The 56357-nt window shown below is 57.6% G+C and carries 57 protein-coding genes, 3 tRNA genes and 2 pseudogenes (1 of these 62 only partly in view); 36 read left to right on the top strand and 26 right to left on the bottom strand.

The genetic code is table 11. The features are described from left to right. Positions 1 to 297 precede the first annotated feature (297 nt). The 8 genes and pseudogenes from ACOYW1_RS10910 to ACOYW1_RS10875 all read right to left on the bottom strand — a co-directional run. Positions 298 to 2127, bottom strand: a complete 1830-nt coding sequence (locus tag ACOYW1_RS10910) for a hypothetical protein (RefSeq protein WP_482422811.1) — start codon at positions 2125 to 2127, stop codon at positions 298 to 300. Between the two features lie 77 nt (positions 2128 to 2204). Continuing rightward, positions 2205 to 3923, bottom strand: coding sequence for an OmpA family protein (locus tag ACOYW1_RS10905; protein ID WP_482422810.1), 1719 nt, complete (start codon positions 3921 to 3923; stop codon positions 2205 to 2207). Continuing rightward, positions 3904 to 4527, bottom strand: a complete 624-nt coding sequence (locus ACOYW1_RS10900; RefSeq protein WP_482422809.1) for a hypothetical protein — start codon at positions 4525 to 4527, stop codon at positions 3904 to 3906. Before ACOYW1_RS10900 ends, ACOYW1_RS10905 begins: the two co-directional genes overlap by 20 nt. A 338-nt stretch (positions 4528 to 4865) precedes the next feature. After that, the gene (locus tag ACOYW1_RS10895; RefSeq protein WP_482422808.1) at positions 4866 to 5060 is read right to left on the bottom strand and encodes a hypothetical protein; all 195 of its coding nucleotides are present in this window, start codon (positions 5058 to 5060) and stop codon (positions 4866 to 4868) included. A gap of 810 nt (positions 5061 to 5870) precedes the next feature. Beyond that, positions 5871 to 6173 carry a hypothetical protein gene (locus ACOYW1_RS10890; RefSeq protein ID WP_482422807.1) on the bottom strand — a complete coding sequence of 101 codons (303 nt, stop codon included), beginning with the start codon at positions 6171 to 6173 and terminating at the stop codon, positions 5871 to 5873. An 886-nt stretch (positions 6174 to 7059) separates the two neighbouring features. Continuing rightward, complete coding sequence (locus ACOYW1_RS10885) at positions 7060 to 7722, bottom strand: 3-oxoacid CoA-transferase subunit B (protein WP_482422806.1); 663 nt, start codon at positions 7720 to 7722, stop codon at positions 7060 to 7062. A 5-nt stretch (positions 7723 to 7727) separates the two neighbouring features. Beyond that, positions 7728 to 8219 carry a CoA transferase subunit A gene (locus ACOYW1_RS10880; RefSeq protein WP_482422805.1) on the bottom strand — a complete coding sequence of 164 codons (492 nt, stop codon included), beginning with the start codon at positions 8217 to 8219 and terminating at the stop codon, positions 7728 to 7730. Positions 8220 to 8259: 40 nt separating this feature from the next. After that, positions 8260 to 8313 (bottom strand): annotated as a pseudogene (locus ACOYW1_RS10875) (hypothetical protein); the annotation flags it as partial. Positions 8314 to 8967: 654 nt separating this feature from the next. On the opposite strand from ACOYW1_RS10875, the gene ACOYW1_RS10870 reads away from it, so the two are divergent. The 11 genes from ACOYW1_RS10870 to ACOYW1_RS10820 all read left to right on the top strand — a co-directional run bounded on the left by ACOYW1_RS10870 (position 8968) and on the right by ACOYW1_RS10820 (position 20320). Continuing rightward, entirely contained in the window at positions 8968 to 9561 is a 594-nt protein-coding gene (locus ACOYW1_RS10870; protein ID WP_482422804.1) for a TetR/AcrR family transcriptional regulator, read from the top strand. 87 nt (positions 9562 to 9648) lie between these two features. Continuing rightward, positions 9649 to 10704: an L-erythro-3,5-diaminohexanoate dehydrogenase gene (gene kdd / locus ACOYW1_RS10865; protein ID WP_482422803.1), complete on the top strand. Its 1056-nt coding sequence runs from the start codon at positions 9649 to 9651 to the stop codon at positions 10702 to 10704. A gap of 142 nt (positions 10705 to 10846) precedes the next feature. Next, positions 10847 to 12115, top strand: a complete 1269-nt coding sequence (kamA, locus tag ACOYW1_RS10860) for a lysine 2,3-aminomutase (RefSeq protein ID WP_482416431.1) — start codon at positions 10847 to 10849, stop codon at positions 12113 to 12115. Between the two features lie 185 nt (positions 12116 to 12300). Further along, the gene (locus ACOYW1_RS10855) at positions 12301 to 13278 is read left to right on the top strand and encodes a hypothetical protein (RefSeq protein ID WP_482422802.1); all 978 of its coding nucleotides are present in this window, start codon (positions 12301 to 12303) and stop codon (positions 13276 to 13278) included. Then, on the top strand, positions 13262 to 14842 hold the full coding sequence (locus ACOYW1_RS10850; protein WP_482422801.1) for a P-loop NTPase family protein: 1581 nt from the start codon (positions 13262 to 13264) through the stop codon (positions 14840 to 14842). Before ACOYW1_RS10855 ends, ACOYW1_RS10850 begins: the two co-directional genes overlap by 17 nt. A gap of 52 nt (positions 14843 to 14894) precedes the next feature. Then, a complete protein-coding gene (gene kamD, locus ACOYW1_RS10845; protein WP_482422800.1) occupies positions 14895 to 16457 on the top strand; it encodes a lysine 5,6-aminomutase subunit alpha in 1563 nt (520 codons plus the stop codon). Continuing rightward, the gene (locus ACOYW1_RS10840) at positions 16450 to 16932 is read left to right on the top strand and encodes an OAM dimerization domain-containing protein (protein WP_482422799.1); all 483 of its coding nucleotides are present in this window, start codon (positions 16450 to 16452) and stop codon (positions 16930 to 16932) included. The genes kamD and ACOYW1_RS10840 overlap by 8 nt, the downstream gene beginning before the upstream one ends. Continuing rightward, complete coding sequence (locus tag ACOYW1_RS10835; protein WP_482422798.1) at positions 16877 to 17191, top strand: hypothetical protein; 315 nt, start codon at positions 16877 to 16879, stop codon at positions 17189 to 17191. The genes ACOYW1_RS10840 and ACOYW1_RS10835 overlap by 56 nt, the downstream gene beginning before the upstream one ends. Before the next feature lie 83 nt (positions 17192 to 17274). Beyond that, complete coding sequence (kal, locus tag ACOYW1_RS10830) at positions 17275 to 17676, top strand: 3-aminobutyryl-CoA ammonia lyase (RefSeq protein ID WP_482422797.1); 402 nt, start codon at positions 17275 to 17277, stop codon at positions 17674 to 17676. After that, the gene (kce, locus tag ACOYW1_RS10825) at positions 17669 to 18490 is read left to right on the top strand and encodes a 3-keto-5-aminohexanoate cleavage enzyme (RefSeq protein ID WP_482422796.1); all 822 of its coding nucleotides are present in this window, start codon (positions 17669 to 17671) and stop codon (positions 18488 to 18490) included. Before kal ends, kce begins: the two co-directional genes overlap by 8 nt. 336 nt (positions 18491 to 18826) lie before the next feature. Further along, the gene (locus ACOYW1_RS10820) at positions 18827 to 20320 is read left to right on the top strand and encodes a Na+/H+ antiporter NhaC family protein (RefSeq protein WP_482422795.1); all 1494 of its coding nucleotides are present in this window, start codon (positions 18827 to 18829) and stop codon (positions 20318 to 20320) included. 112 nt (positions 20321 to 20432) lie between these two features. On the opposite strand, the gene ACOYW1_RS10815 is transcribed toward ACOYW1_RS10820, so the two are convergent. Further along, positions 20433 to 20780: a nucleotide pyrophosphohydrolase gene (locus ACOYW1_RS10815; protein ID WP_482422794.1), complete on the bottom strand. Its 348-nt coding sequence runs from the start codon at positions 20778 to 20780 to the stop codon at positions 20433 to 20435. A 280-nt stretch (positions 20781 to 21060) separates the two neighbouring features. Between ACOYW1_RS10815 and ACOYW1_RS10810 the strand changes: the two genes are divergently transcribed. From ACOYW1_RS10810 to ACOYW1_RS10790, 5 genes are all read left to right on the top strand, one after another. Beyond that, a tRNA-Leu gene (locus tag ACOYW1_RS10810) sits at positions 21061 to 21147 on the top strand. Between the two features lie 220 nt (positions 21148 to 21367). After that, positions 21368 to 21454 (top strand) — tRNA-Leu (locus ACOYW1_RS10805). 222 nt (positions 21455 to 21676) lie between these two features. Next, positions 21677 to 21763 (top strand) — tRNA-Leu (locus tag ACOYW1_RS10800). A 156-nt stretch (positions 21764 to 21919) separates the two neighbouring features. Continuing rightward, positions 21920 to 22507, top strand: coding sequence for a hypothetical protein (locus ACOYW1_RS10795; RefSeq protein ID WP_482422793.1), 588 nt, complete (start codon positions 21920 to 21922; stop codon positions 22505 to 22507). A gap of 11 nt (positions 22508 to 22518) precedes the next feature. Then, on the top strand, positions 22519 to 22992 hold the full coding sequence (locus tag ACOYW1_RS10790; protein WP_482422792.1) for a GNAT family N-acetyltransferase: 474 nt from the start codon (positions 22519 to 22521) through the stop codon (positions 22990 to 22992). 100 nt (positions 22993 to 23092) lie between these two features. Here ACOYW1_RS10790 and ACOYW1_RS10785 read toward each other — a convergent pair whose 3' ends face one another. From ACOYW1_RS10785 to ACOYW1_RS10765, 5 genes and pseudogenes are all read right to left on the bottom strand, one after another. Beyond that, a complete protein-coding gene (locus ACOYW1_RS10785; RefSeq protein WP_482422791.1) occupies positions 23093 to 23362 on the bottom strand; it encodes a hypothetical protein in 270 nt (89 codons plus the stop codon). After that, positions 23359 to 23508 (bottom strand): hypothetical protein, encoded by a 150-nt coding sequence (locus ACOYW1_RS10780; protein ID WP_482422790.1) that lies wholly within the window; start codon positions 23506 to 23508, stop codon positions 23359 to 23361. Before ACOYW1_RS10780 ends, ACOYW1_RS10785 begins: the two co-directional genes overlap by 4 nt. A gap of 94 nt (positions 23509 to 23602) precedes the next feature. Next, positions 23603 to 24055 carry a hypothetical protein gene (locus tag ACOYW1_RS10775; RefSeq protein WP_482416442.1) on the bottom strand — a complete coding sequence of 151 codons (453 nt, stop codon included), beginning with the start codon at positions 24053 to 24055 and terminating at the stop codon, positions 23603 to 23605. Positions 24056 to 24174: 119 nt separating this feature from the next. Beyond that, positions 24175 to 24744: a GNAT family N-acetyltransferase gene (locus ACOYW1_RS10770; RefSeq protein WP_482422789.1), complete on the bottom strand. Its 570-nt coding sequence runs from the start codon at positions 24742 to 24744 to the stop codon at positions 24175 to 24177. 230 nt (positions 24745 to 24974) lie between these two features. After that, a pseudogene (locus ACOYW1_RS10765) lies at positions 24975 to 25682 on the bottom strand (DMT family transporter); the annotation flags it as partial. Between the two features lie 547 nt (positions 25683 to 26229). On the opposite strand from ACOYW1_RS10765, the gene def reads away from it, so the two are divergent. The 10 genes from def to ACOYW1_RS10715 all read left to right on the top strand — a co-directional run bounded on the left by def (position 26230) and on the right by ACOYW1_RS10715 (position 34231). Next, positions 26230 to 26739 (top strand): peptide deformylase, encoded by a 510-nt coding sequence (gene def / locus ACOYW1_RS10760; RefSeq protein WP_482422788.1) that lies wholly within the window; start codon positions 26230 to 26232, stop codon positions 26737 to 26739. A gap of 3 nt (positions 26740 to 26742) precedes the next feature. Beyond that, positions 26743 to 26976, top strand: coding sequence for a formyltransferase family protein (locus ACOYW1_RS10755; protein ID WP_482422787.1), 234 nt, complete (start codon positions 26743 to 26745; stop codon positions 26974 to 26976). 26 nt (positions 26977 to 27002) lie between these two features. Further along, entirely contained in the window at positions 27003 to 27662 is a 660-nt protein-coding gene (locus tag ACOYW1_RS10750) for a methionyl-tRNA formyltransferase (protein ID WP_482422786.1), read from the top strand. Positions 27663 to 27881: 219 nt separating this feature from the next. Then, on the top strand, positions 27882 to 29234 hold the full coding sequence (rsmB, locus tag ACOYW1_RS10745; RefSeq protein ID WP_482422785.1) for a 16S rRNA (cytosine(967)-C(5))-methyltransferase RsmB: 1353 nt from the start codon (positions 27882 to 27884) through the stop codon (positions 29232 to 29234). Between the two features lie 63 nt (positions 29235 to 29297). Continuing rightward, positions 29298 to 30263, top strand: a complete 966-nt coding sequence (locus tag ACOYW1_RS10740) for a PASTA domain-containing protein (RefSeq protein WP_180146524.1) — start codon at positions 29298 to 29300, stop codon at positions 30261 to 30263. 83 nt (positions 30264 to 30346) lie between these two features. Further along, complete coding sequence (gene rpe / locus ACOYW1_RS10735; protein ID WP_482422784.1) at positions 30347 to 31012, top strand: ribulose-phosphate 3-epimerase; 666 nt, start codon at positions 30347 to 30349, stop codon at positions 31010 to 31012. Between the two features lie 90 nt (positions 31013 to 31102). Continuing rightward, positions 31103 to 31543, top strand: coding sequence for a type II 3-dehydroquinate dehydratase (gene aroQ, locus ACOYW1_RS10730; RefSeq protein WP_482423702.1), 441 nt, complete (start codon positions 31103 to 31105; stop codon positions 31541 to 31543). A 14-nt stretch (positions 31544 to 31557) separates the two neighbouring features. Next, the gene (locus ACOYW1_RS10725; RefSeq protein WP_180146518.1) at positions 31558 to 32199 is read left to right on the top strand and encodes a TetR/AcrR family transcriptional regulator; all 642 of its coding nucleotides are present in this window, start codon (positions 31558 to 31560) and stop codon (positions 32197 to 32199) included. Further along, positions 32196 to 32933: a futalosine hydrolase gene (mqnB, locus tag ACOYW1_RS10720; protein ID WP_482422783.1), complete on the top strand. Its 738-nt coding sequence runs from the start codon at positions 32196 to 32198 to the stop codon at positions 32931 to 32933. The genes ACOYW1_RS10725 and mqnB overlap by 4 nt, the downstream gene beginning before the upstream one ends. A 470-nt stretch (positions 32934 to 33403) precedes the next feature. Next, entirely contained in the window at positions 33404 to 34231 is an 828-nt protein-coding gene (locus ACOYW1_RS10715) for a 1,4-dihydroxy-6-naphtoate synthase (protein WP_482422782.1), read from the top strand. Between the two features lie 217 nt (positions 34232 to 34448). On the opposite strand, the gene ACOYW1_RS10710 is transcribed toward ACOYW1_RS10715, so the two are convergent. From ACOYW1_RS10710 to mqnE, 4 genes are all read right to left on the bottom strand, one after another. Next, positions 34449 to 35339, bottom strand: coding sequence for a menaquinone biosynthetic enzyme MqnA/MqnD family protein (locus ACOYW1_RS10710; RefSeq protein WP_482422781.1), 891 nt, complete (start codon positions 35337 to 35339; stop codon positions 34449 to 34451). Between the two features lie 104 nt (positions 35340 to 35443). After that, a complete protein-coding gene (locus ACOYW1_RS10705; protein WP_482422780.1) occupies positions 35444 to 36607 on the bottom strand; it encodes an amidohydrolase family protein in 1164 nt (387 codons plus the stop codon). Further along, positions 36604 to 37665: a cyclic dehypoxanthinyl futalosine synthase gene (mqnC, locus tag ACOYW1_RS10700; protein WP_482422779.1), complete on the bottom strand. Its 1062-nt coding sequence runs from the start codon at positions 37663 to 37665 to the stop codon at positions 36604 to 36606. The genes ACOYW1_RS10705 and mqnC overlap by 4 nt, the downstream gene beginning before the upstream one ends. A 12-nt stretch (positions 37666 to 37677) precedes the next feature. Further along, the gene (mqnE, locus tag ACOYW1_RS10695) at positions 37678 to 38760 is read right to left on the bottom strand and encodes an aminofutalosine synthase MqnE (RefSeq protein ID WP_482422778.1); all 1083 of its coding nucleotides are present in this window, start codon (positions 38758 to 38760) and stop codon (positions 37678 to 37680) included. Positions 38761 to 39055: 295 nt separating this feature from the next. On the opposite strand from mqnE, the gene ACOYW1_RS10690 reads away from it, so the two are divergent. Beyond that, on the top strand, positions 39056 to 39451 hold the full coding sequence (locus ACOYW1_RS10690; RefSeq protein ID WP_482416453.1) for a hotdog domain-containing protein: 396 nt from the start codon (positions 39056 to 39058) through the stop codon (positions 39449 to 39451). 277 nt (positions 39452 to 39728) lie between these two features. On the opposite strand, the gene ACOYW1_RS10685 is transcribed toward ACOYW1_RS10690, so the two are convergent. The 3 genes from ACOYW1_RS10685 to ACOYW1_RS10675 all read right to left on the bottom strand — a co-directional run bounded on the left by ACOYW1_RS10685 (position 39729) and on the right by ACOYW1_RS10675 (position 42175). After that, positions 39729 to 40970, bottom strand: a complete 1242-nt coding sequence (locus ACOYW1_RS10685) for a hypothetical protein (RefSeq protein ID WP_482422777.1) — start codon at positions 40968 to 40970, stop codon at positions 39729 to 39731. A gap of 103 nt (positions 40971 to 41073) precedes the next feature. Continuing rightward, positions 41074 to 41424, bottom strand: coding sequence for a hypothetical protein (locus ACOYW1_RS10680; protein WP_482422776.1), 351 nt, complete (start codon positions 41422 to 41424; stop codon positions 41074 to 41076). A gap of 13 nt (positions 41425 to 41437) precedes the next feature. Continuing rightward, positions 41438 to 42175 (bottom strand): ParA family protein, encoded by a 738-nt coding sequence (locus tag ACOYW1_RS10675; protein WP_482422775.1) that lies wholly within the window; start codon positions 42173 to 42175, stop codon positions 41438 to 41440. Positions 42176 to 42460: 285 nt separating this feature from the next. Between ACOYW1_RS10675 and ACOYW1_RS10670 the strand changes: the two genes are divergently transcribed. The 5 genes from ACOYW1_RS10670 to ACOYW1_RS10650 all read left to right on the top strand — a co-directional run bounded on the left by ACOYW1_RS10670 (position 42461) and on the right by ACOYW1_RS10650 (position 47559). Next, positions 42461 to 43672 carry a hypothetical protein gene (locus tag ACOYW1_RS10670; RefSeq protein ID WP_482422774.1) on the top strand — a complete coding sequence of 404 codons (1212 nt, stop codon included), beginning with the start codon at positions 42461 to 42463 and terminating at the stop codon, positions 43670 to 43672. After that, on the top strand, positions 43638 to 44573 hold the full coding sequence (locus ACOYW1_RS10665; protein WP_482422773.1) for an SUMF1/EgtB/PvdO family nonheme iron enzyme: 936 nt from the start codon (positions 43638 to 43640) through the stop codon (positions 44571 to 44573). Before ACOYW1_RS10670 ends, ACOYW1_RS10665 begins: the two co-directional genes overlap by 35 nt. Positions 44574 to 44657: 84 nt before the next feature. Further along, on the top strand, positions 44658 to 45773 hold the full coding sequence (locus tag ACOYW1_RS10660; protein ID WP_482422772.1) for a M24 family metallopeptidase: 1116 nt from the start codon (positions 44658 to 44660) through the stop codon (positions 45771 to 45773). Between the two features lie 100 nt (positions 45774 to 45873). After that, positions 45874 to 46773, top strand: a complete 900-nt coding sequence (xerD, locus tag ACOYW1_RS10655; RefSeq protein ID WP_482422771.1) for a site-specific tyrosine recombinase XerD — start codon at positions 45874 to 45876, stop codon at positions 46771 to 46773. A 294-nt stretch (positions 46774 to 47067) separates the two neighbouring features. Continuing rightward, on the top strand, positions 47068 to 47559 hold the full coding sequence (locus ACOYW1_RS10650; RefSeq protein WP_482416459.1) for an SHOCT domain-containing protein: 492 nt from the start codon (positions 47068 to 47070) through the stop codon (positions 47557 to 47559). Between the two features lie 88 nt (positions 47560 to 47647). Here ACOYW1_RS10650 and galE read toward each other — a convergent pair whose 3' ends face one another. After that, positions 47648 to 48661, bottom strand: coding sequence for a UDP-glucose 4-epimerase GalE (gene galE, locus ACOYW1_RS10645; RefSeq protein ID WP_482416460.1), 1014 nt, complete (start codon positions 48659 to 48661; stop codon positions 47648 to 47650). Between the two features lie 61 nt (positions 48662 to 48722). Further along, a complete protein-coding gene (locus tag ACOYW1_RS10640) occupies positions 48723 to 49472 on the bottom strand; it encodes a tyrosine-protein phosphatase (protein ID WP_482422770.1) in 750 nt (249 codons plus the stop codon). Positions 49473 to 49928: 456 nt separating this feature from the next. On the opposite strand from ACOYW1_RS10640, the gene ACOYW1_RS10635 reads away from it, so the two are divergent. The 4 genes from ACOYW1_RS10635 to ACOYW1_RS10620 all read left to right on the top strand — a co-directional run bounded on the left by ACOYW1_RS10635 (position 49929) and on the right by ACOYW1_RS10620 (position 54225). Continuing rightward, positions 49929 to 50708, top strand: a complete 780-nt coding sequence (locus ACOYW1_RS10635; protein WP_482422769.1) for an enoyl-CoA hydratase/isomerase family protein — start codon at positions 49929 to 49931, stop codon at positions 50706 to 50708. Between the two features lie 451 nt (positions 50709 to 51159). Next, positions 51160 to 52461: a phenylacetate--CoA ligase family protein gene (locus tag ACOYW1_RS10630; protein ID WP_482422768.1), complete on the top strand. Its 1302-nt coding sequence runs from the start codon at positions 51160 to 51162 to the stop codon at positions 52459 to 52461. Between the two features lie 125 nt (positions 52462 to 52586). Further along, a complete protein-coding gene (locus ACOYW1_RS10625; protein ID WP_482416464.1) occupies positions 52587 to 53015 on the top strand; it encodes an ACT domain-containing protein in 429 nt (142 codons plus the stop codon). 91 nt (positions 53016 to 53106) lie between these two features. Next, the gene (locus ACOYW1_RS10620; protein ID WP_482422767.1) at positions 53107 to 54225 is read left to right on the top strand and encodes a SprT-like domain-containing protein; all 1119 of its coding nucleotides are present in this window, start codon (positions 53107 to 53109) and stop codon (positions 54223 to 54225) included. A gap of 45 nt (positions 54226 to 54270) precedes the next feature. Here ACOYW1_RS10620 and ACOYW1_RS10615 read toward each other — a convergent pair whose 3' ends face one another. The 3 genes from ACOYW1_RS10615 to clpA all read right to left on the bottom strand — a co-directional run. Next, positions 54271 to 54606: a histidine triad nucleotide-binding protein gene (locus ACOYW1_RS10615; RefSeq protein WP_482416466.1), complete on the bottom strand. Its 336-nt coding sequence runs from the start codon at positions 54604 to 54606 to the stop codon at positions 54271 to 54273. A 146-nt stretch (positions 54607 to 54752) separates the two neighbouring features. Then, positions 54753 to 55448 carry a leucyl/phenylalanyl-tRNA--protein transferase gene (gene aat / locus ACOYW1_RS10610; RefSeq protein ID WP_482416467.1) on the bottom strand — a complete coding sequence of 232 codons (696 nt, stop codon included), beginning with the start codon at positions 55446 to 55448 and terminating at the stop codon, positions 54753 to 54755. 12 nt (positions 55449 to 55460) lie between these two features. Next, positions 55461 to 56357, bottom strand: the final stretch of a protein-coding gene (clpA, locus tag ACOYW1_RS10605) for an ATP-dependent Clp protease ATP-binding subunit ClpA (protein WP_482422766.1). Its footprint extends 1341 nt past the window's final position; 897 of the gene's 2238 nt are visible here — the last part of the coding sequence; the start codon falls outside the window, past its right edge; the stop codon is at positions 55461 to 55463.

Here is a 56357-nt window from a genome sequence, read left to right as displayed (position 1 = left end):
TCGATGGGCACGGCACAAAAGGTGTCACCACCCGAATGGATGCGACTTTGCCTTTGCCCATCCTACAGGGTCTCGGATTCTCGCCACCGGTCGTCGGGTGGCGACCCGTAGGATGGGCAAAGCGGAGCGTGCCCATCTTCGCTGCGAGGGCCCATGGGCACGGCGCCAAGGCCGCCACCACCCCAATGGATGAGGCTTGCCTTTGCGCCATCAAAGGCTACAAACAGGGTTATCGACGCTGATCGGAACGCGTTATACAAAATGAGCTGGTAAAACAGATCAATGCTCAGGTTTCGATCAAGACGGATCAATGGGTTCCATGCATCCGGCCCGCCTCACCGGTTTGATCACCTGGCTGTAATCCGTGATCCACTCTTTCGCGGTCAACGGCTCCTGCTCATACAAAAGAGGCTTGGCCGGGCTGGGGACACGGTTCCACGGGGCCTTCTTGTCATCTGGGGTATTGTAGTTGCTGGGTGCAGGGAATTTGAATGTACACGTCATCCAAGCCCTGTTATTAATCTTGCATCGCTTACATTGAAGACCGGACTTGTCCGGCGTGCTTACTTCCATAAAATACTTATAGTGCTTGCCGGGCTTTATCATCTTTCCGAAGGGACGAATCCCATTGATATGCACACCATGGAGTGAAGTGTAGTGCATCTTAAACCGGGCTGCAAAAACATCCCTCTTTTCGCCGTACTTGGTCGCGTTAAAACAAAAGTCCTCTTTGGTTACTGTCAGGTCAACGCTATCTTTTTTACGGAGGGTCACCCAAGAGCCCATAAGCGCTCCGGCGTGTATCTGCTTGGAGGGTGTTTCAAACCAGGAAATGAGCTCGTTAAAGGAAGCGTTTTTGTTTTCCTTGCCCGTGTAGGCGTTGGTGAACTCAATGTCATTTCGCCGCATGGTTGCCTCGCCTAAATACTTCATATTCCCTACACTTTGATACGTGGGGCCCTGGATATTATTGAAAGCACTGTCCTGAAAAAGGGTAATGGTTGCGGGGATGGACTTCCAGTCGAAGCCCCTCTTTTCATAGTTTTCCTTGGCTGACTCTGTCACCTTTTCACAGGAAGCAATCACCATGAACTCCACAGACTGATCCCATGTAAAATCATCCAATGTGAGGTTGGTGTCACCCTTTCCATCGTCGCGAAAAAGCATATGCCCGTTCATCCAGTCACTGCCCCCAACTTTGATAAGGATTGTTGCATGGATATCGTCTTCCATCAGTGTGGGATACGCATCCGAAGAAGTAAGAGAGTTGAGAAAATCCTTTTCCAGGAACAGGCCTTCGTCTTTCACAAGGTAATGCCCGTCGCCGTTTGTTTTGTACCCGGCATCCCCATACATCTTTTTCTCAAGAACAGAGAGACATGCGGGGTCGATGACATGCGCTCTGTCAGGGTCAACGGTCAAATGGAAGCACCCGTCGTCGCTACTGCCTTCTTCCATCATCGACTTGAATTCATCATGGCTTTCCGGATAACAGATCACCCGTCTGCTTCTCGCGGTATGGTAAACCATGACCGTCAGATAATACGGAACGTTCGCCAGCAATCCCATGGCCTCGTACAGAAACATGGGCATCAGATTCATTGAGAACCCTGCCATGGGCTTGATGCCACGGACGGTCTGGGACGCCAGTTGGTAAAACGGCTCAAACACAAATCCGATGCGGCCTTCAAAGGCTTTCTCCTCATCGGTGATAAGCTCAGCCTTGGTCAGGGGGCGCATGATGGTTTTAAACTTAATGCCTGCTCTGTTCTCATCCCACCTGTGGAGCTGGATGGAGGCTGTGCAGGTTAAGGCATACTCCTTTTTCAGCACCACGATCACCCGCACCTGATCAAAGGGGCTCAGGGCATCAAAATGATATTTCTCATCCATGGGCGATCCGTCGGGCATGTGCAAATTGGTGTAGACACTCCTACGGCGCCGCGTTGCCATGGGTACCCAGTCTTCATCTTTTTTCTGTTCACGTCGCCGGGTGTAGATGTTCATGTATTCATAGATATCCTCACCGTATTCACCGGCACGTGTGGGTGCAAACATCTCGGATAGTCGTTTGACATCCTTTGAATCCATGGTGTGTATCGGAAAATTTTTCTGGAAATCAGACACCACATGGTCCAGCCGGCGCACCCCGTGGGCAATCCGTAGATGCGGTTATATAAGGGGTTCCGCCCCTGTAACGCCCCTTAAAAAGAGAGGGCCTCCGCCTGCTCATCCGGTGTACCGTCATTCCCGGGAGGGGAGCTGACATGCCCCGTGGTGCGTCCCTCGCCAAGAAAGAAAAAATCCTTATCAAGAAAGAAATTCCCCCTGTAACTAACGGACAGCACACCTTCTTCGTCCTGCTCAACGCCTTTTGTGTTCACGGCAAGCTGCCAGAACTCGGCCAGGGATGAGCGTTCATGGCGCTCCAGGGGAAAGGACCACCCGTCGTTTAAAATAAAGTTGGCGATGTATTCGGCAACCCGGTTCTTTTGAAGTTCATGCTGAACCCGTTCAAGGGGGGACTCTTTCGGGTTTTCATCGGTATCCCGCCAGTACTTTTCACAGGCCGACAGCTGTGCCCTGTAGAGGAGATTGAATAACCCGGCAACGGCTTCGGAACGGATACGAAAATTGGTGTCCATCAAATCGATGCTCTCCACGGACGCATTGGCGGATAAATTTGTGGTTGTCACCTTCTCATCAATGATGAGAAGGGTATTTCCGTGGGAGTTCTTGGTAAACGACTGAAGTTCCTTTTCCAGGGTTTTGATCCTTTTCATCAACCCGTCAAACATCCAGTTGTCCACAACGGTAAAGGCGTTGTCGTAAAGTTGAAGCCCTGCCTTGCCCAGTTCCAAGCTCGCCGCAAGGAAAAGGGCAGGGGCTGCTGTCAACGGCACAACGGATGCAACGCCCAAAGCCGCATCAAAAATGGCCAACAGCGACTTCTTCCGGGTCTTATCCATACCCAGCATGTTGGCAACGGTGAGTTTTCTCTGCTTTTCAAGATACTCCATGCCCTCACGGAATCCACCCTGGGACCAGGCCCCCACACCCAAATGGATATCAGACCGCCTGTTGGCCGCTTTCTTGGCTTCGTCCCCTGTGTCCTGACCCGCGTATTTTTCTCCGTACCCCAACGTGAGAATGCGATCGGAGAGAGCATTCAGGTGAAGCTTTTCACCGGCGTCTTTGCGGCTGCGGAGTTCTTCAACCATGGCCTGCTTCACCCCGGATGCCCGACTGAACGAAAGCTCCAGGTTATGGGCCGCCGATGCCGTGGAGTCCGTATACCCCTTGACAAACACAACCCGCGACACGTCGTCCCGGTGAGCAAGGAGGTACCCAACCGCCGTGTCCACCGGACCCTTGTACTGGGCGGTTACCTCAAACAGGTCACTGTCGTAAAACACCTGCTCCATGGACTCTTCCGCAAAAAACGTCTCCCCGCCCTTCTCCTCTTCCTGATCGATGAAAAAGGTCCTGTTGAAATAATCCCGCACTATGTTCTGGTACTGATCCACCGACACCTCAAGGGAGTGGGACGCAGATGAATAATCCTTAAGGCTTCCGATGGCACTGGAGATGCTCGACGCGATCTCAACGGGCTTCATCAGCCGATTGATGGGCGTCAAAATATGCTGACTCGCCTTGGGAAGGTCAAACCGAAAAACCCTCTTGCTTATCTTCGAAGCCACGGTGGCATCAAAATGCTCAATCTCCTGCCCGGTCGTGAGAAACCCCTTCCCCAAATAACTCTTTTTGAGCGCGCTCCGCACGGTATCTACTTTGTGGTCGCCCTTGGCATACGAGAGCACCCGGGTGCCGCACTCCTTGAAGGATTTCATGCTCTCCCAGGTTTTGATGGTGCTGAAGGCGAGATCCATTGAATCAGCGGTTTTAACATCCGCTACTTTCATTCTTGTCCTGAAGTGCTTTTCCCAGGGCAAACGTCAGACTGGTTCCCGAATCCGCAAAGGCCACCCCATGAATAAGCCCTGCAATCTCTTTTTTACGCTTGAGCATGGCCGCACACCTGTCGAATCCGGCGGGAGGCACCTTTTTACCGCCCTCATTTTTACCGTCGGCCCCCTCATCAACAGCGTCCCTCACAAGATGCATGTACTGGCCTGGAAACTGGGTGACCAGGGCCTCTTCTGCAGAAACCGGATCGCACAGGATCACGTCCATCTCCGTAAAGTGGCTTCTTATGGGAAAGCGGACGTAATCAATAATGGTGTATCGGCCGGATTCGGCGGTTCCCCGGTGCCAGCGTTTTGACTCTGATTCTGACCGTTTGCCCACCTCGACGTCGATGCGGTACTGCCCTACAGGGAGGGTTTTATCACTGCCGTAGTAAAAATGTACCCATACAGGCCCTTTGATTTGGTAAATTGAAGCACCGCAAAACTTGGCAAACGTCCCATCATGATATTTTTTGCCATTGATATAAATCGTTATCCACGATTTTTCATATTTCGCATCCACTAAAAAATACACAGCTCGGGTTTTGGCAGAAATCATTCCTCTGATGCCGTGATGATGAATTTTTTTCTTCTGGTACCACTTTCGGTACCCCGATCCTCATCGTTTCCATCTTGAGGAATGTCCCTTGGTTCACGAAGAAGATCAAAAGGGATCCACTGGGACTCGAAGGACATCGTTTCCAAATCAGGTATCTGGCGAATTGCGTCCCCGATCTGCTTCGCCCAATTGTAATCATTCGTCTCATACTGTGTGTAGGCCGCCGAGGCCTGTGCAATCATCCCTGGGCGGGGGCATCACCAGATGATGGGTCTCCACTAAACCAAGCGCTACCCCCCCAAATGTCTTGGTAAACCGGTATTTTTAGGGCCCCGTAGCTATTGGTAGTGCAGGCAACCAGATGCATCTTTTTTGTCGAGGGCTTTGATATTCGAATTATAGCTGACATTGCTGTAGACAAAGAAATTCTTCACCGGTTCGAGTTTGGAAATACGATCTATTCCATCGAAATATCCTGTTAACACGAGCTTTTCATTGATAGCGCCGTCGATCCGCTTGTTGGCTATCTGCATAACCGCCTCCATCAAATATTGATGAGTGTTATAGTTCCCAGGCTCAATGGCAGCTTGATAGTAGTAGCCACCGTCCGAAATTCTGTTTTTATCAAAACCATTGTATTTTGGAGATAAGCATGATCAGAATCCGCAAAAATTGGAATATACTGTCCACTTTCGAAGCGTGACATAATCTCACCATTTTGTGTTGAATACACCGTAAAATAATCCAACGCATTCCCCCGAATTATCTTTTGTCCATCTGGAGATATATCAAAACAATATCCTCCATCAGTGACCAACATCCTGTGCTTGGACCAATCGGAATTAAAAATACACACGCCATAAGTTTTGACTAAATTTTCTGAGCCTCGAAAGCCCACCATCTTTCAAGGGAATAGACCGTTCATGTCCATCAGCAACAATTTTATTTGTTGGTGGATAGATGAAAAAGTTATTAATACTAAAATAAACGTTATTGGACCAATCATAGAGAGTAATATCTTTTGTCTTTACGTCATATTTATAGAGCTTTGTTAAGCGCTCATTTTTACTTGTCAGCCCACCACCACCAAAAAAAACGATTGTTTTGCAATCATTTTGCCATCCCATATTTCTTGATTGGCCGTGGCTGGGTTATCACATCCCGGCTCCCCATCTTCAAATCGTAAACCACCTTATGAAATCCGTTGGGGCTGTCATCATCAAGGGTGAGACAAATATACCGATTATCGGGTGAGCGCCGCGGTGTATCCATGGTAGCCGCATCGCCCTCCGGTGAAAGCTGCGTATTGGAAAGCACTCGCCTTAAATCTGTCCCGTCAGTTTTCACGCTCCAAACCGAATCACAGTCTCTATCGTCGGATCCGTGTGAACAAACTGAATCCTCGGGCTATCAAAAATGTCCGGGTCGCCGTAGATCTCCTCTTTGATCTCAAATGATCCGTCGGGTGCTACCTCATATAAGGGCGGTGGTTGGACAGACTCTTTTTTCGCAACGGTTTTGGTGTTGCTCGCCTCTGCCCGCCTTTGGTCGTCCTCGTCCCCTCCGGAAAGCAAAAAGACAAGGCATGCGACAACAAGGGCGACCATCGCGATTTTCTTCAGGACATCCACCTTGCCATTTTCCATGTTTTTCTCCTCTCTCAATCAAGTCGATTCAACGCAGTATAATTATTCAGGCTACATTCAATTTTAAATCAATTAGGTTTTCGTGACGTTCGATGGGCACGGCGCCAAGGGTGTCACCACCCCAATGGGTGCGGCTTGCCTTCGCCGATTCCAGGCGTACTTTGGGAGAGTTATCGCCGCGGGCGTTGGGTGGCGGACCGTAGGATGGGCAAAGCGGAGCGTGCCCATCTTTGTTACGAGGACCGATGGGCACGGCGCAAGGTGTCGCCACCCCGATGGATGCGGCTTGGCCTTTGCCCATCCTACAGGGTTTCGGGTTCTCGCCACCGGTCGTCTGCTTGCAGGCCGTAGGATGGGCAAAGCGGAGCGTGCCCATCTTTGTTGCGTCTACAGCCTGGCCCACGGCAACGCGCGAAGGGTGTCGCCACTCCAATGGATTCGGCTTGGCCTTTGCCCATCCTACAGGGTCTCGGGTTATCGCCGCCGGGCGTTGGGTGGCGGCAAAACGTAATAATGTCTTTTATGGAGACCGCCCATGCAGAGGATATCTTATTGTCGCAAGTAAAGTATGGTCCTGTTTCGCAGCAGTTCATGACGATTTTCAACCGCGAATCATTGCTCAGATAACTACAAGGAAACTTGAATGTCAAGAATTATAGCAGCAAGATATTATGACACAAAAAGGGGTCGGCAATTTAGGCGGTTATGCCGACATGTACACACAGACAAAAGAGGAATAGGCTATAAACAAACGGAGCATGACACGTGGCCGAGTGCTTCAGGATAGGCGCCATCAAAAAAGCCGCCCCCGACATAATCGGGAGCGGCTGAGAAGCAAAGAATACTGGTTATGGAGGTCGGACGCGTTCTTACTGAGCGATCCGGGTCAACACACCTGCATGACGGGCACCTCATCGGGGATGATCAGGTCGGCATCGGTGTGTGCCACCACGTCGTCTACGGTGAGGCCCGGGGCAACCTCTTTCAGGACCAGCCCCGCATCGGTCACCTCCATCACTGCCATGTCCGTGACGATAAGGTTTGCCTGGCCCACGGCGGTGAGGGGAAGGGTGCAGCGCTTGAGGATTTTGGAAGAGCCGTTTTTGTTCACATGGTCGGTGGCAATGATCACGCGGCGGGCACCGGTGCAGAGGTCCATGGCGCCGCCCATGCCCGGAACCATCTTGCCGGGGATGATGTAGTTGGCGATGTTGCCCTCCTGGTCCACCTCAAGGGTTCCCAGGACCGTGGCGTCCACGTGGCCGCCGCGGATGATGCCGAAGGAGGTGGCGCTGTCGAAAAAGCAGCCGCCCTGCTTGATGGTCACCGGCTTGTTCCCGGCGTTGATGAGATTATCCCGGCCTTCGGGCGGACAGGGGCCCATGCCGATGAAACCGTTTTCGGACTGGAGAAAAATCTCCACATCGGCGGGGACGTGGTCGGCCACCATGGTGGGCATACCGATGCCCAGGTTCACCACGTCGCCGTCCTTGAACTCCCTTGCGATTCGCTTGACGATCATCTCGCGCTTGCTGATTTTCTCTGCCATGTTGTCTACCCTCCTACCACTGCGTCGACAAAAATACCCGGCAGCATCACGTGATCCGGGTCAATGGCCCCCACGTCCTCCAGGAATTCCGCTTCCACAATCACATAATCACAGGCCATGGCCATGAGCGGGTTGAAGTTCTGGGCCGATTTGCGGAACACAAGGTTGCCCTGCCTGTCAGCCTTAAAAGCCTTGATGAGGGCCACGTCCCCTTTGATGGGCGGCTCCAGGAGAAATTCGCGGCCGTCCACGGTGATCTTTTCTTTGCCCTCTTCCACGTGGGTTCCCACCCCGGTGGGGGTAAGAATTCCGCCGAGCCCCACGCCTGCGGCACGGATCCGCTCGGCCAGGGTGCCCTGGGGAACCAGAACAGCGTCGATTTTCTCCTCGGCCATCAGCTTGCCGAACTCGGGGTTGAGCCCCACATGGGACGCATAAAAACAGGAAGCCATGTCGTTTCGGATCAGCTTCTCGATGGCTGCCCGGGACCCCAGCATCGTTGCAGACCACGGTGAGGTCCGTCACCCCTTTTTCGACGACGGCATCCACCAGCGCTTCGGGGGTGCCCACCGTCATAAACCCGCCGATCATTACGGTCATCCCGCTTTCGATCCGCGCCACAGCGTCCTTCATTGTCGTGATTTTGTTCATCCTGCCAAATCCTTAATAGTCGCGACCGCGTCATGGTATACGCCCCGGAAACCCAGGAACATGCCGGCTGTCACCCTTGGGAGCCTGCCGGGCTTGAGAAGGATGGTTTCGTGATCAGGGCTGCATCAAACGGATTTCGGATCTCCTTGAAAACCGATAGAAGATCCCGGGCAAAACCACCGGGGATACCCCGCACATGGCCTGCCACGATTACCTAACAAGCGTTAGGTAGAGGGATATATAATCTCGCCACAACAATATTGTCAAGAGTCTTAAAATGATAGAGCCATAGCATCACAGAAGAAACAACACGGTAGTTACGAGCTATACTTCGCAAAAGCCCAACCCCGACCTAACCCGTTCAAGACAGGGCCACGCCAGGCCATCATTTTAAACGGTCGTAAAAACTCTGTAATCACAAGCTAAAAACATGCCAAAACAACTATTTTTCGAGCAATAATATATTTCGCAATTCCCTGCTCTTTTTTTCTTGACTTTGTCCGATCCATGAAACTAACCTAACAAACGTTAGGTTTTGTATCGGCAACTCGCCGCCCGTATGATCTGCAACCAGAAGAACAAGGATCGCCGGCCATGAGCACCACGACCATCTCCACACGCAAGACCATCATCTTCCGCGAAGCCGCCCATCTCTTCCGAGAAAAAGGCTACAGCGGCTCCACCCTCCGGGAACTGGCCAAGCGTGCCGGCGTCAAGGGCGGCAGCATCTACCACCACTTCAACTCCAAGCAAGAGATCCTCTTCATGATCATGGAGTACACCATGACCAACCTCATCACCAAGGTCTCCCGGGAGATCGAAGGTGAGGAGAGCCCCCTTGCAAAGCTGCGCAAAGCCATCCGCGTTCACGTGGAATACCACACCGTGGATTCCGACGAGACCTACGTGGCAGACGCCGAACTCCGCAGCCTGGAAGTCCCCAACTACAAAAAAATCGTCAAAATGCGAGACCGCTACGAGCGGCTGTACAAAGATATGCTTCAGGAAGGAATAGATAAGGGGGAGCTGGCCATGGACAACGTCACCATCTCCTCCCGGGCCCTGCTCCAGATGTGTACCGGCATCTCATACTGGTACAACCCGGAAGGCCCCCTCTCCATCAAGGAGATTGCCGACAGCTATGTGGACCTCTTTTTTCACGGGGTCTGCGGCAATGTGGCCAACTGAGCGGCCACCGACACCGGCTCAAACTGTCGTACCCCATATCCTGGGGACCATACCGCAGCTATTCAATAATGTAAGGAGTGTGTTACCATGTCTTTGGAAGTGATCAAGAACGGCAACCCCTTCGGCGCCCACAGGGTGGTGGAACCCAAGGGTGTCCTTCCCCAGCCCGCCCGGAAAATCGACAACAACTTAAACCGCATCTGGGACAACGAACTCCTCATCGACGTCCAGTTCCTCAACATCGACTCTGCCAGCTTTACCCAGATCAAGACCGAGGTGGGGGCCGACGACGACAAAATCAAGGCAAAAATCCTTGAAATCGTGGGCGATCGAGGCAAGATGCACAACCCCGTCACCGGCTCCGGCGGCATGCTCATCGGCACTGTCCAGGCCGTCGGGGAAAAGCTCAAAGAGACCTGCCCCCTTAAAGAAGGAGACCGCATTGTCAGCCTCGTCTCCCTGTCCCTGACGCCCCTTGCCATCGAGGAGATCCTGGAGGTGAAGAAAGAGACCGACCAGGTCAAGGTAAAGGCCAAGGCCGTCCTCTTTGAAAACTCCCTCTACGCCAAACTCCCCGAAGACATGCCCGAGACCCTGGCCCTGGCCGTTCTCGATGTCTGCGGCGCCCCCGCCCAGACCGCCCGCCTTGTCAAGCAGGGCGACACCACCGTCATCATCGGTGCCGGCGGAAAATCCGGCATCCTCTGCGCCTGGGAAGCCAAGCGCCGTGCAGGCGTCACCGGCCGCATCATCGGTGTGGAATACTCCGATGCAGGGGTGGCCTCACTGAAAGCCCTGGGCATCTGCGACGACGTCGTCAAACTCGACGCCTCGGACGCCCTCACCTGCTACGACACCATCAGCACCCTCACCGACGGCAAACTGGCCGACGTCATCATCAACTGCGTCAACATAGAAAACACCGAACTGGCCTCCATCATGATGTGCCGGGACAAGGGTGTTGTCTACTTTTTCAGCATGGCCACCTCCTTTACCAAGGCCGCCCTCGGCGCCGAAGGCATCGGCAAAGACGTGGACATGATCATCGGCAACGGCTACACCGCAGGCCACGCTGAGATCGCCTTGAATGTCGTCAGAGAATCAAGCGATATCAGAGAGATGTACGAAAAGCTTTACGTATAAGACAAATTAAAATACGCCAAGGGACCCGCTCTTCCTCCTGCTGCTTCTCCTCCCACTCTCCTTCTCCCTCACGCACTCCCCTCCGGCGTCGGCATAGAATCGTCACTGTCAGCTCAACAGCACACAAGAGGGTTTTCACCGCATGAAAGAGTACAAGCGTCACGACTACAGGGAAATCGAACTTTACAAGGACGTTCCCGAAGAGGACTGGACCAACTGGAAGTGGCAGCTACGAAACGTTGTCACCGACATCCCCACCCTGAAAAAGATCATGCCCATCGACAAATCCATGGAGCAGGATCTCGAAAAGTGCCTTGAAAAATTCACCATGGCCATCACCCCCTACTATGCCTCCATCATGGAGAAGGACTACCACCGTGGCGTCATCCGCCTTCAGGCCGTCCCCTCCATCAACGAACTCCACGTGGCCCCCGATGACCAGGACGACCCCCTGCACGAAGATGTGGACTCCCCGGTTCCCGGCCTCACCCACCGCTACCCCGACCGCGTGCTGCTCCTGGTCACCCACATCTGCTCCATGAACTGCCGCCACTGCACCCGGCGCCGCATGGTGGGCGACCACGACACCCACCTCTCCCGGGCCTCCATCGACAAATGCATCGACTACATCCGCGAGCACAAAGAGGTGCGCGACGTGCTCATCTCCGGCGGGGACCCCTTTACCCTCACGGATGACTCCCTGGAATACGTCCTTAAAAAGGTCCGAGCCATCGACCACGTGGAGATCATCCGCATCGGATCCCGCACCCCGGTGGTCATGCCCCAGCGCATCACCGACGACCTGTGCAACATGCTGAAAAAGTACCACCCCCTCTACGTGAACACCCACTTCAACCACCCGGACGAGATCACCGCAGACTCCAAGGAGGCCTGTGAGCGCCTGGCCAACGCCGGGATCCAGATGGGCAACCAGACCGTGCTCTTAAGGGACGTCAACGACTGCCCCAACATCATGAAAAAACTCATGCACGAGCTGCTTCGCATCCGCGTAAAGCCCTACTACATCTACCAGTGCGACCTCTCCATGGGCATCTCCCACTTCCGCACCTCCATCACCAAGGGCATGGAGATCATCGAAAACCTGCGCGGCCACACATCCGGCATGGCGGTGCCCACCTTTGTGGTGGATGCCCCCGGGGGCGGCGGCAAAATCCCTGTGATGCCCAACTACCTGCTCTCCCAGTCCGACCGGCGCTTTGCCCTGCGGAACTACGAAGGGGTCATCACCACCTACACCCAGCCCGAAGAGGTCTTCTCCAACTGCGGGCGCTGCAACATCTGCAAGGAAAACGAGAAGCAGTACAAACCCCTGGACGGCGTGGCCAAGCTCCTCTCAGGCGAGAAACTCTACCTGGAGCCCGCCAACCTCCAGCGCCGCAAACGGGACTAACAAGAAAAAAACGCCTCCGGCGGCCCTGCCGGGGGCCAACCTTTTAAAAAGGTTGCCAAACAGGATTTAGATTGTTTCAGCGATTAACTTCGCGCTTACTCTTGCCCCGAGGAACGAGGGGCAAGAGTAAGCGCAACCTGGGGTCCAGGGGATCATCCCCTGGCCGCCGGAGGCATCGTCCCTTCATGAAAACGTACTGTTTCATCGGAACCGATAAAAACGCCGGAAAGACCACGGCTTTCAACGCCGTGTATGCCGAACGGGTGCGCAGGGGGCAGACCCTGCTCCTCACCTCCATCGGCATCAACGGCGAGACCACCGATGAATTTGACGGGGGGATCAAGCCCGGTATCCGGGTGATGCCCGGTTCTTTTTTCGTGACGGCCGGAGAGCACCTCACCGGCCACACCGGCAAATACGACACCTGGGCCACCTTTGTGCCGCCGCGTTTTGCAAAGCCCCTGGTGCTGGGTCGGTGCACCCTGGCCTTTGACATCCTCCTGGAAGGGCCCAACACCGGAACGGAGCTGTCCCTATTAAAAGGTGAGCTCGCAGGGCTCATCCCTTCGGAGTCCATCCTCCTTGTGGACGGTTCCATCGACCGGCAGTTCCTGGCGAGCCCTGACCTCTGCGACGCCTTCTACTTCTCGGTGCTTTTTTCCAAGCGGGAGCCCCAGAGGCGCAAGGCCGAGGCCTTTCTCTCCGCTCTCTCCTTCCAGGGCTGCAGCGGCAACGTGGCCCGGATGATAGACGAGGAGAAAGAAGAATCCACCCGCGCCATTCTTTTTGATGAAGACGGCTCGGTCATTCATCACGGAGAGCTTATGCCCTTTGCGGACAAGGCCCTCCACGACAAACTGGGCAAGCTGGGGGCACGGCCTGCCGTGCTCTACTTAAACGGCGCCCTCACCCTGACCCTGGCCGAGTACCTGGCGCCCCTTAAAGGGCTCACCCTGGTCCTCGACAACATGACCCTCTACCAGAACGTCTCCGCAGGCCCGAGAAAAGCCCTTCTCTTCAAGCCGGAAGTTCGCCTCCTTCACACGGTGAAGGTCAAGCGGATCTTCATCCGGGAAGAGGCCCCCTTTGATCGCAGCCTGCTTCCGGCTAACGCAGAAGTTTACAACCTCTTCAGGGACGGTACCCATGGCATTGGAATTTAGACAGGACCTCATACCCCGCGCTCTTAACGAGGAGCTGGCCTTTGACGCCTACCTTGCCCTCTTCGATCTGGGCCTGCCCCTGATCCCTGCAACCATCCTGGAGCCCATGGGAAAAACAGAAGGGGCGGCGCACTTTGAGGCCCTCGGAAGGATCGAGTCAGCCTTCTCCCCGGAGACCCTTTCCGAACTCATCAAGATAAGCGCAAGGCTTCCCCGCCTGGAGTCTCTGCTCCCCCATTTTGAGGGGGCGGGCCTCCAGCAGTTCCATCTCTTTGAGTTGAACAGGTTCCTCTCCGTCACGGCAGAGCTCACCGCCCTTGAGCACACTCTGCCCACGGCGTTGGAATCCCACGGGGCCTTGAACGGCATGCGCGAGGTCCTCTCCCGCCATACAGAGCGGGAAGGCGCAGCCCTTTCCGCCAACGAGGCCACGGCACGAATCAGAAAAAAACTGGAAGAGGTTGAAAAAAGCCTGACCGAAGAGATCATCGCCCACGAACAGGCGGTGGAAAAAGCCATGGGCCTTCGCATGATCTACCCCTTTCCCCGGGAGATTGAAGGGAGCGATCCGCTCCTTGAAAAGGCCCTGAGCTGCCCGCTTCTGCAGGTCACCGAAACCGGGGAGACCCTCCGCCTGGACCACCGCCCAGGGGCCTCCCTCCTGGAAAAAGTCGCGGCCAAAGAGGCCCTCACCGCAGAGCTGGAAGTCTGCACCGAAGGTCTTCTTGCGGAGATCAACGCTGAGATGGTCCCTTTTTTCAACGCGTTTTACACCCTGTACGAAGAACGGAAAAAACGCTGCCTTCTCTACACCCTCGTGTTTGTAAAGCAGCGGGAGGGGCTTGCCTTCCCCAAATTTGTGGACGGGTGCCGATTTCACCTTGAAGAGGGGCTCTCCTTTGCCCTTGCCCTTAAAAAAGGCAGTGGCTGCGTTCCCCTCTCCATCGATCTGGCCCCGGGCTCCAATGTGCTCTACGGAGCCAACATGAGCGGCAAGACCACGGTCCTCAAGACTCTCTACTTCCTGCTCACCGCCATCCGCACGGGCCTTCCGGTACCGGCTGATGCCATCACCCTGCACTACCCGGAGTCGGTGCGGCTGCTCCTCAAATCGTCCGGGGACATGGGCAAAGACCTCTCCTCCTTCGGGGAAGAGCTCCAGTTCTTCGCCCGGGAGCCCGAAGAGGGAGCCTTTATCCTGGCCGATGAGCTCTTTCTCTCCACCGACCCGGTAAACGGTGCGGAGCTCTCCCGCATCTTCATCGACAATTACGGCAAGCGCCCCTTGATCTTCTTCTGCACCACCCACTACCCCAGGGTGCTGGAGATGAACACCCCCCGCCTCTTCCGCATGCTCGACGTGGAGTTTGCAGATGAGGCGGGACAAGCCATGGATCTCTCCAACCTGGCGTCCCTGATGCCCCACAGGCTGGAGCACATCTCGTCTGAACATGCCGCGTCTGCGGTGCGCGCCAACCGCAAGCCCCTGGAGCTTGCCCTCTGCTTTCCCCTGCCCGAAAGCATCAAGGCGCGCATCAGGGAAACGGTTGAAGGCACGAAATAACCCGAAGCCGGGGATGTCACCTCCGGCGGACCCATGAATCAGGATATGCACTATGGCAACAATTGATTTAAATCACGAGCAGATCGACCGACTGAAGTCCAAGGCAAAAACCATTGCCGATCAGGTCCAATCCATGATCGACCGCTACTCCTCGGTCTCTGTTGAACGTGCCGTGCTGAGGTTGTACGGCGTGGACGGCGTCAACGAAGAGGGCACGCCCCTTCCCAACCGGCTGGTGGAGATCCTCCAGGAAAAGGGCCGCCTTGACGACGGCGTCTCCGGTCACTTTGCCGCCGCCGTCCTGGACTCCGGCCGGGATCCGGTTACCACCGCCGAGCTCATCGAACAGGGCCGCATCGACTTCGGGAACCTCACCCGGTTCTCCCAGGACGAGGTGGCCCTTAAAGAGAAGCAGCTTTGCGCAGCCGCCATCAGCCGCCTGGATGCCACCCGCAGGGCCAAGGCCGAAAAGCTGAAGAAATACCCCGAGGGGCCCCAGCCCTGGAAGTACCTTATCGTGGCCACGGGCAACATCTACGAAGACCGCCTCCAGGCCAAGGCAGCAGCGGGTTCCGGCGCCGACATCATCGCGGTGATCCGCTCCACGGCCCAATCCCTTCTGGACTACGTGCCGTACGGTCCCACCACCGAAGGGTTCGGCGGCACCTTTGCCACCCAGGCCAACTTCAAGATCATGCGCGAAGCCCTGGACGAAGCCTGTGAGGAGAATGACCGCTACATCCGCCTGGTGAACTACGCCTCGGGCCTATGCATGGCCGAGATCGCCGCCTGCGCGGCCATGGAAGACCTCGACATGCTTTTGAACGACTCCATGTACGGCATCCTCTTCCGTGACATCAACTTAAAGCGTACCTTCATCGACCAACACTTCTCGCGGCTCATCTGCTCCCGGGCCAAGATCATCATCAACACCGGCGAGGACAACTACCTCACCACCTCCGATGCCGTGGAGAACGCCTACACCGTCACCGCCTCCCAGCTCATCAACGAGGCCATGGGCAAAAATTCTCTGCTCACCGACGACCTGCTGGGTTTGGGACATGCCTTTGAGATCAACCCTTCCATTGAAAACGGCTTTCTCTATGAGCTGGCCCACGCCCAGATCGCGCGGCAGCTCTTCCCCAACGCACCTTTAAAATACATGCCGCCCACCAAGTACAAGAGCACCGACATCTTCTTCTCCCACTGCATGGACACCATGTTCAACCTGGCCTCGGTCACCACCGGCCAGGGCATCCACCTGGCGGGCATCCTCACCGAGGCCATCCACACACCGCTCCTGCAGGACCGCTACCAGGCCATCGACTCCATCAACTACGTCTTCAACAACGCCCGGGGCCTGGGAGACGAGATCGAGTTCAAAAAGGACGGCATCATCGCCAGGCGGGCCCAGGAGGTCCTCGACCAGGTGGAGCACTTCCTCACCGAGGTATGCCAGAAGGGCCTCACCGTTGCCATCAACGAAGGCCGGTTTGCCGACATCAAACGTGCCGACGACGGCGGAAAAGGGCTTGAAGGGGTCTTTGCCAAGGGTCCCTCCTACAAGAACCCCATCCTGGAACAGCTTGAGAAAGAAGGAGTCATCAATGAGTAAGGAGATGATCAAGCCCTATGGCGACACACTGAACGACGGCATTGTCCAGCTGGCCTTCACCCTTCCGGTCACGAGGCAGAACCGGGCAAAAAAAGCCGCGGAGCTCTACGCCGGAAAACTCGGTCTCACCGATGTCTCCGTCTCTTTTTCCAAGGAGATAGCCGAGGGCTTTACCTATTTCGTGATCTTCGGCAAGGCCCAGCCCGAGCTGGACTTCTCCCAGGTCCACGCCTCCGAGGCCAAGGTGGAGCGCCTGGATTTCTACGAGATCAACAACCTCATCAAGACCAGCCTCAACCGCAAAGTGGCCGTGGTGGGAGCTTCCATCGGCACCGACGCCCACACCGTGGGCATCGACGCCATCATGAACATGAAGGGCTACAACCAGGACTACGGCCTGGAGCGTTACCCGGAGATGGATGCCTGCAACCTCAGGGCCCGGTTCCTGCGAAGAGCTCCTCAAAAAAGCCGTTGAGATGGATGCCGATGCCATCCTCGTCAGCCAGACCGTCACCCAGAAGGACGCCCACATCCGGAACTTCACCGAGATGATCGAGCTTCTCGAAGCGGAGAACATGCGGGATCGGTTTGTCCTGCTGGCAGGGGGCCCCCGGGTCACCAACGACCTGGCCGTGGAGCTGGGCTACGACGCGGGCTTCGGCCCGGGTACCGTGCCCTCCCACGTGGGATCCTATATCGCCACCCAGCTGGTGAAACGCAAAGGCAGAAGCTAATTGTTCGTGAAACCAGAAAAATCAGACACACGAAATATATCCGGTTCATCTATTGCGATGACGACGTTAATTCAGGAGACGATATGAACACACTGGTAGAATCACTGATCCGAATCAGAATAAGCGCACACGACGCACATTACGCGGGGTCGCTTGTGGACGGAGCGCGCATGCTCAATCTCTTCGGAGACGTGGCAACAGAGCTGCTCATCAAGTACGACGGCGACGAGGGTCTCTTCCGCGCCTACGACAGCGTGGAGTTCCTTGCCCCGGTGCGGGCAGGGGATTACATCGAGGCCAAGGGCCGCATCGTCAAGGTGGGGGGCACCAGCAGGCGCATGGAATTCGAAGCGTGGAAGGTCATCGCCCCCACCCCCGAACACGGAGAGACCGCAGCGGAGCTGCTTGCCGAGCCCGTTCTTGTGTGCAGGGCAAGCGGCACCTGTGTCACCCCCAAAGACGCCCAGAGGATTCGCCATGAGTAACACGCCCCTGATCATCTCGGCAGCCATTGTGGGAGCGGAGCTTACCCGGGACACCTACCCCAACCTGCCCTTGACCCCCGACGAGATTGCGGGGGCCGCAGAAGAGGCGGTAAACGCCGGAGCCAGCATCATCCACCTCCACGTACGCGATGAAAACGGGCTCCCCACCCAGCGCGTCGACGTGTTTGAAACCGTCACCGAAAAGATCCGCAACCGCTGCGACTGCATCCTGCAGTACTCCACCGGCGGTGCCGTGGGCACCCCCGTTGAGCTGCGCTGCGATCCGGTGTCGTTAAGGCCCGACATGGCCACCCTGTCCATGGGCACCATGAACTTCGGCTCCGAGATCTACGAAAACACCGAGGAAACCATCACCACCATTGCCAGGGCCATCACCGACAACGACGTCATGGCCGAGCTGGAGGTGTTTGACTTCGGTCAGCTCGAAACCGTCACGCGCATGGTCAGAAAAGGCCTGGTCCCGGAAAGGCACCACATGGATTTTGTCCTGGGGGTCCCGGGGGGCATGGCAGCCACCATCTCCAACCTCGTGATGCTGGTGGACCGCCTCCAAGAGGGCCAGACCTGGGCCGTTGCGGGCTTAGGACGCGGCCAGCTTCCCATGGCCATGCACAGCATCGCCATGGGCGGCCATGTGCGCGTGGGCATTGAGGACAACATCTATTACCGCAAAGGCGAGCTTGCCGTCTCCAACGCCCAGCTCGTGGAACGCGTGGTGAGAATCGCCCGGGAATACGATCGCCCGGCAGCCACCGTGGGCCAGGCCCGTCAGATCCTCGGGCTGAACGGATAGCAAAAGAACAATGCATCACCCCGCTCTTTGACAAAACACAGGACACAACGCTGCCCAATACATCTGGTCTGATTCTCTGCGCTGAAGCGGCAGCTCCCAAGGATGGTCAATCCATTTCAGGCCGAACGTGCCGTGAAATGAAACGATAGCCCCCCCCAACCACCCAAAGGAAAGAGAAGGAGAAGAAGGTAAAAAAATGAAAGACCGCCCCGTCTGACGCAGTCGTTTTGCAAGGGTCTCCCTTGAAACAACAACACCACGAACCTGAACATGAAGTGACAAACACGCCGGACAACGAGGTTCGGCAGAAACAAAAAACTCCAAGCACAGGTAAGGATGAGATTTATGTTTTCCGGTTTGTTGAAATTAAGTCCTGTTTTTGTCATGGCAGGCCTGATGATATCAGGCTTTGACGCATTGCTCGCAGCCCCCCTTGCGACCATTTACGCAGCCATCGTGGCCTTTGTTACAGAAAAGATGAAGTTCCAGAAAATTGTCGACGCCGCCATCGACAACGTCAAAGAGATGCAGCTTGTCTTTTTTATCCTGATGCTCGCCTATGCCATGGCAGAGGCCTTCATGGCAACGGGTGTCGGCGCATCCATCATCACCATTTCCCTCAACCTCGGCCTCACGGCCAAGACCGTTGCCGTCACCGGGCTGGTGGTCACCGCCATCCTCTCCGTGGCAACGGGCACCTCCTGGGGAACCTTTGCCGCGTGCGCGCCGGTGTTCCTCTGGCTCAACCACATCGTGGGAGGCGACATCGTCCTCACCACCGCCGCCATCGCCGGTGGCGCCTGCTTCGGCGACAACATCGGCCTCATCTCGGACACCACCGTGGTGAGCTCCGGTATCCAGAAGGTGGAGGTCATCGACCGAATCCGCCACCAGGGCATCTGGTCCGTGCTCTGCCTCATGGCCACGGCCGTGGTCTTTTATATGGTCAGCGCCATGATGGGCCTGCCCAGTGAGGTGGGCAACGCCACCGAGGCCATCAGCCAGATTCCCGACACGGTCTGGAGCGCCCTGGCCGAGAAGCGAGCGTCTGCCGTGACCCTGCTTGAGCAGGTACAAAACGGTGTGCCCCTTTACATGTGCATCCCCCTTCTTCTCGTCCTCGTGGTGGCCATCATGGGCCTTCCCACCCTGGTCTGTCTGGGCATCGGCCTGATCTCTTCCCTCCTCTTCGGCCTTGTGGCCGGTACAGTGGAGTCCATCCAGAGCTACCTCGACCTTATGTACAGCGGCTTTGAAGGGGCCGGGTCCTGGGTCATCGTCATGATGATGTGGGTGGGTGCCTTCGGCGGCATCATGGGCAAAATGCATGCCTTCGAGCCCGTCTCCAGGCTCATCACCACCCTTGCGGGCAGCGTGCGCCAGCTCCTCTTCTACAACGGTGTCCTCTCCATCCTGGGCAACGCAGCCCTGGCCGACGAGATGGCCCAGATCGTCACCATCGGTCCCATCATCCGAAACCTCACCGACGAAAACGTGGAAGCACCGGAAGAAGAGATGTACAAGCTGCGCCTGCGGAACGCCACCTTCGGCGACGCCCTGGGTGTCTTCGGGTCCCAGCTCATTCCCTGGCATGTCTACGTCGGTTTCTACGTGGGCATTGCAACGGCCGTGTACCCCTTGCACACCTTCGTTCCCATGGACATCATCAAGTTCAACTTCATGGCCATGATCGCCGTGGGCTCCATCCTGATCCTGACCCTCACAGGCCTCGACCGGCTGATCCCCCTCTTCGGGCTTCCTTCAGAGCCCGACGTCAGCCTCAAGGACAAAGAGAAGTATGCCGGAAACCTCGCCCCTGAAAAACTGTAGCGAGCCCGGCCCTGCCTTACCGGGAGCCTGAACCCAAAACGCCCCTTCCACGCATGTGAAAGGGGCGTTTTGCCGGGCGGGCCCCATGGAAAGGGCCCTGGCTACAGATGGATCACCTGTATTCCGTGTATTTTTTCGCCTTCCCCCGAACCATGTCTGCCGGGTATTTGGCCTCGTTGAGTGCCATCTTGCGCTCCACGGCCCCTTCAATGTCGATCTTCAACAGGTCGGCCAGTCGGCAGAGGTAGACCTGGACGTCGGCGATCTCCTGGGCCACCGCCTCTTTTTTGTCGGGCTCCAGGTCAAAGGAGGCCTGCTCGGTCAACCACTGGAAATGCTCGAGGAGCTCTCCGGCCTCCACGTTCAGGGCCATGGCGATGTTTTTGGGGGAATGGAACTGTTCCCAGTCACGTTCCTGGGCAAAGTCTCTGAGCTTTGCCTGTATGGTATCTATATTCAAAACGGAATATCCTCATTATAAAGTTCGTCATTGGTGCCAACGCCCTTGGAAATACACCCACCGAAGCCCGGTGGCGAGCCCTTTTTTACGGAACCCTGCATTTTTTGGCCCCATGGTTCCGCAGCCCCCCGGCAGGATGCAGGCGCCTATCCCATGAAATTCGTTATCCATCTCCATCATCCCCTTGGAATCCCTTTTTTGCCTGACAATTTAAATGATAAAAAAACGTGAAAAGCCTTGATTGGCGGGCAAAGCGCTGCTATAAGTCTTTTCACAAATCGCCGAAGTGGTGGAATTGGTAGACGCGCTAGTTTCAGGGACTAGTGAGAGCAATCTCGTGGGAGTTCGAGTCTCCCCTTCGGCACCAGTTAAAAAGCAAAAGCCCTTGCATGATCATGCAGGGGCTTTTTTGTTTTGAGCGCCCGAAACCCGGGATCAAGCCCTAATAAGAGACACCCGAAGCCGGAAGTATCCGCCATTGCACACGTTCCCGGACCGTCCCTTTTCCGGGTGTCAAAAAAATATGTAAAAACCATGAAAAGCCTTGATCCACGGGCAAAGCGCTGCTATAAGTCTTCTCACAAATCGCCGAAGTGGTGGAATTGGTAGACGCGCTAGTTTCAGGGACTAGTGAGAGCAATCTCGTGGGAGTTCGAGTCTCCCCTTCGGCACCAGTTAAAAAGTAAAAGCCCTTGCATGATCATGCAGGGGCTTTTTTGTTTTTTAGCGCCCGAAACGCGGAATCAAGGCTCAAAAAAGGGGCACCGCAGACGGAAGTATCCGCCATTGCACATGTTCCCCGAACCACCCCTTTTCCGGGTGTCAGAAAAATACGAAAAACCCATGAAAAGCCTTGATCCACGGGCAAAGCGCTGCTATAAGTCTTCTCACAAATCGCCGAAGTGGTGGAATTGGTAGACGCGCTAGTTTCAGGGACTAGTGAGAGCAATCTCGTGGGAGTTCGAGTCTCCCCTTCGGCACCAGATAAAAAACAAAAGCCCTTGCATTCACCTGCATGGGCTTTTTTGTTTTACCCCCCTCGCCTCTTTATCTTTATGGTTCTCCGGCTGGCTCAGCCGTGGTAAAGATAACCTGCGTTTCCCGAAAAAGATATCCCCACACATCACAGGAAGGTTTGCATGAACAGATCCCGTTTTTACAGCCTTGCCCTTGTTCTGTTGTTGGGAATCACGCTGCCCCCCGCAACACAGCGCAGCGTTGCCATGGAATCCGACGAACCCAACACAGCCTTTGTGGAACTCGCGGGAAACCGCAACCCAAGCTTTGGCGGAGGCGGCGGCGGACTCTCCCTTTACGGAGATCACACGGCCTTCCTTGCCGGGATCGCAACCTTCGGCTCCTCCTCCTTTGACGACTATTTTGTAGGGTTCACCCTCGGAGCTCGCTTTCATCGGCACAACCCCCTTGAGTCTTCCGTGACCCCCTTCATCGGCGTGGGAAGCTTTCTCGGGTTTACCCAGGAAGAAGAGGAAGCCGAAGACGATGAGATCGACAACAACATGGACGGTGACGTGGACGAAGAGGGTGAAACAAAAACGTCCATCTCAGATACCCTGGCCTCCATCTACCCGGAGGTGGGCCTGCACATAAGGATCCCGGGCTCCGGCCTGCTCACCCTCTCGGCGCGATACAACGTCACAAGCAAGGGCAGCGAACTCGACAGCTGGATATATGCCATAGGGTTTACCATTCCCTTCTATTTTTAAGGAGAACCGAAATGCCTCCGCAGCACCTGGAACTGGCCCCGTTCGAGCCGGAAGATTACACCACCCTGGCTTCCTGGATTACCGATGAACGGACACAGGCCGTCTGGTCGGCCAACACCTTCCCTTACCCCCTTACCCGGAATGACTTCGAAGATTTCCTGAGCATCTGCCGCACAGACACCCCCCACCGGGAGTTCATGAAGGCCACAGACCAAGAGTCCGGGGACATGGTGGGGGTCTTCAGCCTGAAGCGCATCGACAGCCTGGGCCGCACCGGCCACCTCAGCCTCATCATGGTTTCTCCCCAAAGCCGTGGCCGGGGGACGGGCTCAGCCATGGTCCGGGCAGCCCTGAAGCGGGGGTTTGAAACCAAGGGATTTCGCCGCATGCAGCTCTACGTCTTCAACTTCAACACAGCAGCAAAAACATGCTACGAAGCCTGCGGCATGACCAATGAAGGAACGGGTAAGCTGAAGATGACGTAGAAGGGAGAGAATTGGCAGGTGGAGGTGATGGGGATGGAAAAGCTGGAAAAACAGGTAATAGGTGATAGGTGATAGGCCGAGGCCCCACGGGCCATGCCTGTCAAGGGGACATGTCCCCTCCCTCTATCCTGTGTATCTCAAGGGTGTAGTCGCTCACGGGGTGGGCGGAGAGTTCGATGGTGATCAGGGCGTCCAGGGAGAGAACCTCAACGATGCAGGTATCGTCGTCCCGGGTTAGGGTCAGCCTGGCGGAGGTGCCGGGATCAACGCTCATGTAGAGATCTTCTCCGCGGCCGGTGATGAGATACCTCTCCCCTTCAAAACCCAGGATGCGGTACCGTGTGATGTGCTCGCCCTCCGACAATATCACTCACCACAAAAGGTTTCCTCTCCACCCCGGACCCAGGTGGTGTCCCGGGAGACGCTTTCGTGGGTATGAATCACATGGTTGACGCAGCCCGGGGCAAGCAGAAGGAGCGCTGCCAGGAGCACAGATGCCATCGTCGTTTGTTTCATGGTGAATCCTTTGTGACGTGGAACCACGCTGTCAAGCCGGATAACCATTGTCCCTGGTTATCCGGCTGCGCATTTACGCAAAAGACACTTTCTATCAATCCTCTTTGATGACGATGCGCTCCAGGCCGTGGGCCTCAAACTCGGTGTCGTATTTGGCGCTCATCTCTCCGAGTTTCTCCATGAGGACCTCTGAGCCCATCTCCTTGAGCTTCTCTTCGTCTTCCTCTTCCTCAAAAAGATCCCGCATGCCCAGGCGCTGGGAAAGCTGTGCCCAGAACTCGTTTTCCACGAAGTTTTCCATGATGGCCATGTGACGGCTCTCGGCCAGGGAGTCTTCGGTCTCAATGTAATCGTTGTGCTTCTCGCTGAAGGTAAAAAGGGACTCCAGGCCCATCTTCTTGTAATGGGAAAAAATCTTCTTTCGCAGCTCGCGGTAGTCCGCGGTCTCTTCCGAGGGCTCAAGCTCGTGGGAGTGCATCACGTAATCGGCCACCTGGATCATCTCCACCAGCAGGCGGTATTCTTCTTTGGATATGTTCAACAGCATAGGGTGCTCCTGTGTTATTGGTACGATCTGTTTATGGGTTATATTCAATCGCTCCGAAACGGGGCGCTAAAATCATATCAAACGTTAACATGCAACCGGGCCCGGCCCAATGACTGGCATTACAACACCAGCCGATACCGTCTCTCGGGCAGGGGCCGCCCCCACTGGACGCCCTCCCACCTCGACTCAAGGACAAACCCGGACGACTCGTAAATGGCGCAGGCAGCTTCAAGACCTTCAAAGGTCTCCACCACCATCTCACGGGCGCCGGTCTCTCTGGCAAACCCCACGGCCCTTGCCATCAGGGTCTTTCCAAGGCCGTGCCCGTGCAGGGACGGGTGAAGGAAAAACCAGCGGAGCGCCACCTCACCGGGCTTTTCTCGGCCCGAACGATCCACGGCAAGAGAGCCCATGACGGTATCACAGAGAGGCATGGGGCAGCCCGGGCTCTCTGTATACTGCATCACCCGGAAAAAAGCGTCCACCCCGGCCTCATACCGATTGAAAAATTCGGAAAGCCCGGTGGCAATCACCCCTTCGAAACGCCGACCAAGCTGCCAGCGTTCACGGTAAAACGACGCTTCAAGGGAGGTAATCCGACCGATGAGGCCCGTGACGTACCCTTCCTCCACGGCCAGACCGCCCATGGTCGAAGGAGATACTGATTCATTTGATGCATGGACCTGCATGGGCCGAGCCTCCTTATTCAGTCAGATTGCAAAAAAACCAAAGCATGCCTCCGGCGGCAAGGTGTGCCACCTTGAAAGCAGGTTGCAAATGCGCTTTGATCATCGTTTGGACCGTCGGCCCTTTTACATTACCCGCCCGAGACCCCTTGGCCCCTGGAGCGCCGCACTCCTGTGCGGCACGGGTAACGACGGACTAAAAAGCCGCACCGGAGTGCGGCGCTCCGTTTTATTTAGATCACGGCAGGGCCACCAGAAACAGCGTTAACCGGACGACCGGCTTGAAAGCGCCACACCGGACAGAATAAACCCGGCGCTGGCCGGGTGTCAAAACTCAGCCGATGGGTTCCCTTAGAAGGATCATCACCTGCGGCCCGCTGAACAGAGGCGGGATAGTAACGGGCACGCATAGCCCGGGCGATGAGCATGATGGCCCGGTTCCACAGGGCAAACGCGGCCACGGCGGCACAGACACCTAAGTAGAGCAGCACCCCCATGGAGGCCAGGGGCATCAGGGGAGCCAGAGAGAACCCCCGTTCCCAGAGATATGCGGGAACCAGCATGATCAGCCCCAGGCAAAAGGTGGCCCCGAGAAAGGTCATCATGGAAAGGCCCGGGGGCTTTTGTTTCACCAGCAGAGAATAAAAGGCGAAAATCAGGGCCGCCACCACCATCAGAAGATCTCCGCTGTTGAAACGCAGCTCAAGGAGCACGCCCGGCGAACCGCCCGTAAGAAGCAACAGCACTCCGAAAAACGCCATCAGGGTGCCCGCCACCTTTGCCCCGTGCATTGCCTCCCCCTGAAACAGCCATGCAAGGATTACGATAAACAATGGGGAGACCATGGCGATAAGGGACAGGTTCAAGGCGGTTGTGGCGTGCCCGGCCACATAGACAAGGGTGTTGAACAGGGTCACCCCTGAAAAAGCGGTGAGAAAAAGATAGCCTGCGTGTGCCTTTGCCTGGGGCCCTTTGCCTCACAAGGTGCGGGCGGGGCAAAGGGCAGACGGCACCGCAACGGCGACGACCCAACGCCAGAAAGGCGGGCGCTCAAAGAGAGAAGGCTGTCGTGAAACCCGCGGGCAACGATAAAGTTCCCTGCCCAGAGAGCCGTGGCGCCCAGCACCGGCACATGATCCCGACCATCGTGTTTTCCAATCTCCACACCACGCCCCTTGCCTATATTTAATTGAGACTCCCAGAGGGCAGCCCACCCGCTCCAAGCGGAAACCGGAGCTGACGCCTCATTTTCAATAACATTTCATCAACAGCTAAAAAGGTAGTGGTTATCCCAATTTCCACGGCAAGGCAAGCACATACAGGGACCAGTCCTGTTTTCAACGGGAACACTGCCCGTTCCCTCCCTGCTGTCTAAAACACCTGTTGTTCGGCCCATCAAGACGTGATACTCTGCAAAATGGTCATACGGCCCATTGCCGGTCGTTTTGACCGTTTTTGAACACACTGACACACAAAGGTTTATGAACCATGACCATACTTGACATCGTAACGTACCCGGACAAGAGCCTTGCCCAGCCTTCAGAAAAAATCACCGACATCGACGAGACCCTGAAAACCCTCATCGAAGACATGGCCGATACCATGTTCGAGGCTCCCGGCGCAGGCCTGGCCGCCGTGCAGGTGGGCGTCAGTAAGCAGCTCATCGTCATCAACACCACGGAAGAGGGCCAGGAGAACAGCTACATGGCCCTGATCAACCCCGAAATCGTCGAAGCCGACGGAGAGTTCATCTCCGAGGATGAAGGGTGCCTGTCCGTGCCTGAATTCCGCGCCACGGTCAAACGGTTCAACCGCGTGAAAGTCACGGCCATGGATGTGGACGGCAACCCCATGGAGCTCAACGAAGAGGGCTTTCCCGCCGTGGTACTTCAGCACGAAATCGACCACCTCAAAGGCGTCCTTTTCATCAACCGCATCAGCGCCCTGAAGCGGGAGATGTACAAACGCAAAGTCAAAAAATGGATGAAAGGCCGCTAAGACATGAGCAAACCCTCCATCATTTTTATGGGGACCCCCGACTTTGCTGTCAACGCCTTGAAGGCCCTCCACGAAAGCGGACTCTTTGAGATTGCCCTGGTGGTGAGCCAGCCCGACCGGCCCAAAGGCCGAGGCCGAAAGCTGGAGCCCACCCCGGTGAAGGCCTATGCCCAGGCCATGGGATACAGGGTGGAACAGCCGGAAACCGTGGAAATTGCGCGAATTCGTCCGGCCTGACCGAAGAGATCGCTCCGGACTTTTTTGTGGTGGTGGCCTTCGGCCAGATTCTCAACCAGCGCCTCCTGGATGTGCCTAAGGTATGCCCGGTGAACATCCACGGCTCGCTGCTGCCCAGATACAGGGGATCCGCCCCCATTCAACGGGCCGTCATGAACGGTGATGCCGTCACCGGCGTCACCACCATGGTCATGGACCGCGGCATGGACACCGGCGACATGCTCCTCACCGTGGAAACTCCCATCGGCCCCGAGGACACGGCAGCCACCCTCCACGACCGTCTCTCGGAGCTGGGGGGCGAGCTTATCGTCAAGACCCTCCCCGGCCTTCTGGATGGCAGCGTGGTGCCCGTGCCCCAGGACAACGAGGCAGCCACCCACGCCGCCATGCTCTCCAAAGCCGAAGGGGAGATCGACTGGAGCGCTCCGGCCCGTATCATCGACTGCCGCCTGCGCGGCATGACACCCTGGCCCGGTGCCTTCACTTTTCTGGATGAAAAGCGGTTGCGTATCCACAAAACCCAGCCCCTGGAGACGACCGCCACCGCCGCCCCCGGCACCGTGGTGACCAGCGGCTCCGAACTGGTGGTGTCCACCGGCGAAGGAGCTCCTGCGCATCGTGGAACTCCAGGGAGCCAACGGCAAGCGCATGCCAGCCGAAGTCTTCCTCCGCGGCAACCCCATTGAACCGGGTGCCCGCATGGGGCGCTGAAAAGCGCATATCCATATTGCGTCAGTATACATCAAGCGCCGCCGATGGAATCATGGGCGGCGTTTTTGATGGGCTGAAAACCAAGGTATGCAACCGTTCCAGCGAACCAGCCCATAGGGTGCACTCGGTGCACCCTGTTCGGGTCACCCCAAAAAAACATATTTTTTCAATCACTTTTAAAAGCAGGACAATCCATGACCCAAGACGCCCGAAGCCTGGCCTTTGAGATACTCACCACCTTTGATAAAAACGCCGACGCCACCTTAGACTCTGTGATGGACCGCATCACCGGCAAGGTCGAACTGGACCGGCGGGAAATGGGCCTTGCCAACGCCCTTGTTTACGGGGTGCTTCGACACAGGGGACAGCTGGACTACACCATCGACCACTTTGCGACCAAGGGCATCGCCAGGATTGATAAAAAAATTCTCACCATCCTGCGCATCGCCCTGTTCCAGCTCCGGTTCATGGACAGGATCCCCGAATCCGCAGCCGTGAACACCGCCGTGGAGATGGCCAAGGTCCACGCGTCTGAATCGTCCGGTGGGTTTGTCAACGCCCTGCTGCGCACCTGCCTCAGAAACCCGGAGGAACCGTCCCTGGAGGGACTCGCCCCGGAAAAGAAATTGGCCGTCACCACCTCCATGCCCCAGTGGCTGGTGGAAAAATGGATTGCCCGCATGGGCCTTGAGGAGGCCGCAGCCCTGTGCCGGGCCTCCAACGACATCGCCCCCATCACCGTGCGCACCAACACACTGAAAACAACCCGGGAGGAGCTCTCCGAGCGCCTTGCCCCCCAGGTGGAGACCCTTTCCCCTACCCCGGCCTCCCCTTTGGGCCTCTCCTTTACCTCGCCCAAAACACCCATCTTTGAGATGGACGCATTCAAAGAAGGACTTTTCCAGGTCCAGGACGAAGCCGCACAGCTCATCGCCCTGATGGTGAACCCAAAACCCGGCTCGCGGGTTCTGGATGTCTGTGCGAGTGGCGGCAAGTCCGGCCACCTGGCCCAGGTGATGGACAATCAGGGGGAGCTGGTCTCCATGGATGTGGAGGCCTACAAACTCAAAAGCCTGGCCCGTGAGATGGCACGACTCGGTATCACCAACATCACCACCCACGCCTGCGACCTCACCCGTGAGAGCCCCGATATCATCGGAGGCGGATTTGACGCCGTCCTCGTGGACGCCCCCTGCTCCGGCCTCGGGGTCATCCGCCGAAACCCGGACACCAAGTGGAAATACTTCAAGCGCAACGCCACCCGGCACACAAAAAAGCAAAAAGCCATTCTCTCGGCAGCGGCCCGGTGCGTGCGCCCCGGCGGTACCCTGGTTTACGCGGTCTGCTCCATGGAACCCGAAGAAAACGGAGCCGTGGTGGAGGCCTTCCTTGAAAAACACACGGATTTTCGTATGATGAAACCCTTTGACGCCGCCCCCCAAGGGGCCGAGGCCTTCATCACCCCCGAAGGGTATGTGGCCCCCCTGCCCCACAAAAACGGAATGGACGGCTTCTTTGCGGCTCGCATGGTGCGGGAAGAAAAGTAATATTTTAAAAGCAGTATCTTTTTGACGGCACCTCACATGCCGGATACACATCGGGGAATCATCATGTTCAAGGGTCTTCTCAAATTCTTCTCTCTCTTCATTCTCTTTGTCGCAGCCGCCGGGATCACCTCCTTTGTGACCCTGACCTACATCATCGGAAACGAAAAGAGCGTGGTGGTCCCCGACCTGGTGGGGCGTGACGTCATCTACGTCCTGGAGACCCTCTCCACCATGGAACTCAACACCAAGGTCAAGGGTTCGGAATTTTCTCCCCGCATCCCCAGGAACCGCGTCATCTTTCAGGACCCGGAGCCCGGGACCCGCATCAAACGGGGCCGGGACGTGCGGATCGTCTTCTCCAAGGGCCCCCAACTGGTGGCCATGCCCTCCTTCAAACACCTTGCCCTGGCCGAGGCCAGGATCCAGCTTACGGCAATGGGCCTTGAGTTCGGAGCCACCTCCACCCTCTACCACCCGGAGGTGGAAAAAGGTGCGGTCATCGCCCACGTGCCGGCTCCCGGTGCCCTGGTGACCCGGGGAGACAAGGTGGACCTTTTGCTGAGCAACGGCAAAGAGCCCAAAGCCATGATGATGGCAGACCTCACCGCCAGCCCCCTGGATGTTGCTTTGGAGCGCATCGAGACCATGGACCTCAAAGTGGGCACCATCACCTCCACTCCGTCGGACACCGCTGAACGCAACAGCGTTCTCGACCAATTCCCGAAGCCAGGTTTCAAGGTGACCCGGGGCCAGACCGTGGACATCACCATCAACCGGTCCCCGCGTCCCGATGATGAATCCATCAGAACAGGCGCCACAGGCTCCCGCCTCTTTACCTGGCGCATGGACGAAGGGTTCCTGAAAAAACGGGTCAAGATCCAGCTGGTTGGGGACCGTCACACCGACACCATCCTGGACCGGGAGGCCCTGCCCGGAGAAGAGCTCTGGGTCCTTGTGCCCACCTTTGAACGCGCAACCCTCTTCCTGTATGAAAACGGTCATCTCAAAGAGACACGTTTTTTTGATTAAGGCGATTGATTTTCAAGGCTGTTCGGGATAAAAAGCAACAATTCTTTATTTTATCAACCCCATGAAATATCAGGATGTTATTCATGTCCATCATTGCACCTTCCATATTGTCGGCAGACTTTTCAAAACTCGGAGACGAAATCAAGGCGGTTGAGGCTGCCGGAGCCGGCTGGATCCACATCGACGTCATGGACGGCCACTTCGTGCCCAACCTCACCTACGGCCCCATCATTGTAGAGGCCTCAAAAAAAGTGACGGACCTTCCCCTGGACGTCCACCTCATGATCGAAAAGCCGGACCTTCTCATCCCTGACTTCGTCAAGGCAGGTGCCGACTGGATCTCCGTCCACGCCGAGGCGTGCACTCACCTGAACCGCTCCATCCAGCTCATCAAGTCCCTGGGTGCCAAAGCAGGGGTGGCCCTGAACCCGGCCACACCGGTGAGCGCCATCGAGTGGGTCTTGGACGAGCTTGATTTTGTCCTGGTCATGAGCGTGAACCCCGGGTTCGGCGGTCAGTCCTTCATCGAGAACAGCCTCGACAAGGTGCGGGAGATCAAAAAAATGATCAAAGACCGGGGCCTGTCCACCCTCATCCAGATCGACGGCGGGGTAAACAAGAAAACTGTCCGCGCCATCGCAGAGGCCGGTGTGGACTCCTTTGTGGCGGGCTCCGCCATCTTCGGCAGCGAAAGCTACGAAGAGACCATCTCCTTTCTCAAAAAAGAGATCGAAGAAGCATCCAACTAAAGGCACCGCCCCGCGGCGGTCTGCCCGAACCACACAACGTGCGGCGGCTTCGGCCGTCGCCATCTAAAAGGGAGGCCCCTTGTGAAGCCCATGGTCATCGACGTCATCCACGGCCCCAACCTCAACATGCTGGGACGAAGGGAGCCTGAGATCTACGGCACCACCACCCTTGCCGACATCGACCGGGAACTCAACACCCTGGGTGCCTCACTCGGGGCGGACGTGGAGAGCTTCCAGTCCAACGCCGAAGGGGAGATCGTGGACCGCATCCAGGAGGCTTACGGGCGCGTCAGCGGGCTCATCATCAACCCGGCGGCCTACACCCATACAAGCGTGGCCATCCGGGACGCCCTGGCCATGCTCTCCTGCCCCATTGTGGAGATCCATCTCTCCAACATCCACAAACGGGAACCCTTCCGCCACCACTCCTACGTCTCGGGAGTGGCAGACGGGATCATCGCCGGTTTCGGCGCCAGGGGATACACCATGGCCTTAGAAGCCGTCCTTGACATGATCCGGGACAAGAAGTGACAAGGCATACCTGAATGGAACCCAACCAGACCTTCCTGAACCTGCCCGATGAAAAAAAACGCCGCATCGAAGATGCGGCCGCCGATGAATTTTCCGACAACGGATACCGAAGCGCGAGCATCAACGCCATCGTCTCCAGGGTCGGCATTGCCAAGGGCTCCATCTTCCAATACTTCGGAGACAAAAAAGGACTTTTCCTTTTTATTTTCGGACAGTCCGTGGAAAAGGTGAAGAGCTACTTAAAGGACGTCCGGGACGCCACCGCCGACGCCCCCTTAAGAATTCGCCTGGAAGAGACCTTAAAGGCCGGGGTCGGGTTCACCCGAAAACACCCGGTGATCTACCGGCTCTATGTGAGAACCCTGGCGGAAAAAGAGATCCCCTTCCGCTCCGAGATCCTCACCTCCATCCGGCGCTACAGCCTGGAGTACCTCCGCTCCCTCCTCGAAACAGCCCGGGACAAAGGCGAACTCCGGGACGGGGTGAACATCGAGGCCGCCTGTTTTATCATGGACGCGGCCATGGACCGATTCCTCCAGGCCCTGACCCTGCCCCACATGGACGGCGGCCTGGGTATCCACGACGCCGATGACACCGAGCTGGAACAGCGGATCCAAACCCTGTGCGCCAGCCTCCTTACCGGGGTGACACCATGAATACCGTCCTTGTCCTCTCCGCTGTCCGCGCAGAACTCGCCCCTATGCTGGCCCGCCTCGACAATGCGAACCCCATGGACATTGCCGGTCGCACCGCCATGGCTGCCACCGTGGGCACAAAAAAGCTCATTGCCCTTGAGGCAGGCCCCGGGGCCGTGAACACCGCCCAGGGCCTCACCGCCGCCATTGAACGCCTCTCTCCCTCCCTTATTGTCCAGGTGGGATGCGCCGGAGGGTTTGCCAGCGCGGGAATCTCAGTGGGGGATGTGGCCGTGGCCACCGAAGAGATCGACGTCCACATGGGCCTGGAACCCAACACCGAAGAAAAAAGCGTGCACATCTCTCCCCTGCCCTTTCCCCTCATGGAAATAAACGGCAAAGAGTACAGGCACCGCTTCCTCCTCGACCGAGAACTCGCCGGGGATGCCATGGCCGCCATACGCACACAGGGAATTTCGGGCTTTCAGCTCCACAAAGGCTCCTTTGTGAGCGCTTCCACCATCACGACCACCGCCTCACGGGCAAAAAACCTGTTTGAACTCTACTGCCCGGTCATGGAATCCATGGAGGGAGCCGCAGCCGCCCACGTGGCCCTGCACTACGGCATCCCCTTCCTCGAAATCAGGGGGGCCAGTAATCTGGTGGGCCGGCGGAACCGAAACGCCTGGAACCTGCCCCTGGCCTTTGAAAACAGCTGCGCGTGCTTGATGGCGGTGTTGCAGGAAACCATGTAACGACTCAGCTCAAAAGCGCCTCCGGCGGGCAGGGGATAAATCCCCTGCACCCCAGGCTCGCAAATGCTCCGTCCCTTCGTTCCTCAGGGGCCTCACATTTGCTGACGGGCTGTGCCCTTGGCTGAATAGCTCCCTTTTTTGTAACTATTCAGCTTATGCCTCCGGCGGCCCTGCCGGGGGGTAAACCTTTGCCTGATTTTATAAAGGCGGGTTTAACAAACAGGTTTTAAAAAATCTTTTTGGGTGAGTTTTGCTTTAAAGGCGGATGTGATTTGACCCGAGGAACGAGGGGCAAAACGCATCCGCAACCTGCTTTCAAGGTGGCACACCTTGCCGCCGGAGGCTGTTTTTATAGCCGATAAGCTACTTTTTTTTTAACAATAGAGACCTGTTTGAGGCGATTTTCATAAAGCTGATCACGGAATCACGCCATAGAACACAAACGACATTTAGACCCACAGGCACATGCAATGAATCGAACCCTGGCATACTCCACCTGCCCCAATGACACGTTCATTTTCCATGCCCTTGTCCACGGACTTGTAAAGGCCGGAGACACAACCTTTGAGACGCACCTCCACGATGTGGAGGCCTTGAACGGCTTTGCCACAGAGAGAACCTTTGACGTCACCAAGCTCTCCTTTGCGGCATTGGGCCACCTGCGAGACCGATATGCCCTACTGCGCAGCGGCGCTGCCCTTGGCAGGGGTTGCGGCCCCCTCATCGTGGCAAGGCCCGGGTTCGATCCCAAGCGCTTAAGGAAAATTCCCATCGCGGTGCCGGGCCTCATGACCACGGCCCACCTCCTGCTGGGCCTCTACCTCGGCCAAACGCCCAACGCCATCCCCATGGTCTTTGACACCATCATGCCCAAGGTGGCCTCAGGGGAATTCGAAGCGGGCCTTATCATCCACGAAAGCCGCTTTACCTACGCCGACCACGGCCTCACCTGTGTGGACGATTTAGGAGCCTTCTGGGAGCGGGAAACCGATCTGCCCATCCCACTGGGCGGCATTGCCGCAGCCCGGGACCTCCCCAAAGACGAAATTGTCCGCATCGAAGCCGCCATCTCCCAAAGCGTCACCTACGCCTTTGCCCACCCCGACGCCTCCCGAGACTACATCCGCAGCCACGCCGTGGAGCTCTCCGACGAAGTCACCCAGAACCACATCGACCTCTACGTCAATAATTTCTCCATTGATCTTGGGGATGAAGGCGTGGCCGCCGTGGAAGTCCTTATGGACCGGGCAGAAAAAAGCGGGCTCATTCCCCGGTCCGACATGCCCTTGTTCATATAGGGCACGCAACACCCATGGCATCACAGATATCCGCAATTTCGAAATGATTCCGAGGGTTGAAGCGATGACGGTGCGCACGGCGCACCCTACCATACCAAACGTAGGGTGCGGCCCCCGCACCGACTGACGCAACGAGGACCACCACCGCAGCACAACCCCTTGGCATCACAGATATCCGTAATTTCGCAATGATTCCGAGGGGCGCACCGCCATTCAATCACACCGCAAAAGCGCGATGGTGGGGCATGGAATGGGGAAATTCCCTTGAAGGCAGGGTTTCAAATGAAGAGGCAAAGGCAGGAACGACTTTCTTGGGAAGAAGGCCATATCGGTAGAGCTGCTCAAAATAGAGGGAGAGACCTTTGATCTCCTGATCCCCCAGGCTCACCACCAGGTGGTTGAAGTAGCGTGTCAGGGTCTCCCTGGAAAGACCTGTTTTTGCATGGGTATCCGTTACAATACCATGCAAATCTGAGAGACCGGCTGCACGGGATCGGTGAAACAATTCCACAAGGCGGTCCACCACGGCCGGAGCCATGGCACAAAAATCCTTTCGTATGGCCCACACCGCAAAGACAAAGGGCAGCCCCGTCATCTGTTTCCACTCCATTCCCAGGTCATAGACGTATGGAAACCGCCCGTGCCAGTCGGCAAGAAGGGCTGAATCCCCAATGACCAGGGCTCCTTTCACGCCTTCGGGAAGGTCTGAAGGGTCGTGGACCCTTCCCGGTTCGATGACCGGACAGCCCCCTTTCTTCCGAAGAAGAATGCGCAATAGCTCCACCGAGGTGGCCGACTCCTCGGTCACCATCACACGGTCCCCGTCCAGGGACTCCATGGGCTTATCCGACACAAACAACACGCTCAGAACCTTGCCGTCACATGCAATGGAAAGATCAGGCAACAAAAGCCACTGGTCTGCGTTGCGCGCATAGGCCACGGAAGAAACCGGGCTCATCACCACCTCCCCGTCCCTGAGCATGGCGTTGAGGGTCGCCGGAGGCTCGGTCACCATGGAGAGCCACGCCGGGCAGTCCCCATGGTCGATGCCATGGTAAACCGGGGATACGTTGATATAGCTGATACGTCCTATGGGAATCTTGCTCATGACGCTGCCTTCTCTGGTTAAAATCTTAAAAAACGGAAACTATTCCGTTGCCTCCGGCGGGTCGCTTTTTGGATAAAGCGCCGCAAAAACGTTCCGCTTGGGCTTCATGGGAGAACCCGCACAGCCACGTCCTCGTCCAAAAACCAGCCGTACGAAAAAGACGGCGGTGTTGATGCCCGGGTCACTTCAAGGCACCGGGCCGAGCAGCCGGGCGCAAGACGCCCGAAGCGCCCCGTTAAGCCCAGGGCTTTGGCCCCGTGCTCTGTTGCCATGCGGAAAATCTCGGCCGGGGCAAGCCCCGGTGCCTCGGCGGCCACGGCACGCATCTCATCCAGGATGGAGAGGCTGTCGCAACTGGCCAGACTGTCGGTGCCCAGAGCCACGGTAAGCCCGGCCCCAACCATGGCCTCCATATCCGGCGTTCGGCCATGGAGAAGATGGTTGCTGCGCACGCAGCAGACAGCCGTGGCACCGGCCTCTGCCAGTTGCCTGAACTGGGGTGCCTTGGTCTGCAGGAGATGAACCACAAGGGTCGATGCATCCACCACTCCCAAATCCAGGAGATAGGAGACCGGGTCGTCTGCGGGCAGAGGCCAGGAAGAGAAATCGATGCCCCGCTCCGTAAGAAAATCGGCCCAGGCCCCCTTTCCGGTGGTGAGGAACTCACGCTCGGCGTCGGACTCGTCCAGATGAATGCTCAACGGACGGCCTGCCCGGGCGGTAAGGGCCTTCATGGCCTGAATGGCTTTCGGTGCCGTGGTGTGGGGGGCATGGGCGGCAAGGCTCGCCCCGGGCGCCCCCTCGCCCCCCGGGGGCATGGCCAGGGGATTTGGGTTGCCCAGATACTCCTGAAACCAGACGCCCTGTGCCCTTCCCTCGTCGAACAGGGGCCTTGTGATGCCCAGGGTCGAGATATCGCCAAAAAGAAGAGTTCCTGCCGCCTCAGCATGACGGACCGCCTGTTGCGCCGCCTCCACCAGCTCATTTCTGGGAATACTCTCCCGAACCGCCAGAAGGTCCCTCACCCAGGGGGCAAACCCGGCGTCGCTTTTCACCCGGCCGGAAAGGGCTGACAGCTCCAGGTGGGTATGGGCGTTGACAAAAGCCGGGACAAGGGCGGCGTCTCCGTGCTCTTCAACCTCAATCCCCTTGGGCCCCTTGCCGGTGCCCACGGAGACAATGGTCCCGTCTTCCACCACCAGGTACCCCTGGGGCAGGACGGTGTCGGCGTCCACCACCACCCACGCTGCCCGGTGCACTCGTCTCATGCACACACCGCAAGGTGGTTGTAAAAGCAGTCCCGCTGCACCGGGGTAAACCCGGCGGAGGCCACCACACGGATCAGCTCATCCTTGGGCAGCATGTGATCCACGCCTGCGGCGGAGACCACGTTCTCCTCGATCATGGTGGAGCCCATGTCGTTGGCACCGAAAAAGAGCGCCACCTGGGCAATTTTCTCGCCCTGGGTGACCCAGGAGGCCTGGATGTTGTCCACGTTGTCCAGAAAGATCCGGGAGAGGGCCAGAACGCGCAGGTACGCGTCGGCCGTGGCTTTCTCCACGTGAAGATCGGTGTTGGACGGCTGAAAGGTCCAGGGAATGAACGCGGTGAACCCGCCGGTCTCGTCCTGAAGGTCACGAATCCGGGTGAGGTGCTCCACGATCTGGGCCGGAGTCTCCAGGTGGCCGAACATCATGGTGGCCGTGGACCGCATGCCCGTAAGATGGGCCTGCCGCATCACCTCAAGCCAGTTGTCCACCCCGCATTTGTTGGGGGAGACTTTTCGGCGCACTTCATCCACGAGGATCTCTGCCCCGCCACCGGGGATCGATTTGAGACCTGCGTCCTTGAGGGCCTTGACCGTCTCGGCAATGGAGAGCCCGCTCTGGTCCGCGAGCCATGAGATCTCAGGGGGTGAGAATCCGTGGACATGGATGGGAAAGGTGGTGGTGAGCCAGCTGAGGAGGTCCACGTACCAGTCCAGGGTCAGGGCCGGATTCATGCCGCCCTGGAGAAGAATCTGGGTTCCTCCCAGTTCCAGGGTCTCCTCAATCTTCTGCCGGAACGACTCCCGGCTGAGAACGTACCCGCCGTCTCCACCCACTTTGGAATAAAACGCACAGAACTTGCACTCTGAAGTGCAGACGTTGGTGTAGTTGATGTTCCGGTCCACCACAAAGGTCACGTCAGGATCGGGGTGCTTGGCCAGGCGCACGGCATGGGCCAGGGCCCCGAGTTCCGGCAGGGTTGCGCGATCATAAAGCTCAAGCAGATCTTCAGGGCTTACCCGGTAACCCGATGATATTTTGCGTGATAGGGCTTCCAAAAGTCGCCTCCCTTAAGAGATATGGTTGTAAAAGGAATCCCGTTCCACGGGCTCGAACCCGGCCCCACGGATCATGGCGGACATCTCGGTCCGGGTGAGGCCCTTGGCAGAAGTGGCACCCGCTGTATGGGTAATCCGCTCTTCGATGATGGTGCCATCCAGGTCATCCGCCCCAAAGGAGAGGGCCACCTGGGCCAGCTTCTCACCGATCATCACCCAGTAGGCCTTGATGTGATCGAAGTTGTCGAGCATCAGTCGGGAAACAGCCACGTTCTTCAGGTCATCCACCCCGCCGGTGGGCGGAATGTGGGTGAGCTTGGTGTTCTTGGAATGAAAGGCCAGGGGAATAAACGAAGAGAACCCGCCGGTACGGTCCTGGAGTTCCCGAAGGGTCATCAGGTGAGTCACCCGCTCCTCCAGGGTTTCGATGTGGCCGTAAAGCATGGTGGCGTTGGTGGGGATGCCTGCGGCATGCACCGTCTCCATCACCTCCAGCCAGCGGTCCTTGCCGATCTTCTTGGGGAACAGCTCATCGTGGACCCGCTCGCTCATCACCTCTGCGCCGCCGCCGGGCATCATGGCAAGTCCCGCAGCCTTGAGTTCCGCCACGGTTTCAGCAAGGGAGAGGCCGGAAAGACGGGAAAGGTAATCGATCTCCACCGCCGTAAAGGCCTTGATGGTGGCCTCGGGCCGCACCTCGGCCATGGCCTTGAGCAGACCGGTAAAATAGTCGAAATCCAGGTTTTCGTTAAGGCCGCCCACCATGTGGATCTCCCGTACGGGCTCATCCATGCGCTCCATGAGGCGGGCCTTGACCTCTTCCACGCTCCACGTATAGGCGTTATTGGTCCCTTCGTCCGTGGCAAAGGCGCAGAAGGTGCACCGGTTGGAGCAGACGTTGGTGTAGTTGACGTGCTGGTTGTAGACGTAATAGGCGACGTTGCCGTGGCGCTGCCTGCGCACGTAATCGGCCATGCGCCCCACTGCGGGCAGATCCGGGGACGCATAAAGCGCCATTCCGTCGTCAAAGGACAGCCGCTGCCCTGCCTTTACCTTGTCCCATACGGGAGCCAGTGCTGAATCGATAAAATCCATATTCCCCTCTTCCGCGAGGTTTCAGAAGGGCCGAGGTACCACAAGCCCCTGTTTCGATTTACATCCCTGCATGTGACCACCCGGTCAGTGACCACGTGGTCATATATACAGAGGTTTTCAGCCCATGGCAAGAAAGATGCGCTGTAGCCAGCAGAAACGGTCTCCATGACGCCTTGACCCCGAACCAAAACCGAATTAAAGATGTAACGATTCTATCCGGGCTATGACACGACCAGAGCGTCCGGCGGCAAGGCCCAATTGCCCCCGGCACAGTCCCACAACCAAAGGAGCCACCATGAACTGCACCACCCACCTTGCCATCAACACCGACCTGTGCGGCACGGTCACCGCCCTTGAAGAGGGACGCTGCGTCGTGACCCTCACCACCACCTCAGACATGGCCGCCGACGCACAGCAGCTTGTCCACGGAGGATTTGTCTTCGGCATGGCGGATTACGCGGCCATGTGCGCCGTCAATGATCCGTATGTTGTCCTGGGAGCCGCCGAAACCAGTTTTCTGAAACCTGTCCGGGTCGGGGAGATCCTTACGGCAGAAGCCGTGGTGGAAGAGGTGAAAGGGAAAAAACGTATGGTGCCCGTCACCGTGAGACGGGGCGTGGAGGAGGTCTTTAAAGGGACCTTTACCTGCTTTGTGCTGGAGTCCCATGTGTTGGGGGAGTCCAAAGCGTAACGCAACCATTTAGCTTAAAAAAAGCCTCCGGCGGCCCTGCCGGGGGCCAAACTTTTAAAAAGTTTGACAAACAGGTCTTAAGTCATCATTTCGAGGCCCCGCCGAAGCACGGTCCATTGGAAATGTTTTTGCGGAGCTTTTTTCAAAAAGCGACCCGCCAGCTCAACGATCACAGCATAAACAAACAGCCCCTTTTGCCTTACGGCAAAAGGGGCTGTTTTTGTACCATTCCAATCAATTACTCCGCATTCTTCATGCAGACCATCACCGGATACTGTTATCTTTTTTTCCGCACCACGCGGCGGACCTTGCGCACACGCCGGGTACCGGCAGGTGCCGCCGCCTTTTCCTGAGGTGCTTCCAGCCCCTCTTGTTTGAAGGAACACACGGACCTCGGGCAGGCAAGGCCGTCCCCGGTATCGTTTTCCACAAGGAACGGGTTCTTGCAGACGGGGCAGGCAAAAGGATAGGGCCGCTTCCAGGTGACAAAGCCGCAGGACCTGTTGTCGCACCGGTAAAAGGTCTTGCCGTGTTCTGTGGAGCGGGTTTCCAGTTTTCCCACCTTGCAGATGGGGCACACCAGAGAGAGGCTCTCTTCAAAACGGGCGATGGCGGCGGCAATGTCTTCGTCGGTTTCACCGTGGGTCATGTGCTCCACGGTCTTTTTCTCTTCGTCGGCCCCTTCAAGCTCTGCCGCGCCCTTTCGCTGCCGTTCCTCCTCAAGGCGTTTTTTTTCGAGAAGGAGTTCGTTCTTCTGGCGTTCCAGCTCCATCTTCTCACGCTGAATGGCCAGAAACGCCTCCCGCTGAATCTCCTCCTGGGAAGGTTTCGGAACCTCGGGTTCGAGAGCTTTGGGCTCTTCCGCAGGCTCTGCCTCACGGGGAGGCGGATCATCCGAAGAGACCACAAGGGTTCTTAAAGCCCCCTTGGCTGTCTGGGGGGTCACCTCCTGAACGTTGAGTGCTTTCCCCTTCTCCTCGGTGAGCCGCTTTCGAATGGAGGCGATTCGCTTGAGGAACCGCTCACGTCGGGCTTCGGCTTCGGCAGGATCTTCCCTGTGCGGCGATTCATCGTCGTCATCAGCGCCACGTCCCATAAGCGTCTGGTCCACCTGGTTCAAGGCTTTGTCAAGATCGTTGCGCCCGTCCAGGAGCTCCTGAAGGATCTGCACAAGAAAGGCGGGAAGAACAATTCCGGGCATCTTGGGGTAGGCGGCATCCAGACCGGCCATAAGAAACCGGGCGGCCTCGCCCACCTCCGGAGCCTCTTCGGAACCGGCAAGGAGCCCCTCCTGGCGCAGCAGCTCCACCACCTCCGTGGTCCGGCCTTCGGTGATCAGCCCCAGTTCCACGGCCTCCCCCACCACATCCTGAAGGGAAAACCCGGATCCCTCTTCGGCATGGACCAGTACAAGGACGGCAAAGGCGTCGATGCTGGGCCCGATGCGTTGCCATACAGGGGTGTACCCGTCCACACCGGTCAAGCGTTTTTGGACATGGAATTCAAAGGTATCTTTCAAACCGACATTCATCAATCACACTCACTGCATAAGCTGACGGTATCATGATAGGAGACCGCCCTCGGGTTCCCGGGGAAGTCTCCGCCTCACAAGCCGTTCCGGTTCATTCGGTGTCCTGGGAGGCATCATCCGGGGAGACAACGCCGGCCACCACATCCACACAGCGGCCATCCCGGCCGATCATCAACGAGAGGGTAATGCGAGCCTGAAAATCCATCTGATAGGCAATGCGGTCTTCTTCTACTGGTAAAGGCGCCCCTTTTTCTACTTGATCATCCTGAAGCGGACAGCCGTACTTCTCTTCCAGCAGCTTTTCAATGACATCCCAGTCAAGGCTGCCGGTCACAATGTCCATCAAATCCCGTTCGCCCTTTTGAAAGGCGTCGTCGGGAACCAGCTTTTTCTCTTTTTCTTCTTCGGCCATCGTCTTGCCATCCAAATCGGCCTGGTACATCACATTCTCTCCATCATGGGACTGTCGCCGCTTCCCTCATCTCCCGGGCCAGATCCAGAAACGCTTGGGCCCCGGGGGACATCACATCCACGAGGGCAACGGGAGTATCGGTTGCCATTCCTTTCCGAACGGCATCGCAATCGGGCAGTCGACCGACGAATTGCCTGCCGGCGTCATCCGGGACCGGATCTGAAGGCCCCATCGACACGAACCCAAGGCCTTTCAGGTCCGGGTTCAGACACTTTAGTACTTCATCGACACAATCCCGCGCCTCCTTAAGCTGCGAGTTTTGGTCCCAGCCCGGATACAGGGGGACCAGGGCCAGGTCCGAGGCGGCCAGGGCGCTTTTCACATAAAAGCCGTTCCCCGAAGGGGTATCAATGATTACGCGATCATACCCTTCCCCGGGTTTGCGAAGGCTCAAGGCCAGGACCTTCTCTTTTTCCGGATTGAGGGCCAGCCATTTTTCCGCTTCTTTTTCACCGGACAACGCGGGAAGCACGTCCAGATAAGGCGTCCGTCCAGGGACCACAGCCCCCCGCAGCCCCACAATTCCGCTGATCACATCGGCAACGCCCCAGACCGGCCTTTGCTCCTCTTCCATCATCATCCGCGACCCCGCACCGGACGAGGTGCAGTCCACAAAAAGGGTTCGCATCTCAAGGAGAGCGTAAGAAAACGCCAGGTTAACAGCCAGGGTCGTCTTGCCTGAGGCGCCCAGTGGATTAAGCAGTGCGATGGTGTGATACATGGCACGAGCCTTTGCTTTGGATGCGTGGAAACAAGAAAAACAAATAATTAACAGGAATTACCCACGTAGACATAGCATACCTGACCGGTAAAAGAAACCGGCATCGCCATGACCTCCCCCATGGAGCCGCGTTCCGCCCGCACCGCCCGGCGGGCAAAACAGGGCCCGCGCACCCTCCAGGCTCCCCGGTATTGTGACCCGCGGCCGATTGGGTTATGGTTCGACCAGGTATAGGACAGCCGAACAGGACTCACAGGGAGCAGGAGCAGCGCCGAGACGCACCACATGACTTCAAACGATTTCAACAACGTCACATTTTCTTCGGACGCCATGGACGAGGTCATCGACCACCTCGGCTACTCCAGGCACTCCCGGAATATGGCGTACCTCAAAGTTCTCCTCTCCCACGCAGGCCGGGACAACGGGTACAGCTCCGATCCCGTGGACTCCGACCTTCTTGTCCAGGCCATCTGGCAGACCCACGACCCGGCGCAGCTCAAGTCCAGGCGAAAAAACCTCAGCACCATCCGGAATTCCGTCAACCGGGATCTCTCCCGCCTCTTCAAGGATGGAAACAACCCCGAAGGGGTGACCATCTCAGCAGACCACGCCCTTGTGGTATCCCAGGAGGCCAAAGAGGCCCTGTACGCCCCCTTTGCCAACCACTTCACCAACGCCAACAGCCCGGATATCGAAAAGGCGAGCGCCCTGCTGGACGCCCTTGCCGAGATGGCTGAAAAAGGCGGCCCCCTCATGGACGGCACTGAAAACCTCGCGGAAAAATTGAAACGTGCGGTACAGGCCCTTGAAAAGGGCGGCGCCCTGCCCGACTTTGAGGAGGACACCCCGGAGGAGCCCCCGGAAGAGGAGCTTGAGCAGCGGGAAGACGACGAAGAGATTGAGGTCCTTGAAGAGGAAGATGACGTCGAGGAGATCCTCGATGAGGATATTGAAGAGCTTGACGAAGCCGAAGAAGAAGAGCTCGATATCCTCGATGATGAAGATGAAGTCGAAGAAATCCTCGACGACGAGCTTGAAGAGATCGACGAGACCGAAGAGGAAGAGCTCGATACCCTCGATGGGGAAGATGAGGTCGAAGAACTCCTCGATGAAGATCTCGATGAGGATATTGAAGAGATTGACGAGTCCGACGACAAAGAGATCAATATCCTCAATGATGACGAGGAGTTGGAAGAGATACCTGAAGGCGAGCTTGAAGAGATTGCCGATGAGCAGGACGAAGAACTCGACATCCTCGATGATGACGACACCCTGGAGGAGATCCCTGAAGATGAGATCGAAGAGGTCGATGAAGACGACGCCCTGGAGGAGATCTCCGATGACGACATCGAAGAGATCGATGAAGACGACGCATTAGAAGAGATCTCCGATGATGAGATCGAAGAGGTCGACGAAGACGACGCATTAGAAGAGATCTCCGATGATGAGATCGAAGAAGTCGATGAAAACGACCCCTTGGGAGGAGATCTCCGATGATGACATCGAAGAGGTGGATGAAGATGACGCCCTTGAAGAGATCTCCGATGACGAGGTTGAAGAGGTCGATGAGGACGCTCCCCCATGGGCCGCAGACGAAGATCCCGACGCCATGCAGGAACGCGCCGATCGGTTCGACGCCCTGCTCAACGAATCCGAACGGTACTACAACCGCTACATCCACATCCCGTCCGGCCGCTATCCGGCTCTGGATCCGGTGACCGGCCAGGAGGTCCTGGCCGATCTGGAAGAGTTCCTTGCGGGCAAATACCCGGTCACCAATGCCCTCTTTGAGGTGTTTATCGGTCGCACCGGCTACAAGACCACCGCCGAAGAGCGGGGGTTCGGCGCCGTGTACGAACCGCGCCTCACCCGTCAATCCCGCGGCAGGAGAATCAGCCTCTCCACGAGCAAGGGCTTGCGCCTCATCCGCGGGGTCAACTGGTACAAGCCCTCCGGTGCCCGATCCTCAGTGCACACCAGCGCCCACCACCCCGTGGTCCAGGTGAGCTACGAAGACGCCATGGCCTTTGCGTCCTGGTCCGGCAAACGGCTCCCCACCCTGGCCCAATGGCTGGCCATGGGGGGAAAATCCGACAGTCCCTACCCCTGGGGAGATGCCTGGGCAAGCCACCTCTGCAACACCGAAGAGGTCGGGGCAGGCGGAACCCTTCCCGTGGACACCTTCCCCAAGGGAGCCAGCCCCTTCGGGGTCTACGACCTCATGGGCAACGCCCTGGAATGGGTCAGCGACCAGATCCCGGAAAAGGGCGGTGAACCCGTCAAAACAGCGGTGGGAGGCAGCTTCCTCTCCGACCGGAGCCTTATCCGCCAACAGCTCCAGAGCTTTGACACCCGGTTTTCATCCAATGTCCTGGGCTTTCGCTGCATCGGCTGGTAGACCTCGACACGGGCCTTCCGGCAGTGGTATGGTTGCATGAATGCAGTTGGCAACACCCACGTACAAGATGCGAAGGAGACACCAGTGAACGACATCTATCGGAAACGGCTCGATGCGCTGCAAGAGACATTGAGCCAGAATGGCTTCGACGCCTGCCTGATCATGCAGGAGGAGAATCGGAGGTACTTAAGCGGTTTCACCGGAGAGGACAACAGCGTGGACGAGTCCGCCGGTGCCCTTCTCATCGGCCCCAAAGGCCTGATCCTGGCCACGGACTCCCGCTTTGAGCTCCATGCCATCCACGAAGCCCCCCTTTTTGACGTCCATGTTTATAAAACCGGCCTGGACAAAGACCTCCCCGAGCTCCTGGACCGCGTGGGCGCCCGCCGCGTCGCCTTTGAAGAGACCCGGGTCTCCGTGGGGCGTTACAACGCCTTTGCAGATGCCCTGAAAAAAAGTGGTTCCTCCGCTGAGCTGGTGGCCCACGAAGACATGACCGCCCCCATGCGCGCCATCAAGAGCGCCGATGAGATACAGACCATGCGGGAGGCCCTGGCCATCGCGGAAGCCGCCTTTTCTGCGGTGAAGGCAGGCCTGGTTCCGGGCCTCACCGAAAAGGCCATTGCCTGGGAGATGGAAAAAGAGATGAGGAGCCGCGGAGCCGACGGCCTCTCCTTCCCCACCATCGTGGCTTCCGGCCCCAACGCCGCCCTTCCCCATGCCGTGCCGAGCGACCGAAAGGTGACCCCGGGAGAGCCCCTGCTCATCGACTGGGGATCCCGATACAACGGGTACTGCAGCGACTCCACCCGAACCGTTGTTCTGGGCAGCCCCTGCGATACCTTCAAACGGGTCTTCGACACCCTTTTTGAGGCCCAGGCCCTGGCCATCGACGCCATCTGCGACGGAGCCAGCGGCAAGGCCGTGGATGCCGTGGCCCGTGGGTTCATCGAAAAGACCTTCCCCGACGGCTTTGGCCACGGACTGGGTCACGGGGTCGGACTGGAGATCCATGAAGCCCCCCGCCTGAGCTACCTCAAAGACCACACCCTCAAGGCAGGGATGGTGGTGACGGTGGAGCCCGGCATCTACCTGCCGGACTGGGGCGGCATCCGCCTGGAAAACATGGTCCTTGTCACGGAAAACGGCGCCGAGGTCCTCAACACCCTGGACTATCACGATCACGTGGTGGCCATCTAACCCGGATACCATGTAAAAACACGCATACGCCGGGTCAGGCCTTTCCCTGCCCCGGCTCCCCATCACCCATAACCTGACGTTCCTATGGCCAGATTTTCCCATGCCCTCTCTTCTCAACCACCACATCGACCAGTTCATCACCCACCTCCGCGTGGAACGGGGTCTGGCAGAGCTGAGCATCGACGCCTATGCATCGGACCTCACCCGGTATGCCGGCTTCATGGAGGACAACGGGATGGCCGATGTCACCGAAGACGACACCTACGCCATCTTAAAGCACATGATCGGCTTGAGGGACGAAGGCCTGGGCTCCCGGTCGCGGGCCCGGCACCTGGTCTCCATCCGCTCCTTTTACCGGTTCCTTGCCGAGGAAAAAGTCCTTGCCAGCGACCCGTCGAGCCTCATTGAGTTTCCCAAAACAGGCCTCAAGCTGCCCGACACCCTCTCCGTGTCCGACGTCAAAAAACTCCTGGAGGCACCGGATCCCTCGTCGGCCAGGGGCATGCGGGACGCCGCCATGATTGAGCTGCTCTATGCAGCGGGCCTGAGGGTCTCGGAGCTGATCCACCTCAGCCTCAACGACATCAACCTGGAGGCCGGGTTTGTGCGGGTGTTCGGCAAAGGATCCAAAGAGCGCGTTGTGCCCATGGGCCGCTTCGCCGTGGACAAGCTGCGGGCCTATCTTACAACGGGTCGCCCCCTGCTGTTGAAGCATGTCACAAGCAGCACCCTGTTCGTGGCCCGGGCAGGCAAGCCCATGACCCGCCAGGGGTTCTGGAAGCTGCTCAACAAGTACACGGCCCTGGCCGGGCTCACGGGAAAAATCAGCCCCCACACCCTGCGCCACTCCTTTGCCACGCACCTGCTCATGGGCGGGGCCGACCTGCGGGTGGTCCAGGTGATGCTCGGCCACACCGACATCTCCACCACGCAGATTTACACCCATATCACCGGTGACCACCTCCAGGCCATGCACCGAACCTGCCATCCGAGGGGGTAAAAACCTTTACAGACGGAGATGGCCCCTTTATGATGAAATTATGGTTTTGTTGATCAGGGTCAACACCATCGCAGCTGCAACGTCCCTGCCTTGCTCTTCCTGCGATACAATCACCCCAGAGGTGTCCCACATCTGGCCCGACGCAAGCCCCTTGTAACCGGGATGTTTTTTACAAGCACTCCCCCGGCACTTTTTATCAATGGGTCCGGGTGGTTTACCCGAAGCCCCGCACCGGCAATGCTCCGGCGCGGCGGATACGGCGTAAATCCTTCGGCAAGCAATAGATGTGAACGCATGAAAAGCAACAAACGCACCGATTCTCCCGGGGTGATGAAAAGCCTCTTTATGGTTTACCTCATCCTGGGCGGGCATATCCTCCTCATCGTCGCCCTCTGCTTTTTTGTCCTCTTCTTCCGAGGCCTCGTCAATTACCTGCCCTGGATTTTTCTGGGTGGGGTCAGCCTCATCGGCCTGTCCGCTTACCTCATCTACAAGCGCATGAAGACCGAAGGAAAGGCCCTGCGAGAGATTCTTTCCCTGCCCATGCTCCAGGGAAAAACCGTGGAGATAAGTGTCCTCGGCGGTCTGGCATCCGTTCGCGTGGAGGATCCCAACCCCCAGCAGCCCCTGGCCATTGATGCGGGTGCGCCGCCCCGGCCCGCCACCGTCCATGCTTTGCCCCCTTCCAGCCACGTCACCGAGCTCATGGAGCTGGCTCACCTGCTGGACAACAACCTCATCACCCTGGACGAGTACAACAAGGCAAAGAAAAAAATCATCAACTAAACGCCCGTCCATGATTCAGACAACAAAAGCCCCGATCCGCACGGCATGCGAATCGGGGCTTTTTTAATTGGGTGTTACACCTTGTCGGTTATATGGCGTATCCGTCGGGGTTCTGCGATTGCCATCGCCAGGCGTCCCGGCACATGGCCTCCACCCCCTTTTCCGCCCGCCAGCCGATCTCGTTCCACGCCTTGTCCGGTGAAGCGTAGCACACGGCGATGTCCCCGGGCCTCCGGGGCGCCACCACGTAGGGGACCGCTCTCCCCGAGGCGGCCTCAAAGGCCGCCACCATGTCCAGAACGCTGTAGCCCTGGCCGGTGCCCAGGTTGTAGACATGAAGCCCCGGGGCTTCGTCGGTGGGCTTCAGGGCGCACAGATGGCCCTTGGCCAGATCCACCACGTGGATAAAATCCCTCACTCCGGTGCCGTCATGGGTGGGGTAATCGCTTCCGAAGACGCTCAGGCACTCCAGTTTTCCCACGGCGACCTGGGCAATATAGGGCATGAGGTTGTTGGGGATGCCATTGGGGTCTTCCCCGATGAGCCCGCTCTCATGGGCACCCACGGGGTTGAAATACCGAAGGAGCACCACGCGCCAGGAGCTGTCCGCCACCAAAAGGTCTTCGAGCATCTCTTCGACGATAAGTTTCGACCGGCCATAGGGGTTGGTGGCGCTTCGCGGAAAGCTCTCATCCATGGGGACCGTCTCCGGCTCTCCGTACACCGTGGCCGAAGAAGAAAATATGATGTTCCTGACATCGGCCCTGTCCATGGCGTGGAGCAGGTTCAGGGTGCCGGTGAGGTTGTTCTGGTAGTAGGCCAGGGGCATCTCCACGGACTCGCCCACGGCCTTGAGCCCGGCAAAGTGGATCACAGCATCAAACCGATGGGAAGAAAACAGGGCATCCAGAACGGCTTCGTCCAGCAGGTCCCCCTCCACGAACTCCAGGGACTTGCCCGTCAAACTCCGGACCCGGTGCAGGGACTCTTCCGAGCTGTTGGACAGGTTGTCCACCACCGTGACCCGGTGGCCGGACTCAAGCAACTCCAAACAGGTGTGGCTGCCGATATACCCGGCACCGCCTGTGACCAGTACATGCATAATCTATCCTCTCTGCCGTTGCCCAAAGGCAAGGGCGTATCCGTATGGTTGATAAAGTAGGCTACAACGCCCTGACAACGGAGGGAGAGCGGCCCTCCACAGGGCAATCTTCCACCACGGCCAGGGGATTCTCCCTGACCAGCCTCAGGGCGGCCTTCTCGCCGATAACCTTGGAGGCCGCCTTCACTCCGTCGCTCATATCCGGGGTCCGGTAATTCTCATCGTGGGCGTCCGAGCCCATGATATCCACCACTCCCTTTTTAAGAAGGTAGCGGGCACACGAAGCGATCTCCCGGCCAAAGGTTCCGGCCACGCTGTCTGCAGTAACCTGCACCAGGGAACCGGTCTCGGCAACCATCTCAAAGAGGCGATTCGGATCCCTGATGATGCTCGGGTTTCGTTCCGGGTGGGCGATGATGGGATGAAGCCCCCGGTCAAGGTAGGCCCTTAAAATAGGCACCGCCACCCGCGGAAGATGGCTGCTGGGAAACTCCACCAGAAGATACCGCGACCCGTTGATGGTAAAATCCTCCAGGTTGTCCGGCATGAAACCGGCCACCACCTCGGCCCCGGGCACCAGGGTCACCCCGATGCCCTCCTCCCGGAAACGACGGTTGAGCTTGTCGATGAGGGGACGATAGCAAAGGGCATCCAGAAGGTCCACCCCGGCGTGAAAGGTGGCGGCAATACAGGAGGTGCCCCCTTTGTCTGCCTGGGCAGCCATCACCAGGGTTTCGGCCATATCATCGGAGCCGTCGTCCACTCCGGGTAGTATATGGCAATGTATATCCGTCCAACGGGTATGCTGCATTGGGTAATATCCTCGTATCTCAACTGAAATCGCCGGCTGGCGTCAAGGCATGGCTCGGGCTGTCACAATAAATCAACACGAATGCAGGCGTCCCAAGCATCTGCGGTGCGGTCCACATGGCGGGATAGGGTCGTTTTCAAGGGCCGACCGTCGTCACTTCTGTACTGAATCCACCACGATTCAGTGTAACCACAACTTGCGATTACGGCAATACATTTTCTCCGAACAGCCCCGACTTTCGTGGGTTCGAACGACTCCCCGCGGTTCCCGCTCAGCTGTCGCATCGCAATATTTCTCTTTTCATGCCTCATAGTTTCCCTTATAGTCATACGTTGTTCAGGATAAGGAATTGATGTCATGCCCATCGGACGCGTCCCGACGCAAAACACCGTATCTTTCGGTTCATGACTGAAACATAGTGCTACTCATCTTATCTATATCTTTCGGAGGTTCTTCATGTCTTACGAAACCATTCTTGTGACAGCGGAAAAAAACGTCGCCACCATCACCTTCAACCGCCCCAAGGCCCTGAACGCTTTGAACGACAAACTCCTCACCGAACTCTCCGCCGCCCTTGACGACATCGCCGCTCAGCAGGACATCCATGTGCTCGTGCTCACCGGGGCAGGGAACAAGGCCTTTGTGGCCGGTGCGGACATCACCGAACTCGCCACCCTGGACGCCGCACAGGGCAAGGCCTGCTCTGAAAAAGGCCACAAGGCCATCGGCAAACTCCAGGAGCTGGAAATTCCTGTCATCGCAGCCGTCAACGGATTTGCCCTGGGCGGAGGCAGTGAAATGGCCCTGGCCTCTGATTTTATTTATGCGTCAGAAGCGGCAAAATTCGGCCTTCCGGAAATCACCCTCGGCCTCATCCCGGGCTACGGGGGCACCCAGAGACTTCCCCGGGCCATCGGCGCCAACCTGGCCAAGGAGATGATCCTCACCGGAAAGATGATCTCTGCAGCAGAGGCCAAAGAGATCGGCATGGTCAACAAGGTCGTGGCCCCCGAGGCCCTCATGGACGAGGTGATGAAGACCGCCGAGGCCATTGCGTCCAAGGGCCGCGTTCCGGTCCGTGCAGCCAAAAAAGCCGTCAACGAGGGGTTGAACGTGGACCTGCCTTCAGGGTGCGCCATTGAAGTGGAGGCCTTTGCCGCCTGCGTTTCCGGCAAAGATGCCAAAGAGGGCACCAGCGCTTTCCTTGAAAAACGCAAGCCTGTATTCAACGCCTGATCCAACCAGGGCGGCGGGTCCCAGGCCCCCACGCCCCTGTCGCGTCCTCGCCACGCCGGCGGCTGTTCTCCGGCTTCCGGGCACCCACGCTCCAGAATCGGCCTGTTTCGCCCGGCAGCCCGCATGCCGCCGCCACCCGCCCTTGCCGTCCCCAGGGAACACCCTTTTCCCCCGTCCTTTAAGAAATACCCTCCATCCCGTTGTATGTGTTCATATTTCGGCCGTCCGATTTTATATTTGAAAAGTTTTTTTAAGTGACATTTGCAGGTGAATCATTTATGACCTGTTAACTGTAACGATATGATTGACACACACGGCCGTGACCCCATGGGACCCCGCCTTCCACACCAGCATCCGTCAGCGTACTTCTTACGGATACCCTGTGTTGTGATCCGGTTTTTTTGACGTCACGGTCACCACCCATACCCACCGTCGGGAGAGGACAGCTCGCATGATTTACGATATTGATTTTGAAACGATGCCGAGGGAAGCCTTGGAAGCGATTCAGCTCAGGCGACTTCAAACCACCCTTGAGAATGTCTACGCAAAGGTTCCCTTTTACCAGAAGCAGTTTAAAGAGGCAGGCATCGTCCCTGCGGACATCCGCTCTCTCAAAGACCTCTCCAAGCTTCCCTTTACCACCAAGCAGGACCTCAGGGACAACTACCCGTACGGGATGTTTGCCGTGCCCATGGAGAGCGTGGTGCGCATTCACGCCTCTTCCGGCACCACCGGCGCGCCCACCGTGGTGGGGTACACCCGTCGGGACATCGACAACTGGTCCGACCTCATGGCCCGTGCCCTCTGCGCAGGGGGCGCCACCCGAGGCGACATCATCCACAACGCCTACGGCTACGGACTGTTCACAGGCGGCCTGGGGGTCCACTACGGCGCCGAGAAACTCGGGGCATCCGTCATCCCCGTCTCAGGCGGCAACACCAAGCGCCAGATCGTCATCATGAAGGACTTCGGCCCCACCATCCTCACGGCTACGCCCTCCTACACCCTGCACCTGGCCGAAGTGGCCCAGGAGATGGGCTTCTCCTTTGCCGACCTGAACTTCAAGTTCGGCATCTTCGGTGCCGAGCCCTGGAGCGAAAGCATGAGGCGCGAGTTGGAAGAGACCCTGGGCATCGACGCCGTGGACATTTACGGCCTCAGCGAAGTGATGGGACCCGGCGTTGCCATCGAGTGCCACGAAGCCAAAAACGGGCTCCACATTTTCGAGGACCACTTCATCCCCGAGATCATCGACCCTGTCACTGAAGAGCCCCTGCCATACGGTGAGACCGGGGAGCTGGTGTTCACCTCCATCACCAAGGAGGCCTTCCCCATCATCCGTTACAGGACCCGGGACATCACCTCCCTGCACCCCGAGCCCTGCGTCTGCGGCCGAACGCACATCCGCATGAAGCGAGTCAGCGGCCGAACCGACGACATGCTCATCATCCGAGGGGTCAACGTCTTCCCCTCACAGATTGAAAGCGTTCTCATGAAGAGCTCCGATACCACTCCCCACTATCAGCTGGTGGTGGATCGCGAGAACACCCTCGACACCCTCACGGTGAAAGTGGAGGTGAGCGAAACCCTCTTTGCCGATGAGATCAGAATGCTCCAGACCACGGAGAAAAAAATCGCCAAGGATATCAAAGAATACCTCGGCGTGTCTGCCAAAGTGATGCTGGTGGAGCCGAAATCCATTGCCAGAAGTGAAGGAAAAGCGGTAAGAGTTATTGATAACCGGAAGCGATAAACCGATACGGACGGAGATAATCGGAGACCGGCCGACCCGGTATTCGGTTATCCCGGCCACACAGGTTGATCGACATAGCCATCACGTATTTTATTCATTACGATGCTCATGAAAGGAGGCCTTTGATGCGCGTTGAACAGATATCCATTTTCTTAGAGAACACCGGCGGGCGCATTGCCGAAGTGACCACGATTCTTTCTGCCGCCTCTGTGAATATCCGCGCACTCTCCCTGGCGGACACCACAGACTTCGGTGTGCTCAGGCTCATTGTCGACGACAATGAAGCAGCGGAAAAAGCCCTGAAGGAAAGCGGTTTCTCCGTTGGAAAAACCAGCGTGGCAGCCGTGGCTGTCGAAGACAAACCCGGAGGCCTCAACCGCATCCTGATTCTCCTTGCCGATGCCGACATCAACGTGGAGTACATGTACGCCCTGCAGCAGAGTGGGGACCATGCGGTCATGATCTTCCGTTTCGACAACATCGACGACGCCGTAAAAGTCCTCGAAAAAGAAGGGATCCGCGTCTACAAGGCAAGCGAGGTCGCCTCGCTGTAAGCACGCAGGAGAGACACCCCGCGTTCCATGATTATTAAAAAAAGCGGATCCCCTTGGGGAGCCGCTTTTTTCATTTGGAGTTACCCGCACCATGGCTGAATCACATTCCCAACAGCCCTCGGCTGACCTCGAGCGCAAACTGCTCCACGGCCTTCACCTGGAGTGGACCTCTGCCCGCGATTGCAACGGAGACCCGGAGATCCTCAGCCTGCTCCCGCCGCTGTTTTCCCTCAACGATGCCAGGGGTACCCTGGCCCACTGGAACCTCAACCGGCGCGAGATCTCCTTCAGCCGCCATTTTATTCTCCACCATCCGTGGGATGCCGTGCGGGAAGTGCTCCTGCATGAAATGGCCCACCAGGCAGCCCATGAACTCTTCCATGCCAGGGAGGAGCCTCCCCATGGCCCGGGGTTCCGCAAGGCCTGCGTGCTCCTCGGAGCCAACCCGAAGGCTTCGGGCACCTACCCCACCCTGCGGGAGCGGCTTGTTGCGGACCACGCATCCCCGGAAGACGCCCTTTCGCGGCGCATTGAAAAGCTCTTTGCCCTGGCCAAAAGCAGCAACCCCCACGAGTCCGAAGCAGCCCTTGCCAAGGCCCAGGCCCTCATGGAAAAGCACCGCATCGACACCCCGGAGGCTGCCGAGCCCCAGGACGGATACACCACCCTCTTCCTGGGCCACCCCGCCCTGCGCCACCACCGGGAGTTCTATGCCCTGGCCAACCTCCTTACCGAGCACTACTTTGTCCGCTGTGTCTGGGCCATGGCCTGCGTGGTGGACAAAGGGAAGATGGGCCGGGTATTGGAGGTTAGCGGGGCCCGCTCCCACGTGCTCACGGCGGAGTATGTCTACACCTTTATCCTGGACTTCATCGACCGCAGCTGGACAGAGCTCCAGAAAGAGAGGGGGCAAAAACTCGGGCGGCTACGCAAAAGCGACTATGCGGAAGGGGTTGTGGCGGGATTTTCACAAAAACTGGGGGCGGAGAAGATAAAACGGCCCACCTCTCTCCTCCCCGAGGTGGTCAAAGACCCGGTACTCGACGCTTACATCGAACAGCGCTACCCGAGGCTTGCCACCCGAAGCCGGAGGGTCCGACGGGTTGATACAGAGCTCATCGGACGAGGCAGGGAAGCGGGACGCCGCATGACCATCCGCCCGGGACTCAACAAAAAAAGGGCACCCAAAGGTGCCCTTCTCACCGACTGATAAGCCGGTGCCGCTGTCTATCCGACGGCGGCACCGCATAAAAGATCAAGCGCGGTCAAACCCTCCCACGAGGTGCAGGTGAAGGTGGAACACCTCCTGGCCGCCGCCCTTCTCCACATTGAAAAACACACGGTATCCGGACTGGGCAGTCCCCTCTTTTTCGGCCAGTCCCCTGGCCACGGTCATCATCCGTCCGATAAGCGCTTCGTCACACGCCTCGATGTCGTTGATGCTCCGGATGTGCTTGCGGGGAATAATGAGAAGGTGCACCGGGGCCTTGGGATTGATGTCCCGGATGGCGATCATGTCCTCGTCTTCGTAGATAAACTCCGAAGGAATCTCTTTGCCGATAATTTTACAGAAAATGCAGTCAGCAGCCACAGCCTCTCCTTTCTCGTTTCCATTAGGATCATGCCAAGATTAAAAAGTACACATGACGAATTTGAGGCAGAGTTTCGTTATGTATCATTATTCGCAAAAAACGGCCCTGCAGCGCCTGAAGGACGCCGCCGCGCCGTTATGACAGGTCAACGTTCGTAAAACATATCCGCCCATGACCCGATGAGGTCATCGGCGGTGAGGGCCTCGTCCAGCTCCCTTAAAAAACGACTCCTGGGAATCTCTTCGGCACCGAATCGCAGGAGGTGATCGGTGGTCACCTGGCAGTCCACGAACCGGAACCCCTCCGCCTGCAGGAACCGCACAAGCCGGACAAAACAGACCTTGGACGCGTCTGATTTTCGGGAAAACATGGACTCCCCGAAAAAGCCCCGCCCCAGGGAAACACCGTAAAGCCCGCCCACCAGCTCATCCCCGTCCCAGGCTTCCACGGAATGGGCGTAGCCTTCGCGGTGAAGGGCCAGGTAGGCCGCCTGCATCTCGTCAACGATCCAGGTCCCATCCTCATCCCCCCGGGGCACCGACGCGCAATTTGAAATCACCTCGGCAAAGGCACGGTCCATGGTGACCCGGTACCGTCCCCGCTTCAAGGTCTTGCGCAGGGAACGGTTCACCACGAGTTTTTCGGGATAAAGGACCAGCCTGGGGTCGGGAGACCACCAGAGAATGGGTTCACCGGGACAATACCAGGGGAAAATGCCCATGGAATAGGCAAGGATCAGGCGTGGCACCGTCAGGTCACCGTCCAGGGCCAGCAGCCCGTCCTCACGGGAAAACTCAGGGGGTGGAAAGGTCAACTGCTCGGACAATTGGAACAACGGCATGCATCGTCACCTTTACGCGTAGCTGAAGGTGAGCTCATCACGCCGGAACCCGATGGTCACGGTGCCGCCCTTGGACAATTTGCCGAACAGCAGCTCGTCTGCCAGCCGATCCTTGATGGTGGTCTGGATCAGGCGGCCCAGGGGCCTTGCCCCGTAATCGGGGTCATACCCCTTGACGGCGAGCCAGTTCCGCGCCTTGGGCGTCAGCTTAAGCTGCACTTTTCGCTCGGCGAGCTGGCCTTTCATCTCGGTCATGAACTTGTCCACGATCATCTCCATCACCCTTTCAGACAAGGGGTTGAAGGTGATGATGGCGTCCAGGCGGTTGCGGAATTCAGGGCTGAAGATCCGTTCGATGGCCGAACGTCCCTTGCCCTCGATCTCGCTGTCCGGGCTTCCGAAGCCGATGGTCTTGGTGCTCATCTCCCGGGCTCCGGCGTTGGAGCTCATGAGAATAATCACGTTGCGGAAATCGGCTTTCTTGCCGTTGTTGTCCGTCAGGGTGCCGTGGTCCATGACCTGAAGCAGGATGTTGATGAGATCCGGATGGGCCTTTTCGATCTCGTCCATGAGCAGGACACAATGGGGGGTCTTGCGGATGCGCTCCGTAAGAAGCCCGCCCTGCTCAAAGCCCACATACCCTGGAGGGGCCCCGATGAGCCTCGCCACGGCATGTTTTTCCATGTACTCGCTCATGTCGAAGCGCAAAAACTCCACGCCCAGGTTAAGGGCCAGCTGTTTGGCCACTTCGGTTTTCCCGACGCCGGTGGGGCCGGAAAAGAGAAAGGAGCCGATGGGCTTGTCCGGAATGGAGAGCCCGGCGCGGGAGCGCTTGATGGCGGTGATGAGACCGCCCAGGGCTTCATCCTGACCAAAAATGGCGTGCTTCATGCGCTTGTCGAGGGTCTT

It is taken from the genome of Desulfoluna sp. CYM3A (assembly GCF_056829965.1).
This window is presented reverse-complemented; position numbering and strand designations above follow the sequence as displayed.

Bases quoted from the DNA above. Each gene is read 5' to 3' on its own strand.
- ACOYW1_RS10880 (WP_482422805.1), bottom strand. From the start codon at position 8,219: ATGCTGGGGTCCCGGGCAGCCATCGAGAAGCTGATCCGAAACGACATG.
- ACOYW1_RS10840 (WP_482422799.1), top strand. From the start codon at position 16,450: ATGAGTAAGGAGATGATCAAGCCCTATGGCGACACACTGAACGACGGC.
- rpe (WP_482422784.1), top strand. From the start codon at position 30,347: ATGTCCATCATTGCACCTTCCATATTGTCGGCAGACTTTTCAAAACTC.
- ACOYW1_RS10790 (WP_482422792.1), top strand. From the start codon at position 22,519: ATGCCTCCGCAGCACCTGGAACTGGCCCCGTTCGAGCCGGAAGATTAC.
- ACOYW1_RS10710 (WP_482422781.1), bottom strand. From the start codon at position 35,339: ATGAGCAAGATTCCCATAGGACGTATCAGCTATATCAACGTATCCCCG.
- ACOYW1_RS10770 (WP_482422789.1), bottom strand. From the start codon at position 24,744: ATGCAGGTCCATGCATCAAATGAATCAGTATCTCCTTCGACCATGGGC.
- mqnB (WP_482422783.1), top strand. From the start codon at position 32,196: ATGAATACCGTCCTTGTCCTCTCCGCTGTCCGCGCAGAACTCGCCCCT.
- kal (WP_482422797.1), top strand. From the start codon at position 17,275: ATGAACACACTGGTAGAATCACTGATCCGAATCAGAATAAGCGCACAC.
- ACOYW1_RS10905 (WP_482422810.1), bottom strand. From the start codon at position 3,923: ATGAAAGTAGCGGATGTTAAAACCGCTGATTCAATGGATCTCGCCTTC.
- ACOYW1_RS10640 (WP_482422770.1), bottom strand. From the start codon at position 49,472: ATGCAGCATACCCGTTGGACGGATATACATTGCCATATACTACCCGGA.
- ACOYW1_RS10890 (WP_482422807.1), bottom strand. From the start codon at position 6,173: ATGGAAAATGGCAAGGTGGATGTCCTGAAGAAAATCGCGATGGTCGCC.
- aat (WP_482416467.1), bottom strand. From the start codon at position 55,448: ATGCCGTTGTTCCAATTGTCCGAGCAGTTGACCTTTCCACCCCCTGAG.
- ACOYW1_RS10795 (WP_482422793.1), top strand. From the start codon at position 21,920: ATGAACAGATCCCGTTTTTACAGCCTTGCCCTTGTTCTGTTGTTGGGA.
- rsmB (WP_482422785.1), top strand. From the start codon at position 27,882: ATGACCCAAGACGCCCGAAGCCTGGCCTTTGAGATACTCACCACCTTT.
- ACOYW1_RS10895 (WP_482422808.1), bottom strand. From the start codon at position 5,060: ATGCAGATAGCCAACAAGCGGATCGACGGCGCTATCAATGAAAAGCTC.
- galE (WP_482416460.1), bottom strand. From the start codon at position 48,661: ATGCATGTACTGGTCACAGGCGGTGCCGGGTATATCGGCAGCCACACC.
- ACOYW1_RS10755 (WP_482422787.1), top strand. From the start codon at position 26,743: ATGAGCAAACCCTCCATCATTTTTATGGGGACCCCCGACTTTGCTGTC.
- ACOYW1_RS10625 (WP_482416464.1), top strand. From the start codon at position 52,587: ATGCGCGTTGAACAGATATCCATTTTCTTAGAGAACACCGGCGGGCGC.
- ACOYW1_RS10650 (WP_482416459.1), top strand. From the start codon at position 47,068: ATGAAAAGCAACAAACGCACCGATTCTCCCGGGGTGATGAAAAGCCTC.
- ACOYW1_RS10620 (WP_482422767.1), top strand. From the start codon at position 53,107: ATGGCTGAATCACATTCCCAACAGCCCTCGGCTGACCTCGAGCGCAAA.
- mqnE (WP_482422778.1), bottom strand. From the start codon at position 38,760: ATGGATTTTATCGATTCAGCACTGGCTCCCGTATGGGACAAGGTAAAG.
- ACOYW1_RS10855 (WP_482422802.1), top strand. From the start codon at position 12,301: ATGAAAACGTACTGTTTCATCGGAACCGATAAAAACGCCGGAAAGACC.
- ACOYW1_RS10850 (WP_482422801.1), top strand. From the start codon at position 13,262: ATGGCATTGGAATTTAGACAGGACCTCATACCCCGCGCTCTTAACGAG.
- ACOYW1_RS10820 (WP_482422795.1), top strand. From the start codon at position 18,827: ATGAGATTTATGTTTTCCGGTTTGTTGAAATTAAGTCCTGTTTTTGTC.
- ACOYW1_RS10780 (WP_482422790.1), bottom strand. From the start codon at position 23,508: ATGAAACAAACGACGATGGCATCTGTGCTCCTGGCAGCGCTCCTTCTG.
- ACOYW1_RS10665 (WP_482422773.1), top strand. From the start codon at position 43,638: ATGAAAACGACCCCTTGGGAGGAGATCTCCGATGATGACATCGAAGAG.
- ACOYW1_RS10680 (WP_482422776.1), bottom strand. From the start codon at position 41,424: ATGTACCAGGCCGATTTGGATGGCAAGACGATGGCCGAAGAAGAAAAA.
- ACOYW1_RS10870 (WP_482422804.1), top strand. From the start codon at position 8,968: ATGAGCACCACGACCATCTCCACACGCAAGACCATCATCTTCCGCGAA.
- ACOYW1_RS10775 (WP_482416442.1), bottom strand. From the start codon at position 24,055: ATGCTGTTGAACATATCCAAAGAAGAATACCGCCTGCTGGTGGAGATG.
- ACOYW1_RS10630 (WP_482422768.1), top strand. From the start codon at position 51,160: ATGATTTACGATATTGATTTTGAAACGATGCCGAGGGAAGCCTTGGAA.
- kce (WP_482422796.1), top strand. From the start codon at position 17,669: ATGAGTAACACGCCCCTGATCATCTCGGCAGCCATTGTGGGAGCGGAG.
- aroQ (WP_482423702.1), top strand. From the start codon at position 31,103: ATGGTCATCGACGTCATCCACGGCCCCAACCTCAACATGCTGGGACGA.
- ACOYW1_RS10725 (WP_180146518.1), top strand. From the start codon at position 31,558: ATGGAACCCAACCAGACCTTCCTGAACCTGCCCGATGAAAAAAAACGC.
- ACOYW1_RS10705 (WP_482422780.1), bottom strand. From the start codon at position 36,607: ATGAGACGAGTGCACCGGGCAGCGTGGGTGGTGGTGGACGCCGACACC.
- xerD (WP_482422771.1), top strand. From the start codon at position 45,874: ATGCCCTCTCTTCTCAACCACCACATCGACCAGTTCATCACCCACCTC.
- kdd (WP_482422803.1), top strand. From the start codon at position 9,649: ATGTCTTTGGAAGTGATCAAGAACGGCAACCCCTTCGGCGCCCACAGG.
- ACOYW1_RS10740 (WP_180146524.1), top strand. From the start codon at position 29,298: ATGTTCAAGGGTCTTCTCAAATTCTTCTCTCTCTTCATTCTCTTTGTC.
- def (WP_482422788.1), top strand. From the start codon at position 26,230: ATGACCATACTTGACATCGTAACGTACCCGGACAAGAGCCTTGCCCAG.
- ACOYW1_RS10635 (WP_482422769.1), top strand. From the start codon at position 49,929: ATGTCTTACGAAACCATTCTTGTGACAGCGGAAAAAAACGTCGCCACC.
- ACOYW1_RS10835 (WP_482422798.1), top strand. From the start codon at position 16,877: ATGCCTGCAACCTCAGGGCCCGGTTCCTGCGAAGAGCTCCTCAAAAAA.
- ACOYW1_RS10715 (WP_482422782.1), top strand. From the start codon at position 33,404: ATGAATCGAACCCTGGCATACTCCACCTGCCCCAATGACACGTTCATT.
- ACOYW1_RS10900 (WP_482422809.1), bottom strand. From the start codon at position 4,527: ATGATTTCTGCCAAAACCCGAGCTGTGTATTTTTTAGTGGATGCGAAA.
- kamD (WP_482422800.1), top strand. From the start codon at position 14,895: ATGGCAACAATTGATTTAAATCACGAGCAGATCGACCGACTGAAGTCC.
- ACOYW1_RS10690 (WP_482416453.1), top strand. From the start codon at position 39,056: ATGAACTGCACCACCCACCTTGCCATCAACACCGACCTGTGCGGCACG.
- ACOYW1_RS10675 (WP_482422775.1), bottom strand. From the start codon at position 42,175: ATGTATCACACCATCGCACTGCTTAATCCACTGGGCGCCTCAGGCAAG.
- ACOYW1_RS10885 (WP_482422806.1), bottom strand. From the start codon at position 7,722: ATGGCAGAGAAAATCAGCAAGCGCGAGATGATCGTCAAGCGAATCGCA.
- ACOYW1_RS10670 (WP_482422774.1), top strand. From the start codon at position 42,461: ATGACTTCAAACGATTTCAACAACGTCACATTTTCTTCGGACGCCATG.
- kamA (WP_482416431.1), top strand. From the start codon at position 10,847: ATGAAAGAGTACAAGCGTCACGACTACAGGGAAATCGAACTTTACAAG.